Below are 56,330 nucleotides of genomic sequence, written 5' to 3' on the forward strand. Positions count from 1 at the left end.
CTTCTCAATTAATCGTAGCTATCGTCTGTGCCACTCTGCGCGATCGCTGCCGTAAATGCCAGTTGAGCAAATTCTTACATTGCCAGCTTTCTGCGCTTTCCTATCCGTCGAACTCACGTTAAATTAAAAATTTAGTGCTTGCTCTGTACCCTCTTAAATTACGAATTACGTTAGCGACGCGCAAAGTGATAGCGCAGCGTTAGCGATAGCGCAGCGTTAGCGATAGCGCAGCGTTAGCGATAGCGCAGCGTTAGCGATAGCGCAGCGTTAGCGATAGCGCAGCGTTAGCGAGGAACGAGCGTCGGAACGAGCGTCGGAACGAGCGTCGGAACGAGCGTCGGAACGAGCGTCGGAACGAGCGTCATTACGAATTAGTAATTATTTGGTCAACAACATAGAGTAAAGGCGACAGCGTAACCCCTTCTCTCAATGAATATTTTAGTTTGATATATGGAAAGTTTCCGCATAATAAATAGTTAATGACGAGCTTCGGCGATCGCATTAAACATCTGCGGGATAAAATGCTAGGACGTTAACGTGAATCTAAGGTTATTAAGTCAACATTTGGGTGACAAAGCGCTCAACTTACCACCAAGAAGCGATAATGGATAAGATGCCATTTACGTTTTAAGAGTGTGGTAGCCATGACTGAGTTACTTGAGCATGCGATCGCCCAACTAAAAACTCTACCTGTTGCCGAGCAGGATGCGATCGCTGCTCGTCTCCTTGCCGAGATAGAGGATGAGCGGACATGGAAAGCTCAGTTTGAATCTACAACAGATGCTCAGTGGGATCGTCTAGCTGATATGGTACGGCAGGAAATTGCTGCTGGCGACATCACTCCTTTAGCTGACGTTTTTCCCTCTGAGCAATGAAGTCAAGTGTTACGAAGGTATTTCGCAAGAAACTTGATGAACTTCCTGCATCAGTTCAAGAGCAAGCTGCCAAAGCCTATGCTCTTTGGCGTTCAGATCCTTACCACAATAGTCTTCAGTTCAAACGAGTTAGCCAGCGCCAACCAATCTATTCGGCTCGTGTTAGTTTAGACTACCGCGTTCTTGGCTTGTTGCAGGATGATCACATTTACTGGTTCTGGATTGGCGCACATGCAGAGTATGACCAAATAATTACTAATTCGTAATTCGTAATTCGTAATTCGTAATTTATGGTTTCAAGCCCCTTAATTTATTAATGGAGAAACGAAAATGCGTAGCACCATATTTCAAGCCCACGATTAAAATCGGGGGCTTGAATTACGAATTACGAATTATCAATTACGAATTGCAGCTACGCTGCTTGACGAGTTGCTTCAGAGGTTGTAGCGCCAGCAGCCTAACTATTAGCTTCTCCAGGCGCGACGCCGAATAGCCCGTCGTAGACATCGCCAGAAAGCATCTGCGGGATAAAATGTTAGGACGTTAACGTGAATCTTATGCTCACCAATATTCGCCTAATTAGTGTTCGAGAATATCACAAAATGGCGGAAACGGGGATTTTTCATCCTGAAGAACGCTTAGAATTAATCGCGGGACAAATCATCAGAATGTCAGCAAAAGGAACTGCTCACGAATCAGCAATTACCCGCACAGAAAGGTTATTACGTCAACGTTTGGGGGACAAAGTTTTATTAAGAATCCAGTCACCAGTGCAACTTGACGATTACTCGGAACCAGAACCAGATATTTCAGTAGTAAAGCTGAATCCATTAGATTATGACGATCACCATCCCGATGCTTCCGAAGTGTTTTTACTGATTGAAATAGCTGATTCCAGTCTCAAATATGATCGAGAATTGACCGAATAATTCGTAATTCGTAATTCGTAATTCGTAATTAAAAACTTAGAAATTAGGAATTAATTATTAATTAATTCATTAAGGGTGCAAGCCCCTAATTTTAATTATGAAAAAGAAAAAAAGGGCAAAGCCAACTTTATTCAAGCCCCCGGATTTATCCGTGGGGTAATAATTACGAATTACGAATTACGAATTACGAATTGGAGCGAAGCGACTTGACACTCCCCGGCGTGAACGCACTCGGGGATTCTTCTATCTACGAAACGGCTTGCTCTGACAGGATTGCTCCAATTAGAGTAGAGGTCGATTCTCCAGAAGCGTTGCTTGCATCTAGTGCAAAGGTTCCAGTATGCCCTACCGTACCCAATCCACAATTTAGGATGTTAATACTGGCGTTGTGATCTCTATCTAGTTTGCATCCACACTGACAAACGTGTGTGCAAGTAGACAGGGATTTTTTCACAATTGCGCCGCAGTTAGAACACTCCTGCGAGGTATAACGCGGATTTACAGTAATTCCCAAGCCCACGGTTTGCAAGTAAAGGCGTTCATAGCGCGTACTTTTGCGAACTCCTGCAAGCCAGCCCCAAAGCAAAGGCGCAAGACCTGATTTACCCCGCCGGGACTTTACAAGTGCAACTTCTGGGAACTGCCACGCCAAATCCTGCCGCGCACGATTCATGATCGGGGACTGCACGCGGTTTAGATGAGCAAGTCTCAAAACCAGTTCCCGAATTCTGACAATGACGCGATCGCGAATTTGGACAAATCGACGCGGGTCTTGGTGGTAATCAAAGTAGTAACAGGCGAGTGCTAAGGCATCGGCATCATCATCTTTATCAGGCAGTGCCAAGTGATTGGCTCGATAATTCCTCAGTTCTTTGTGACCAAATATCCAACTAATGAGTATGTGTTTTCTGGGTCAACAATGTTAAGAGCATCAACCATCGCATGTCCCATCAACACATCAAAAACTGAGTAGCCACCATTAGCTATTGCACGCTCAATTTTCACCATCTTGAAAGTTTGCTCCAGTTCCGGTGTTCTCAACCGTGGATCAATATCCTCAATGGAGTTGATCGGTGGTGGTTCTTGGTTGCCGTCGATCCAGCGCTCATACTGACTATTGCAAAATTCAGCAAAAGCAATCGCCCCGTCGCACAATTGCGCCGAAATGTCAGAAATTAAAAACAGCTAAGGAGTGCTGGGTCATCAATTCAAATGTACTACCGTACTCCTCTTGGAGGGATTCCACTAAGGAACCGTCGTTTATGGTGTAGCTGGTAAAAAACCCTATTGGCTTTGACATTGGTACAATTTCCTTATTAAATACGACGCATTTGGCGATCGCTCACGCATGACGGTAGGCGATCGCATGAATCAATTCGCATGAATCAATACGCACGCTTTCAGGTAATGCTCAAATTCCATTTGTGTTTGTTCTTCGCTCTTAAGCAAGCAAAATAATTCTTGTAAGTCGCTAGTCTGTGCCCAGAGATACTTATCCCTATTGGGTTCGTCATGAAAGTGTCTAATAATTTCATACTTCCAATCACTTTCGACCAACGTTACAGAATTAAGCTTTTGCGATAGGTCTTTGATTTGCTCAATAGTTATGTTTTCCATATCGAAGATCAGGTTACTTGTTGTTTTCAGCTTTCAAGTCAGCGATCGCCTACCGAGAATAGGGGGCGATCGCCTTTTTAATTATTTAGATTTCCTCCTCCTCATCTGGGTCATCGTATTCCTTCTCACGAATGACGATGGTCACGCCGTCGTCAAGAGACTTGAAATCAACGATGGCTTCGCCAACGCTAAAAGCGAACGCAAATTCCTCATCGTCAATGTCTTTGATAGTTACCTCTGTTGTACCGGGGTAGTGTTTCAGGTTTGCAATCAGTTCTAGAACTGTGGAAGTCATGTTGTTTCCGTAGGTTTGTGTGCAGACATCAAAATATCACCGCGCAGTAAACTCGTTACCGCGATCGCTTCACAGGTGATGGAGAGGGTGTTTCCGCGCTCTTGTGGCGCGGGTGCTTGCTCCGGTGATGCCACGCAAAGGGTTAGGCGTGGGGGAGCGATGTTGTGTTGCAAAATAAGTTATATGCGCGTATAACCAAATATAAGCTAATACAACGCGCGTTAAAAGTCAACATTCTATGCGTATACAATAAGAGGTAGTGCATGGGTATAACTAATGCGGAAGCCGATCCACGGACAAAGGAAGAAAAGCTTGAATTTGACAATATCTCCAGAAGCTCATCAGCTACTAGAGGAGAAATCACTTTTACTGGGACTGAGCAAAAGCGAGTTCATAGAGAGGGTAGCTCGCGATCAAGCATCTTCAATCCAGGACAAAGAGTTACTGGGAAAATGCTCGATCATCTGATCAGCGAATATGAAGATCAGGCGACTGCTAAAAAAAATGAGATAGCTGCAATTGAAGTCAAGATCAAAGACCTCCAGTTGCTCAAAGAGGAACTGAAAGAACAGTCGGAAGAAGAACCTGAATAAAACCGTCCTGCCTGCTGTGGTAAGGGCGGTTTTGTTTTAGCGATCGCGCAGCGCTGGAGAATTGCGATCGCAGTTGTCTTTGTTAATCACATACTGGCTCCACCTTATCCCCCGCGAGTATTGTTCGTCACAGATTTGGGTAAACCCGGTCTACTTCATCCCACGCTTGAGAAGCGAGATTCTCCAATGCCATAGCCAAATACACTCTCCTGGTCATACTCCCCATGCTGCAAGCGGTCGAAGAAAATTTCGATTTGGAGTTGGAGCAGGTTGGGGTTCATAGAGTTGCGATCGCCTGTTTAACGTCGTCGTCCGTTACCTCGATGTAACGCGAAAGCACCTTCAAATCGGTGTGACCAGTGGCTTTTTTGATTGTTGCAAGGCTTACCCCGCGCTTTGCCAACTTTGTGATAAAGCTCCTCCGGGTGGAATGAGTCGATATGCCTTTACCAGAAAGTCCTGCTCTCTCTACAGCTGTGCGTAGAATTTGGTCAGCCCCCCTTAACCCCATAGGCTCATCTCCATCTCTGGACGGAAATAACCAATCGCAAAATTGATGAACAAAATAGACGCTTGCGCGAGTTAGAGCAGAAACAGAATAAGTGTTGTCATGACAATAATAACAACAAGCCAACAGATTTATCTGCAATTATAAAGAGGTTAGATAAAGCCGAGAAAGACATACTTGAACTGGGCGGAATTGTTAAAACCGTTATTGATGATCTAAAAGATTTGTTAGACGCCGCTACTGAACATAACGAAACTGCTAACGGCGCACAAGGGATATTTTCAGCAATTATTGACTATTTTGTAAACGAGTAGTTATGACAGTTTCTCAACAGATATCACCTAGTGCTTTAAGGGCATACAAATTATCTAAATATGCCAATGGGCAACCTGGGAAGATGCTCTTAGAAGCAAAGAGAGCCAAGCGCATAACATCTCAGTTCATGACTAAAAGCGGAGCTAAAGAAGCTGCCAAGCGGATGAAGTCCCTCAAAAAAACCGCCGCCAATGCAAAGAAGGTTGCTGATGCTACTAAGAAAATCGTAGACACCGGGAAAAAAGTACAAGATGCAATTCTCAAAAACATTCCTGGTGCAAATGACGTTGCTAAAAGCGGTAAAGCTGGTAGCTTGTTAGGCGGATTACTTGTGATTGGTGGTATCGCTGCATTAATCGCTATCAAAGCAAAATTTGATGAATTTTTACAAGATAGATCCAACGATTATCTTGATGGATTAAATAACGATATTACAAAAACCAATCAGTTGACAACTCAAGTAGGGCTGAAGGTAAAAGAGCTTGAAAAAAAGATTAACAATTTCAATAAAGAACTTGATACAAATGCTAAAGACTATGCGCGTTTAAATAAGCAACAAGAAACTTTTGGCAAGGACGTAGTAGAAGCCAAAAAGAAAAGCAATGATGCACTCTACGAAACGCGGGAAGGCAGAAAGATTATTGAGGGGAAGGTGGCAGATGCCAAGAAACAAGCAAATGATGCACTGTACGAAGCGCGGGCTAACAAGCAAAATTTAGAAGGTCAAATCACCGGGATAAGAACTTCATTTGAAACAAAAATCCAACAGATAAATGCACAGGTAGCAAAGTTTAATAACAGTATTTCAGACAGTTTTCAAAAGTCTGTAAACGCTGCAATTTCCAGTGCTAACACTACCATCTCAAAGCTACAAGCTGACCTTGCTGCAACAAAAGCGCAAGTCAACGCTATACGACCTCCTCAGCCTGTTGATACGAGTAGTGTTACCGCCAATGCTGTAGCGGCTGCTAGGGCAATTTTCACGCCTCTACAATCCCAAGTGGTTCAGTTGGCTGGCACAATTAATCCCAGCGCGTGCAGCTAATTACGAATTACGAATTACGAATTACGAATTATTTAATTGGGTAAACATAGGCGTTTTTATACCATGAAAAAACGCCCCAGGTTTGCTCTGGAGCGGCTTTGCAGGATTTGTTGTGACTCAGCAGTATATTAAAAAGTGATGCAGAGCTTTATCTATAGGAAGTTCAGTACGCCTTTTTGTTGAATCGCGGTTCTGCCCTATCCGCTTAATTTGCATTTTGGTCATTTTTTCCTGAATGAATGTCCTGTTTTACCTTTCTACTCGCTGTAGATGTGATTAGAAACGCAAGGATTATTGGGGAGAATTCTTTGAGCATGGAAAACGACGGTCGCGGCAGTGGCAGGTAGTATTATGGCTTTTGTATTAGTTATAGACAGCTTAGGCGCAGCCCACCGTAGGCATCGCTATCGCCTGGTGAAAGCCCCATATTAAGCTGGTATTATGTTGAATGGGGCAAGAGTGATTAAAAAGGGTTAATGTCTTTTACCTGCTCCCAGATATAGCTCACCCACTTTCGGATCATTCAACAATTCTTCACCAGGGCCTGAGATAGCATCGCGTCCTGACTCGAGTACATAGCCGCGATTAGCCATCTCTAAAGCCTTACGGGCATTTTGTTCCACTAATACGATCGCAGTACCCGCCTGATTAATTTGTTTAATCTGCTCAAACACTTGTGTCACCAAAATTGGGGACAAAGCAGCAGATGGTTCATCCAAAATCAGCAAACTAGGTTCCAACATCAAAGCTTTCCCCATCGCTAGCATCTGGCGTTCTCCTCCAGAGAGAGTACCAGCGCGTTGACGACGGCGATCGCTTAGTCTAGGGAACATAGTAAATATTTTATCTTTAATTGGTTTTAGGGGAACGTTAAGCACAAAAGCACCCATCTCCAAGTTCTCTTCAACACTCAGGGAGGGGAAAACATTGGCGATTTGCGGTACGTAGCACATTCCTCGTTGGACTATTTCATTGGACTTTAGCCCCACTATATTTTCACCTTTGAAAGTAATTGCGCCTGTGTGGGGAATCAAAAGCCCAAAAATTGCTTTTGCTAAAGTAGATTTACCCGCACCATTGGGGCCAATCACAGTTACCAATTCCCCTGGTGCAACCCGGAAATTCACACCTTGCAGGATATCTACATCTTTGATGTATCCAGCGTGGACATTTTGGACATTTAGTAAATAGTCATTTGTCATTTGTCATTTGTCATTTGTCATTGGTCATTTGTCATTTGTCATTGGTCATTGGTCATTTGTCATTTGTCATTGGTCAACAGTCAAGTCAAACATAACTATTGACTATTGACTGTTGACTATGGACTATTACGGAGTTTTTTGCAACTCCGGTCGTTCTTCTGGAAGAATCGCCCCTTCTACTGGGCAAACTTGGAGACATATGCCACAGTCTATGCAAGTGGCAAAGTCAATCCAGTACCAATCGGTGCCCTTGGCATTTTTGCCTGGGCCCTCATGAATACAAGCTACTGGACAAGCACCTACGCAGTCAGCAACGCCTTCACAGACTTCTGTAACAATCGTATGCGGCATGTTCTCGATTCCCTCTTTTCTGTATCGGCTATTTCTAGCCTAGCAGGGGAGTGGGGACTGGGGACTGGGGATTGGGGACTGGGGATTAGGAATTAGGGCGTGTTTTCAAAGTCTTAGATCCCCCCAACCCACGCCACTTGCTCCACTTGGGGAGACCCCAGACGCTCGATGACTCGCTACCGCTTCTCTACGAGACGCTGCGCGAACGCTATCGCTTTTAGCGTCTCCCCTTGGGAGAAGACCGCAGTGGCTCCCCTTAAAAAGCCTTGCTCAAAGTCTCTTAAGTCCCAATACGCTTGGGTTAACGATGATTGTAGGTTGGGTTGAACATTCGTGTTACCCAACAAATCCCAGAAAATGTTGGGTTTCGTTCCTCAACCCAACCTACACAATTTATTTTTTGGGCTTAACCCAAGCGTATTGTCTTAAGTCCCCCTTTTTAACGAACTTTGGGGGTTTAAGTTGCATAGCCTCTACAGGCAGCGCGTTTTGTGTCGGGGTCTAAATAAGAGTCACAAAACGTAATTGCGAATTAAGAAAAAGCGAATTGCGAATTGGTTTAAGGCAGGGCTGTTTCATTTCCTAAAAGACCCTAATTTACAAGCGTATCTACCAAAAAAATCAGGTAGTTCAAAAATTTTATTTGCTCATGAGCCTGGCGATCGCAGTTAAATTTATCCGTTGAAGTGGTAATTTTTCTTTTTCCCACTCCCCACTCCCCATCATTGAGGACATTGCAACAGTTGTGCTTGAGGATAGTCTTTTCGTAGTTGCAACTGCCGTCGCTGCGGGCGTCCGTAAGTCGATAACTGTTGTAATACTTTAGGCTCAGGTGGAGTTGACAACTGCTCCTCTCCTAGACTGCTGAACAAGACGACAGATTGTAATTGCAAACGACGTTGCTGGTGTTGCTGATAAAGTTGAGTGTAAGTCTGAACAACCTGCTGCCACTCTGTCGCTGGACAATAGCTGCGATCAATCAGTACTGTAATTGCCGGAATCGCAAAGAACCAACTGATCAGCACTCCGGTGATTAAAAACACTAACCAACTGAGTCCTAAAGTTTTGAGGAGTTGCGTGTTGAGGTTCATTGTTGTAATTCGTAATTCGTAATTCGTAATTCGTAATTAAGAAAGCCATTCAATTTGGGATTTTAGATTGGAATATTTCATCTAAAATCTCAAATTTGGTGTTGCCAAATCAGAGATTAGTCTGGAACAAGTCTTTGAGCAGAACTTGTACTTTTTCGGGTGTGCCTTGGTAAACACTGCCTTCTCGAATCGCAGCGATCGCTTCTAATTCCTGCTGATTCACTTTACCGTAGGCAATGGGATATACTCTCACACGGCTGTGCTTAATCACATCCTTAATTTGTCCAAAATCAAGTCCGTTGGTTCGTTCTCCATCGGTGAGCAGTAGTAGATAAAATCGACCCTTGGGATCAGTTTTTTGTTTTTCCATCAGGTCTGCCAAACCAACGGCGAGTCCATCATAGAGAGCAGTTTCACCATCAGGTCGAAGTTGGTCAATGGCTGCAAATAATCGCTTTTGTTCTAATTCGTTGAAGGGAGCGAGGGTAATCCGGCGACTGGGGCGATCGCTAAATGTTACTAACCCAATCTGATTACCCCGGTTAATTTGTTGGCTGGCAAATCGTAACGCTTTCTGAACCGCTTGCAGACGATTGTTTTGCTCCATTGAACCGCTAGTATCCACAATCAGTTCCATGTAAACGGTATGTCCACCATCTTTACGCTGTTTCCAAAATGACTGAGCAGCTTTGAGTACTTCACCAGATGGTAGGGGTGGAAATTGACTTCGCTGGAGATATTCTGTTTTTTCATAGCCCTGTTGTTGAGCCAATTGTTGCATCGGTGTAGAGGTAGCAAAGGCAGCAAATTTTTCCAGGGCTTCTCGCTCAGATGCCGTATTCCAATCAAATCCAACTAATGGCGAATTTTCAGGAACACCGAAGGGAATGTAAGCAAGCTGTGCAAATTCTGGCTGTTTCTTCAGATTGACATAGCTTTGGTAGGCCATGACAATTGCCTGAAACTTTTGGGGATCGCGAATCCAAATTTGCTTTAAGTCCAGGTATGTGGGCGTCGTCAGGGCGATTTGTTTCTGGAAGGTGCTAAAAACTGAATTGACTTCAGAAGACTCTAGTTCAGCAATAGTTAATGGTTTGCCATCTTGAGCATGACCTGCTGAACGCCAAAACAGTGTATGCAGAAAATTCAACGCCGATGAGGCGATATAAGGATTGGAATAACCAACTTCGATTTTGTCAGCGAGAATGGCATCCATCAAGCGATCAAACGTCACTCCTCCACCTTTAGTCAGTTCTTGATACACCTGGGGTTGGATTGCAAAGATGGCTTGGTTCGAGACTAATGCAGGTGCGATCGCTTGCAGTGGCAATCCTTCAGCTTTCAGTAACTCTAACCACAAAGCCGTTGCTGGTGTGTAGCCTGCCGGTTTTCCTTTCCTGGCAGCTAAAATCTGTGTGCCCAATCCAGAAGGAATATTCCGAATCCCCACTTGAATGACTTCTCCAGATTTGAGCCTTTGTCGTTGCTGATTAAATTTTTCAACGACATCAATTAACCAACGTTCATCCTGTCGTTCTCCATTTGCTTTTTCAGCCGAGCTGTAGATTTCGACATACACGATATTCGGATCGTTGCTTGGCTTTGCACCGTACAGAGGAAAGGAGTTTGGATCGGGGACAGAATCAGCTAGTGGAGGAATCACCACATTATAGGCGGCGGTGTCAGATACAAGCTGTGAATCCAATTGAATACTGGGTAAAAGATGTTGGCTTAGATAGCGATCGGCACTTTCAAATGAATTGATTGATGATGGTGTTGTACAAGTCGACAAAAATGTCAGGCATAGTCCGATCACTAGGCAAAATTTGAAAGGCAAATTTTTCATAGTTTTTAATCTCCTAAAATTCCTCTTTCGTTTTCCGCAATCAGTGTTTGCAGCCGGCTCGATATGACAGCAGGAGCGCTAAGTGAACGCCGTTCCAGGTTTTCCAATACAATTTGGTCGTGCAATTCCTGAAGCTGGTCATGGGTTTGCTGAAGCCGAGATAAACTGCTTTGCAATTGTTGTTGCGCCAACTCTCGATAACGTGGTGTTTGCACTTGTTGAGTAACCTGCAATGCCTGCACCAGTCGGTCAATCAAATCCAGAACAGTGTGCAATGTTTCGAGCAAGTCTGGAGTGAAAGTTGATTCCTGTTGGGCAATTTGTGTCGCAATCTGCCCAATGGCTTGAGCCTGTTGCTGAACCGATCGCCACAGAGTTTGAGCAGCATCAGGAATTCGGTTATTAAAGTAGCTGATATGACTTAAAAAAACATCTTTTTCCAGTAAATTCGCTGAAGTTGCTGAAGAGCTTATTTTTTGGCCTTCGAGTTGCACGTACCAAGAAGCGATCGCCAATACAACAATCACTGCGCCGCTAAATAGAACAATTAAACGTATTCCTAGCCACAAAACAAAGCTAATATAACCAATTAATAGACCAGCCACTAAGAATTGAGTGTGAGACAGTTGAAAAGGATTGCCCCTGGGTTGAGTCATCATTCTAGAAATTAATTTTGTTAGCGGATTGCCGATGTGCGATCGCACTTCTTTAGCTGTGATAAGTTTGGCATAGGCTGCGAAAGTAATAAATTCGTTGACAGCAAAGCTTTTGCAAACGATGAAATCATTTGCAGAGTATGCAATTAACGTTTGAGAATACCGAACCGTATTGAGATATCCCGGCTGATTACTTACTAAACCCCAAGAACCCCACCCCGCCAAAGCTATGCTTTGTCTCCCCTCCCCGCAAGCGGGGAGGGGATTAAGGGGTGGGGTGCAATGACTGTGGGAATCATAACTAATTATGCGGACATGATATAAGAGAAAATCAAGGGTTTCAAATGGTGAAAAAGAGACGTAGCAGTGCTACATCTCTACAAAGGTTCTGGATAACGCATATTTTTTGCTCATGCCCGGAAATGCGATCGCATTGACTGCGGGCGCTGTGCGTCATTGCAGAGTTTTAAGCAAAAATGCATTTCCCGGCGAACAAAGTGCTGACTAGGCAAAGATGAAGTCTCTAGAGAGACTGACATTGGTAGTGTCTTGAACGTTAGCAATCAAGTCAATGCCATAGAAAATTTGTGTGTCTAGAGCAAAACCGCCACTCAAGTCTGCATTCCCAAAAGAGTATAGACTAGAGAAACCCCCGGCTAGAATTAAATCAGAAGAGGGGTTCCAGTCAGTAATGGTAGCGAAACCAAGACCTTGGTATTCAACACCGAGGGAACCGCCAAGAACGAAAGTATCAAAACCAGCACCACCAACCAGGATGTCGTTTTCTACTGTGTTAGTGTTTATAGAGCCGGACAATATATCGTTACCATCTCCGCCATAAAGGATGTCATCCTGATTGCCGCCGAACAATATATCGTTGCCAGCAAAGCCAAACAATATATCGTAGCCGTCGTAATCAAACAAACCAGAGCCAACGGGGTAGCCAGCGATGAGGTCGTCACCGTCGGTGCCAAAGAGTGTATCACTGAACGAACTGCCATTAATAATAGCCATTTGAGTTTCTCCTTGATTTAAATCGAGTTAAGGCAAAGGTATTTGGATAAATCTTCCATCACCTCATTGGTACGCAATCCAATACTTTTCGGTTAAGGGAGAAAGGGGTCTTGGGATTGGGTTTGAATTCACCTTTACCCTTTGCCCTTTAACCAATTAAGAGACTAAAAGGGAGTAGTTTACGCTTATCCGAAAAGTATTGAATACACTTGAGTTACAGCAATTTTCAGGTAAATAGACCACGCGGTAGGGGTACAGCAAAGCTCATTGGTGTCAACTTAAGCTAAAAATCGCTTATCTGTTGGCTTCCACGCCCGCCTCGAACTAAAGTTCAAGGCTAAAAGCTAAAGTCTACTGAAGTAGACTAAAGATTTTTTGCTATATTTAGTCATCAAAAGATGACTTTCGCTATTAGCAAGGAACTTCAGTTCCTTGCGGGACATGGCTTTTACGTTAAGTTGACACGTATGAGCAAAGTTTAGCCCCTACGACAGATGTGATTCAAATAAATGAAAACTGCTGTAAGCCCAAAAAATTAAATTATGTAGGTTGGGTTGAGGAACGAAACCCAACGTTTTCAAGCCTTTGTTGGGTTTCACTGCGTTCAACCCAAGCGTAGTGCTTTTTACCCTACAAAGGACTATCGGAGGCTAGAGTAAAAATCGCCCGAATTTTTACGTAACTTTACAAAAAAATCGGCATTGCACATTTGCGGGATGATTTTAATGGTTTTATGGGATAGGCGTCTCGCCTCTCCCTTGTATTTACGTGAGTTCGACAAACTTCTCCCTCTTTGATCTGGAGAGGGACAGGTGAAAGCTTGCTTGTTTGTAAACCAACAAGAGGTCTTTGTCTTAAGTTGTTTTAGGATGAACGTAATCAGCAATTGCGATCGCCGATATAACAAATGCAGTCGCCGATATAACAAATGCAGTCGCCGATATAACAAATGCGTACGCCGATATAACAAATGCGGTCGCCGATATAACAAATGCGGTCGCCGATATAACAAATGCGGTCGCCGATATAACAAATGCGTACGCCGATATAACAAATGCAGTCGCCGATATAACAAATGCGTACGCCGATATAACAAATGCGTACGCCGATATAACAAATGCAGGCGTAGGTTGGGTTGAGGAACGAAACCCAACATCCTCAAGACTTTCTTGGGTAACGCTTACGCTCTACCCAACCTACTTTTCTACTTTTCTTCTTAACCCAAGCGTATCAATACTGCTCGGGTTTTGGTGCATAGTCATTGAAGATCCCCCTTAGTCCCCCGATAAATGGGGGGAAAATAAGCCCCCCAATTTATCGGGGGGTTAGGGGGATCGACTCAAAACCTACGCAGTATTGCCCCATGCCCAACTTTCAAGACAAATCTATTGTTGATTAGGACAAGGAACGTCTTTCACCAGATCAAACTTCAATTTATCATTTACAGTAACGATCGCACGAGTGGTAAGTTCTCTGCGATCGCCTGTTGCATCAAAACTAATCGGTAAGCCTTTGATAATCGTACTAGATGCTGCTACCCCAGGTATAATTCCTGTCTGAGACAATTTCTGCTGAATATCCTGTCGAGTCACGGGTGAATTTGATAATTTAATAGCTTGCAACACCGCTTGAACAGCCTCATATGCTAAGGCTGTCCGTCGATTCAAATCACCGCCCCAGTATTCATTGATCTGTTTTGCAAACGCTGCTGCACCACATTGCTTTACATGCCAATCAACTGCAAGGACTAACTGATTTGCTGTGGTATCTTTAGCCTGATTAAGAACTTCTTGGAGATATAGGGTATTTGCCCCTAAAACTGGTTTTTCTCTATTATTCAATTTGATGATATCGATTGCTTTTTGAAAAGCTATAGTATCGTTAGTCTGCCCATCGGGCAATACTGCCAGAGCATCTGCATTTTTCACCTCCGGCGGAAGTTGACTAGTATCGAAGTTTGGATCAGATAAATCAAACGTAGCAATTACACCTCCCTTAAATGCTTTGAGAACCTGAACAAACTGATCAAACAAATCTTTGCTAAACGACTCTCTACTGTTGTAAAAAACAACCACTTTTGGCTGAGGCTTTTTGAGATCATCGACTAAATACTGTACCAGACTATGGGCTTCTACTCGACTTGATGAAACAGTTCTAAAGAATACTTTATTGGGATCGCCACCGCAGTTTGGATTCGATTGGAGGTTAACAACGGTGCTGGTGGGAGAAATAAGCACAAGCTCTTTCGATGAATAAACCTTCAAAGCTGCACAGGTATTGGGAGAAGTGTAGTGCCCCACCACAGCGAGAATTTTGGCATCGTTGGAGAGGATTTCTGCAACCTGCTGGGCTTGATTCGGGCTATTGCCATCGTTAGCAATCACGACTTGTAAGTTGATCTCCTGCTTGACGGCTATATCTTGCGCTTGAGCGACTCCAAATAGGATACCTAATCCGGCATCAAGATTCAATGGCGCGGCAACAGCAATGGTGTAAATTGGCAAATTCCGGTTTTGGGTATGCCGAATATTCACAAAAGCATTGTTACGATAAATCAGGATTTCCGGATCTTGTAGTGCTGCTAAAGCTGCTTGAGAGCCACCCGGAGCAGATTTCTTGTGTTGTGCCTGACTACGGAGGTGATCAAAAATGGTCACCGCATCTCCATATTTACCTTGAGAAAATGCTTTAATGCCTTGCTGTTTTAACGAGAGATACGGTTCACTCAGTTGTACTTTGCTATTAGCAATTGGCTTTTTACCATAGCTAATGAAATCCTCTGGCTGGTTGATGCAGACTCCGGCGAAAATCTGACAGCGGTTGATCGTAATTAGGGTAGCTACACCGATGATTCCAGCCAAAGCAGCAAATTCAATCACTAGATGAGGACGAAGGAGGCGAGATCGCAAGCGGGACACTAGTGATGGGGGTGGCGGGGGAGTTGGGGCAGGCCAAACTAACTCTGGTTGATTAGGATTCACGCAAACGACGGGTAGCCAGGAAGCGGCTGGAAAAGTGCTTTGTATAGATTCAAGGCGATCGCGAGCTTCACGCACTGCCAGACAAAGAGGTGTACCCTGAGAAAATTCCCTCAAAAAGTAGAGCAAGAATTGACAGGCAATCCGATCCGGCACAGGTTCCCGCATCACGATCACAGCTGGCACATTCAACCCTACCAAAAAATCTGCAATCCCTAACCCATCACAGGAATTGAAGATTGCCAACTTTAAACCTCTCGTTACCGCTTTCCTTAAGCTTTGACGTAACGCATGTAACGGTAAAAAATTGCCCTGACTAATTTGAATATGTCCACTTGTTCCCTGACTGGAACTATGTCCGGCAAAAAACAAGATATCCCAATCTTCATCAAATAACAGGCGAGATAGAGTTTCTTCACTCGGCTCTGATTGCGTAATAATTTCTGCTCCACGCTGTTCGAGGATCTTTAATGCTGCTTGATCTTGTTCTAGTTGTAAACCACCCTGAGAACTACCGAAAATGGCTAAAACTCTGACCGGTGCCTCTAAAGTGGCTACTTGAGGACGAAAGTTCGTGAACAAAGCAAACTCGCCATTGGGTAGGTTGGTAAATAAATCCCAGACATGCCAGGGTAGCCTACGCAGAAGTTCATTTTGGTTTTGATCTTGAGTCGGACATCTAATGATAATTGGCACAGATTGATCGGTTCTGACTCTGGTATTTGCCCGAATGCGATCGCGCAAACTGCTAAACGCTCTATCCTGAAACCATTCTCTACAATAGTCCTCTAGCCTTTGAGTTCTTTGTCTCCAATTTTCCAGATTGGCTACGTTCGTTACTTGTCCTGGAACCGCTTGCAGTTGACGACTGCCCTCTAGTGATATATTTTGCCACTCTTGATATAACTGCGGTATTTCAGGTGCAGCAGGAATAGCAGGTAAATCATCATGTTCTTGAATAATTTGACCATCTTCTAAAATCTGAAGCGACACAGAGAAACCGTCAACGAAGCTACCAGCACTAATTCGGAGAACGACAGCGACGTTTTCAGGAGGTTGAGGGCTAGAGGACGACTGCACCATAAACAACAGGGGGAGAGCGCCTGGAGGTAAAGAATTTATTCATTAGATAAGCACGATTAAGCTTGGCTATGCAAGAGAAAGTTAAACAACAAAACTTTCGGTAAAGCTAGCATCATTGAGAACAACACGGGCACTGAAGCGATCGCCTCCGTCCGCCGTAAATTTGAACTGCATATAATGATCTTGCTGTCGCGATTTCACTTCTTCAAAAAACGGATTTCCGGTTTCATCCAGCACGATCAGCTTTAATCCCAACGGCAGATGAGACAGTTGCCCCTGAGGATACACCCGCAGGAGAATTAACATCTTACCATCTGATTTAGGCAAAATACCGACCATTAGTACTATAGGATGCCCGATCAGATAAATTCCTAAATCTTTGGCACTGATCACCGGACAGTCCGGATGTTGAGGATCTAGTTCCCATAAAAACTCAGCCGACTGCCAGCGAATTTCATCATTTTGAGTAGTTTGGAGCAGATTTACCAAAGCTTCCTGGGGATTTAGATGAACCGGAATGGATTGCACCAAATTAGAAGACTGTCCGCGATAGAGTTGTTCAACCCGTTGGCGAATGGGGTCGTCACCTCGTTGCAACTGTGGCTGATAAAGTTGTAAAATCTCTCCTTTGATAGTATTAAGTAACTCTTGGGGGGGTTGCCAATCAGGTTCAAATCTTCTTTTAAGCCATTGTCTGAGTTGAACCATTGGTTGTGGCGATCGCTCTAACGTCAAACGATCAAGCAATACATCGAGGGGTTGGAAATAGCTGCGTGGTACTTCCGGCACTGATACGGATTCCACAAATCCTAAAATTTGCCCTTCTTGGTAAGGTTCATCGAGTTGAATCATCACGTAGCCAAGGCGTTCTGACCATACTTCTTTAGGAACTTTGCATTTGCGATCGCTCCTTTGAAGCGAACGACACTCTAAAAAGCCTTGCAAACTGGGAATATACAAGTCTGCAATGTTTTCTAACAGGCGATCCAGGGGATTCCAACTATGACTGGCTTCTAAATCGGTATCGATGCCTAACAGTTGCAAATAACGCCCAGTCACTAACACAGCCAGCGTATTCCGATAAACTTGTTGCGATCGCTCTTGGGTTGGCTGTTGTTGGGCAAACTGGTAAGCCTGCTTGCGATCGGTCCCCGTAATCGGAATTGCGATCGGAATGAATTTTACTGGGGTATCAATCATGATTAGTGTCAAAGAAAACGTCTAGAAACTTTTCGCAATCTTATTCAGGCAATAACTGTCTGAAAATACGGAAACATCGTGTCCGACAAAATCTCCTCAGCGCCGACGGTTCGACTCCATACTCTTGGGCGATGGCATTCCAAGAAAACTCCCCTGAATCGCGCAACATTTTCAAGATATGAATCAACAAGACCTGACAGTTAACATTCGGATGACTCTGCATTCGACAATTGATCAACAGATGCGGATTATTTCGCACTAACTCTAGCCATTCTTGGATTGTTTCATGCCAACGATCAGGCTCTGGCGCAGGAGGATAAATCCACTCATTATCTTCTTCATCTGCTGGAGAATTTAACCGTCTTCTCTCTTCCTTAGCTCTTTCTCGAATGATATCCTGAATCATCCCTTTCAGCCTTTGGTTAAACCAGGTGACAAAGCTTGCCTGTGCTGGTCTATACCTGTAACAAAGATGTTCCGTAAACCATACCCAGGTTCGTGATAGAGCTTCACTATAGACATCCGGTGATATCCCTCCACCATGCCAAATTAACTTGGAAGACCACATCATATGAATAATCAGCTTCTTTGCCTGACTGGGGTCATCAGTTTGACATGTTTGCTCAAATAGCCATTCACGAGCAGGAATATCGTTCATGATTTCCCGGATCTGTTCTTGTTGCTGTAATAGCTTGCTCCTTTCAATTGGATTATTTAAAGCAGCCTGAAGCAAGCAAATTAGAGGGGGAGCAATAATCTTATTACACATAGAGGTCATCCAGACCCCATCAGTTTAGGTTTAAATATCATGACAGTACCTAACCTCCCCTTACTTGCCTGATGGGTTATCGGAGTTAGAGACAGGGGTAATTCAAATTATTTACAAAACTTTATTAGGAGGTGCCCAAACAAGCAGAGGATTTTTAGCTAACATTCGGCACTAGCGCTGTCAAGGTGAGTTTTGTATTCATTACTAGTTCTAAACTCGGCAGTTGAGCCTTAGAGAGTACATCTTGGCTCATAGAGACGATGAGGATGCTATTCATGCAATGGCGATACGTCTTCGTAATCAGGGGAAAACAGTTACAGTTGAAGAGTTTCTAGAACACATCAAACAGCAAACTCAGGAAAGGTAAAAGGGAGTGGGGAGTGGGGAGTGGGGATGAGGGAGATGAGGGAGCAGGGGGCAGGGAGCAGGGAGCAGGGGAGGCAGGGGAAGAAAACGAATGACTAATGACTAATGACTAATGACCAATGACCAATGACCAATGACTAATGACAAATGACAAATGACAAATGACAAATGCCCAATACCCATTAACGCAATGGTTCAATTTTTGGTGAGCCATCAGCTTTGATCCAAGCAATTTGGGCAATGCTGCGATCGCTTGCATATTGGCGAATAGCGTCTGCATCCCTTCCCCCCAAATCAATTTCTACGCGCACCAAATCAGTAGAATCTCTGAGTTTTTGCGCGTAGGTAAAGGCGGCAGCGTTAGCACTGGCCGTCTCTGCTACTACCAACCAGTCACTCGCTGGAGTCACTTGTGGTAATTGCTGAGTATATAACAACTCTTGGTATAAATCTTCGATATTTAGTCCAAAACCAATTCCGGGGATGTTTTCTCCTTGGGGATGATATAGCCCCAAAAGCTGGTCGTAGCGACCACCACGCCCTAAAACTCTGGCTTGGGATTCGGTATCATTGACAACTTCAAATACGATACCCGTGTAGTAGTCTATGGTCTGGATGAGGCTGAGGTCGAGGATTAAGGGAAATTTTTTCTCTGATTCCAGTAATTCTACTAGGGATTTGAGGTTATTCACTGCCTCTCGCTGTTCTTCATCTAGATCCAAACTACTAACTTTTTGCAACACGTCTGCACTAAGGCCGCGCAAATCCAGCATGGTTCGGGCGCGATCGCGTAGTTTGTCACTTAGGGGTAAAGTATCTATAGTAATGCGATCAAGATGAGCGATCGCACTGCGAACTTTATTTTGTAAATTAGCAGGAAAGGCACTCAGGAGCGATCGGGTAATTCCCGCTTCACCTAAAATTAAATGCCATTCCCGCAACCCCAGTGCTGCTAAACAATCTGCTACTAACAGCAGTACTTCCGCATTTGCCAGCAATCCGCCAGCACCTAATAATTCCACCCCAGCTTGATAAAACTCTTGCTGGCGATTGTGTCTACTTTCCCAAGTGCGGCGAAACACATTAGCGTTGTAGTACAACCGTTGCGGATAAGTTGCATTTGCCATGCGAGTGACAACTGTGCGAGCAATGGATGCTGTTAATTCTGGACGTAGCCCTAATTCATCATCTTCGCCATTTTGTAGTAGTTGAATCACCATCTGACGCTGAATTGCTTCCCCCGCCATCAGAGTATCCATACGCTCTAAAGTCGAGGTGATAATCCTGTGATATCCCCAACGGTGAAACACCTGCTGTAATCTATCTTCAATCCAGCGTTTTTTCTCCACATCCAAGGGCAATAAATCCCTGGCTCCTGCTGCTGGTTGATACACCATTATTTTTTCTTCCCACCAAACAAACCACCGAACAAACCACCACTACCAGATTTATCTGGTTGCTTATCTCCATTATTGGCGGATGAAGTCACCTTATGATCACTAGGTTGTTGTCCTATAGCTTTATCTATTTTAGGTTTCCATTGCAGAGCCGCTTCGTCATTGGGGTCTAATTTGAGAGCATTGTCGAAGTGGATTTTTGCCATTTTTAGCTGATTTTGCTTCAAATACACCATTGCAATTAAGCTATGGCAGTGACTATTTTTAGGTTCTAGCTTCAGGGCATCTTGCAACTCTACTTTGGCTTGGGCAAATTGGTTTTTGTCAATCAAAGATTGAGCGCGACGAACATACTGTTCTACAATCGAGTCTTCTTTTGGTGGCGCTGGTGGTGGTGGTGGATTTTTTGGTGTATTTGACTGAGGTGTACCTGACTGGACTTTGGGTTGAGCAGGTGGCGGCGGCGCTGCGGATGATTTGCTTGCACTCCGCATTAAATACACTAAATTTAACTCACTAACTTGGGCAATAACTTGCAGCACTTGCTCTAAAGAATCATATTGAGTTTCGCCGATTTTAGCGATCGCACTTTTATAGAAATGATCCATATTAGGCGTCTGGGCTAACTGTCTAGCCAAGTCGGTGTTGAGAGTCACCGAAGTAGATTCTTGTAACAGGCGCTTGCCAATTTGCGACAAAATTAAAATATATTCGGTGCGAGTGCGATCGCCACACAGTTTTTCGTAAGCTGGGTTAACCAGCTTTGATAACAATTCGTTCCCTAGCTCTTTTTGACTAGCACTTTCAGTAAAACTACTGTCCGGGTGCAAACGGCGGGCGATTTTGAGATAACGTTTCCGAATTTCTTTGACATCCGCATCCACTGGAACGCACAATACTGCGTGATAATCTATGAAATCATATTTAAATAGTCCACGATCTATTTTGAAAGACATATAGAGGTTTTGCACCAAAGCAGCAGTTAGATTCCTTTTAGTTTACCCAAAGTCAGAGGGAAAGCTCCCATCGGCTAAACCCATGCTGACAGTGGTGGAACTTGTAAAAGTTCACTACAGAGGGAGTCGTGAATATAACCATTTGTTGCGAGAATTCTACCTGACTCAATTTTTACGGGAGTACCATCGTAGGCGGTGACTTTGCCCCCAGCTTCTTGTAACAAAATTATCCCGGCGGCAATATCCCAAGGAGAAAGCCCTCTTTCCCAGTAACCATCGACACGTCCACAGGCAACATACGCCAAATCTAGCGATGCGGAACCGCTACGTCTGACTCCTTGAGTAAGATGAGTCAGGTGACTAAATTCTGCGTAGTTGTTATCAGAGGTTTCGCGGCGATCGTAAGCAAATCCTGTCACTAGTAGGCTTTTATTCAGTTCAGATGTTACCGAAACCTTAATGGGGCGACGGTTACGCGTTGCTCCCAAGCCAGCAGCAGCACGGAATAGCTCATTGTGAAATGGGTCATAAATTACACCAAGTTGCGGAACGCCATTAATTAACAGTCCAATGGAAACGGCGAAAAATGGGTATTGATGAGCGTAGTTGGTTGTGCCATCTAGGGGATCTATTGCCCAAAGGTATTCATTCTCTTGATTACCTAATTTCCCTGATTCTTCAGCAAGGATAGAGTGATCGGGAAAATGGCGGCGCAAAATTTCTAAAATCACCTCTTCTGAGGCTTTATCAGCAGCAGTGACTAAATCACCAGGGCGACCTTTTTCAATAATTGCGTCTTCTAATTTACCTAAGTAACCTTGCAAAATGACACCAGCAGCTAAGGCCGCTTCAGTAGCAATATCTAGAAAAATTTGTAGATTAGTCATTAGTTATTAGTCATTGGTCATTTGTCATTTGTCATTCGTTTTCTTCCCCTGCCTCCCCTTGCTTCCTCTGCTCCCTCATCCCCCATTCCCCACTCCCACTCTTCAAAGATTTTGGCGGCGAAACTCGGCGGGAGTGAGGCGCATGGATTTTTCTGGGTTCCAGATTCCTTGGCCCATGAGCCTAGCCCATTGTTGGGCACGTTCTAAACGCTGGTTGTATTTGTGGTTAGGCGATCGCTCAACAAACATTGCATTCCCTTGTTTCACTAATTCTTCATTCAACAACACCTTATTTTTCCACACATAAGCTAGAGTTCGCCCGATTTTGTCTTTTGTTTCTAAATCAAACTCCAGCGTTACCGATTGTTCTGCACCACCAATTAGATTCTCTAACTGTTCTTTTGCTGCTTCCCCCCAAGGCCGCTGTCGCAAATCTGGTGCATCAATACCAACTAACCGCACTTGGGAAATTAAATTTGGTTGTTCAGCCATGCCTACCACTTCCAAACTTTGCCCACTAACTACCCGCGCTACTTTCACTTGAGCCTCATTGTTTGGTAGCTGGTTTTTACCTTGGCAACTCACCAAAAGCAATAAGCAAGCCAAAATCGCTATTTTTTGCACCCAATCACCAAGACGCATAGGCATTAGAACTTTTCCTATGGCCGCTGCTGCGCGTAGGTGAGTTCCCGGTAGGGGTACGATGATTTTGATTTGTTTATTCCTCATCTAAGGGCAAACCCGCTTTAACTTTCCCCCTAGCAAAATAGCGGCCAAACTGGAGTTCATAGACTTCATCTTCGTCTTGTGTCTCCACCTCCAAGTCAGAACGGGGGTAACTCACACACAACAAGGCATAACCTTGCCGACGTAAATCTGGCGACAATCCGATCGCCTCCGGTTGGTAAATTTCTCCCGATAAAACTCTCACCGCACAAGTGGTGCAAGCCCCGTTACGGCAAGAAAATGGCAGTTCTACCCCTTGTTTTTCGCCAGAGTGCAGAATGTAGCGGTCTTCTGGGACTTGTAGGGTGTGTGTTTTGCCAGTGGCGCGATCGCGAACTCTAATTGTGTATGTACGGGACATCTGGATTTGCGTTTTGGAATTGGGACTTTCAGATTCAATCAAAAATATCTTTCTTTATCTTTGCATTTTCTGGGATTCTATAGTATGATCGTAACTTGTGGCACCTGGAGAGGTGGCCGAGTGGTTTAAGGCGCAGACCTGGAAAGTCTGTTTAGGGAAACTTAACGGGGGTTCGAATCCCCCCCTCTCCGTTATCAAACCTAGTCTAAATATATAGTTTGAACCAGACTTATACAAATAGTTAGGTTAAATAAACAGCAGGATATTGCCAAATATATCCTTAAAACTCCTTTGAAAGTGCGTTAGCGTCCCGCAGGAAAGATATCGTATAAACCAATATGGTTTAGTTAAGGTTAAAAACTAAAACTGGCGTAGGTTGGGGAGCCACTGCGCCCTTGCGGTTTCCCGACTTGTTCGCGCAGCGTCTCCCCTTGGGAGAAGCAAGTGGCGTTTGAGGAACGAAACCCAACATTCATATCGTGTACCAGCATTAACGAAACCTATTAGCACCCACACGATTAAGCGGGAAGTAACATTTATTTATTTTTCACTCATAATTGAGCCATTTTGTAAAGTCGCCAAACTTCTACTTCACTATGGCGACAGCCTGATGAACGGATCGGGTAAATTAAGATAAGTAAAGAAAACGCTTTGAATTAAATGGCAACTCTAAGCTTACAAGAAATTTCTACTCAGTTAGAAAGTCCGAATTTACGCGATCGCATGGTAGCCCTAGCCAATCTGCGTCATGTGTCCCCTGATGATGCAGTTCCTTTGATTAAAAAGGTACTAGATGACGAATCTTTGCAACTGCGATCAATGGCAATTTTTGCTCTGGGAATCAAGCCGACACCAGAATGTTATTCAATTTTGGTCAAAATTCTCGAAAATGACCCCGATTATGGGATACGCGCTGATGCTGCTGGTGCTTTAGGATATTTAGGCGATGCCAGAGCCTTCGAGGTGCTTTCACGGGCATTTTATGAAGATACTGATTGGCTAGTACGCTTTAGTGCAGCCGTTTCTCTTGGTAACATTAAAGATCCTCGTGCCCATCAAATACTTATTCAGGCATTGGATAGCAAAGAAGTAGTATTGCAACAAGCTGCAATCTCTGCACTGGGAGAAATTCAAGACATTGAGTCAGTGGATCAGATCCTGCGCTTCGCGCAATCAGATGATTGGTTAGTAAGGCAGCGTTTGGCAGAAGCCTTGGGTAATCTTCCTACTCCCAAGAGTATCTCAGCTTTAAAATACCTGGAAAAAGACAATCATTTCAACGTTGCTGAGGCAGCCAGGATTGGCCTCAAGAAGCTTGAGGAAATAGGCAATCAAGCTTAATATTAAAGTTTCCTGCTACCTTTTAATAATAATAAAGTGGGAATTTTAGCATTTTGATGCAGGGTAATTTTATTCATGAATATTGAAGAGTTTTTTCAGTTAAGTACTGGTAAATGGTTTTCTCATCGTACTAGTCAACATTTGGCTTTTAACCAATCTGAAGATAGCAAGTCAGACATCATCATTGAGGCGTTGGCACTAGATGATCCAAAAGTGATAAAACTGTGTCAACAGTACGAAATTAATTCTAGTTCCGCCTCTTGTGCTGCCAAAATTACCTGGAACGGCACAATAGAGAAAGATCAAGCAAAACACAGTGGTTCAACTGTGTTGGTTTCTGTAACTGATGCAGATAATCCAGCTGAAGGTAAGTTACTGCGGGAAGTGGTTGATGCCGATAAAATTCCAGTTGCCGGACATTATAAATTTGACAGCGATGGTGCTTTAATCCTAACTATAGAGGATGAAACCATGTCGTTAGAGGAGCGCCTGTGGTTTGCTAGCCCCAATTTACGAATGCGGGTAAATATCCTCAAGAGTTTTGGTGGATTTAGTATCACTTCCTTTACTTCTGAGATTCGTATGGGTGGCTTTCCACCAGCTGCGAAGGCTTCCGAGGCGGCTAATTCAGTATCAAGTTAGTTGGATAACAAAATATTCCCCCCGGAAGTAAGGCTGATTTTTCACGGTATCTGGAAAACCTCACTTCTATTTCTCTCTTCCTTTAAGGAGAGAGACTTTGAATTTTCCCCCTTCCCGTGTCGGGAAGGGGGTTAGGGGGTTAGGTCTTCGCTAGCTTTTCCACATGACCTGAATTGTCAGGGAACTTGGGGACAATATTAGTTGCTGGCAACTGAGTTGTGGACGAAAAGACATTTTTAAAGAGAACTATTGTTGAATATTGTTAATAATCTCAATCAAAAAATACCAAGCTGTAGTTGATTCCATAGTTGGGAAAAAGTTTAGATATATTTCTTTTGGCGTTGAAACTTTTTAAATTTGCAAAAAGTTAGCGATCGCCTGCGGTAGTGGCAAAATAATTACAATCAACAACGCCATTGCCAGTAATCCCCAAACGTCACGTTGGTTATCCAATTCAGTGACATCATTCAGTGCAGGTTCATCAATCAATGGCATAAATAATAAGATAATCGCCCACACCAAAAATTCTTCTCTTATTAAAGCCAGTAATAGCAACAACACGCGAGCAATTTGACCAATAATCATCGCAGTTCGTTGTCCAAACATCGCATGAACAATGTGACCTCCATCTAGCTGTCCCACAGGCATTAAATTTAAGGCTGTAACAATTAGTCCCAAAAAACCAGCTACTGCAACTGGATGCAAATCAAGGGCTGATTTTGCTGTTAACTGACTACCCAAGGCTAACTTCGAGAGTACCGCTAGTAAAATGGAATACTTAGGATTAAGGGCATCAGGATTTAAAAGTCGGGTTTTTTCAGTGATCGAAACCACGTCAGAATGAGCCAAGCCCCATATTAGTAATGGCACAGTCACCACAAAGCCTGCAATTGGCCCAGCAATACTAATGTCAAATAAAGCTTTGCGGTTGGGAATGGGACTACGCATCTGAATAAATGCACCAAAAGTTCCCAAGAAGAAAGGTATGGGAATAAAGTAAGGCAACGTCGAGCGAATCTTGTAGAATTTAGCTGTCAAATAATGCCCAAGTTCGTGAATGCCCAAAATAGTCATTAACCCTAAAGCATAGGGCAATCCTTTGAATAGAACATCTGGGTTAGATAGAACTTTGAACAAAGAGCCAATTTGCCATAGAGGCGGTAGAGAAACACCAGCAATTTCCACTCCCACCAAGGTAGTAGTTACCAAAGTAGCTGCTAGTAGTAGAAGTGCTAATCCTGGACGAGTTAAGCGTTCCTGTTCGCGTCGTGGTGTATTTCTCTCTTTAGCAGCTTGAGTGTTGGGAACCAGCACAAAGAAAGGTTTGCTATCCATACCTTCTCGAAAGATCAGCAGGAAGCGATCGCCAAATTGTGCTTCAATATTAGTTTTAATCTGCTGGTAGGCGTTGCTAGCTTTAGTTCGCAACTGACCACGGCAAATCACGGCTTGTGGTCGATACTCAATATTTTGAACGTAGTATACAGACCAAGGAAAACAATTTCGTAGTTGAGTTTCTTCCGTTGGCTCAATGGGACGCACTATTGGTTCTGCAATAGGCTGGATAGTCGGCTGTGATTCTGAGGCTTGGGGTTGGGTTTGGGCCTGTGTATCTCTTGGCGATCGACGCCCCCATTGAAACAACGTCCAGTACAACACTGTGGAGACAAATATCGACCAAAGAATCAGCGCTGGCGGCGGAGGTTGTTTCGGCCCATACATCAGCGTCCATCCACTCAACAGTAATGCTGGTGCCATTAAAACCAGCCACAACAACCATACTGGCGTCCGCGTGATCTGAGCGACGCTGTGCTGCACCATTAGATAAGTAGCTAGCCCCAGTAGGAGGATAAACAGAAACCAAAATGCCATGTTATCTTCAGTAATTTTGATAAAACGCGCCGCCAGTAGCTTCAGCACCATAGCATTAACTATAAGGCAGACCTCAAATCCCAATTTTTTTCACAATGGTTAACAGGGGACTGGGTATTGGGTACTGGGGATTAGGTACTGGGTATTGGGGAAGAAATTCTTTTAAGATTTGGTTGGCGTACCAATCTCCATTCAAATCTTCCCCAGTCCTAGTCCCCAATCCCCAATCCCCAGTTCAATCTTTAGAATTTCCACACTGTAACCAGATTGTCCACAACTCCTCAGTTTGGGTTCTTTGATTATGTACCCTTTACCTCAAGTGCCAAGTCATACAACTAAGCCACCACGGGCTGTTTTTCCTGACGAAGTTCCTAGCGGAGGTTCTCTGCAATCGGATTTCGCACAAGAGAGCATTTTTGCTTTTTCACCCAATCGGGACACATTAGGGGGAACCTCTTATCTTATTGTAAGAAATGAAGGCAATATCCTCATAGACTGCCCTGCCCTAGACCAAACAAATCAAGATTTTTTGCGATCGCATGGAGGCGTGCGTTGGTTATTTCTCACCCATCGAGGCGCGATTGGCAAGACTGCTGAATTTCAGCAAATCTTTAGCTGCGAGGTGCTGATTCAAGAGCAAGAAGCTTATTTGTTACCAGGCTTAACCTTAACTACCTTTAGGCAGGAATTTACACTTGATGGTGTAGCCCAAGTGATTTGGACACCAGGTCATTCTCCCGGCTCATCTTGCTTATACTACAGTGAACTTGGAGGTATATTGTTTTCTGGTCGTCATTTACTCCCTAACCAGCACGGTGAAGCAGTACCATTACGGACAGCTAAAACCTTTCACTGGCCCAGGCAAATTCAGAGCCTTCGATTCTTGTTAGAAAATTTTACACCAGAAACTCTCCACTACATTTGTCCCGGTGCTAATACAGGCTTTCTCAGAGGCAAGCGATTTATGGATCAGGCTTATCAACACCTCGCCTCTCTGGATTTATCAGCTTTGCTGCGGATACAGCCTTTTTAGAGGCAGTTCTTGCTGGGGGCAGGGGGAGCAGGGGAAGCAGAGGGAGTAGAGGGAGCAGGGGAGAATAATAACTCCTAACTTCTAACTTCTAACTAATGACTAGTCCCCAATCTCCAATGCAAGTTTTGTAACGTTTGTCAAGCAAGATATTGTCCTGGGAATTCTAACTTAAGAGTCGCGATCGCCCGTCAAATTATTGTAGGAAAACATGGCGGAGCAATCGCGGTAAATTCCCAATTTGGCAAAGGAACTAAATTTGTCATTCAGCTACCGTTGTAGTCCCTTGTTAAAAAAAACGGGCGATCTGACAGCAGAAACCAGGTAGTAGAGGGGATGTAAGTTCATCCTCCGATCGCAACGTTCCTACCAACCTGAGTTGTCCCGCATCCCGCCGATAGACCTCTATCTGCTGGAGTCGCCAGTTGACAATCCAATATTCCAGGACACCCTTGAGAGAATATAACCGCAGTTTCACTTCGCGTAGGCGTAGCCCGCCTTCGGCATCGCGGCGCTCATTTTGGCTACCCAAAGAAAGGACTTCTACAACTAAATCCGGTGCAGCAGTAAGATGTCCAGATTCATCAACAATTCCAGCTAGGCGTTCTTGCTTGACCCATACCACATCAGGAATCACGTCATCTACATCAGAGAACACCACACCCGGTGCAAAAAAAGGCTTACCCAGGTTGGTTTCTTCCGACCAAAAGAATAATCGTGCATAAATACGACCCCCAGAGTCTTGATGACCTAGATGTGGAGCGCGAGTCACAAACAATTCTCCATCAACGATTTCGTAATGCTTCCATTCGCTGTCAGGAAATAGTTCTAAATCAGCACTAGTCCAACGAATCTGATTTGAGGTGGTCTGAGTCATGTTGCTTTGCTCCGAATTCAAAATTTAAAATTAACAATCCCCACACTTCAACAAGACTTCGACGTGAGCACTCAGTGAAACGCTCAGTAACCATAAATAAATGGTCTTGTTAGTCAATTGATACAAGATATTGCACCTTAATGTCATTCTTTAATTATTAATTATGAATTGGTAATTATTCGGTCATTCCCAGTCTATGACTGGGAACAAGGCGAACTCCTAACTCCTGTACAGACGCGATTAATCGCGTCTCTACTCAATACTCCTGTACAGACGCGATTAATCGCGTCTCTACTCAATACTCCTGTACAGACGCGATTAATCGCGTCTCTACACCTTCCCCGCCACAACCGAGTTTTTCTTCAAAAGTTCCACTGCTGCTTGATATTGCAAATCCGCTTCCGTGCCAATCTGGTCACGGTTAATTGGATCTTGGGAAATCACTTTATCTGGCTTAATACCTAGTTTATTGATATCCCGGTGTTGAGGAGTTTCATACTTAGCAATTGTAACTGCCAAGCCCGAACCATCTGATAATTCAAATAAAGATTGAATTAGTCCCTTACCAAAGGTGGTTTCGCCTACCAACTGGGCACGACCATTATCTTGGAGTGCGCCAGCGAGGATTTCACTAGCACTGGCAGTTCCTTGATTCACCAAAATCACCAGAGGATCGGTCGTCAGGGGTGGCCCAAAGGCTTCAAAACTACCTTGAATACCTTGTCGGTTCACAGTGTAGACGATAGTACCAGAGTCTAACCACAGACGGGCGATTTCAATTCCTGATTGTAATAACCCCCCAGGATTATTTCGTAAATCTAGAATGTAGGCAGCAGCGCCTTTTTTTTCTAGACTAGAAATAGCGTGTGCCAATTCCGTTGAGGCGTTGGCATTGAATTGAGTAAGACGAAGGTAGCCAATGGGCGTACCCTCAGCAGAAACACGCAAATCTGAAACCACAGGGTTAAGAGCAATGCGATCGCGTGTCAGTCTAATTTCCGTTTCTGCCTCTCCGTCCCGTTCGATCAGGAGAGTAACAAGGCTGCCACTGGGGCCCCGCATTTTAGTTGCAGCTTCATCTAGGGTAAGATTTTTTGTGGAAACGCCTTCAATTTTGAGAATGCGATCGCGTGGTCTAATTCCCGCTTTATCTGCTGGTGAACCTGCTATGGGAGCAACTACTTCCAAGTTCCCAGTCTCAGGATTTAGGGCAATTTGCAATCCTACCCCAGTAAGTTCGCCAGAAGTATTGACCTGTAAGCTGCGGTACTGTTCTGGATCTAAAAAGCGGGTAAAAGGATCGTCGAGGCTCTTGAGCATCTTCCCAATTGCCGCATAACTGGCATTTGAGTCTGTCAGTGGCTTCTCCAGAACCTTTTGCCGGACTGCTGCCCAGTTTTGATGATTAAACGTCTCATCTAGATAAGTGCGATTAACAATTCGCCAAACTTCCGAAACCAGCTTTTGTTCCGTCGTCAAAGCCATCGCCGGCTGCGTGAGCGTACCCAACGCCAACCAAAACGCCATTAACAATGAAAATCCAACCCGAAAGACTTGTTTGTTCATGAACCCCATTATCAATTTCACCTCAACCCAAATTGCCTAGAAATGCCCACTTGCCCTGTTGTTGATGAAATCTATCTCTCGATTATGTTACTTTTTTTATAGAAGTGGTGTATTCCTCTCATCAAGTTGTTCAGTCAACTGATGCGTTGTATCCACTCATCAAAGGATAAAATCTACTTTATGTCCACCATTTTCTGTGCAGGGGCGTAAAGAGATCGCAATATATTCCTTCTTTACAGAGTGTAAAGTTTCTGAAGACTCTTAGCACGCCAAAAGCTGACAAGCAAACAAAACTCGCCTTTACTAAAATCCCAAAATTGCTAATTGGGAGAGAAGTCACGAGCGGCGGCTTATGAGAAGTCCATAGACAATTCTGCTGCTACCCTAGCCTGTGGCACAACACCTTTGTCGAACGGGAAAACCTAAAGGCAAACTCACAGGATGCCGAGGCTTGAGATCATCAGAATTTTGGTCGCCGATTCAGAACTTCGGGATTTATCAACCGCAACCGACTTTTAGGAACTTGAGATTGTATGGCCAACGTTTCCGACTGGTTTGAGGAACGCCTAGAGATTCAGGCACTCGCCGAAGACGTTACTAGTAAGTACGTCCCTCCCCACGTCAACATCTTCTACTGTTTGGGTGGAATTACCCTGGTTTGCTTTCTCATCCAGTTTGCCACTGGATTTGCGATGACGTTCTACTACAGACCAACAGTCACTGAAGCTTTCTCCTCTGTGGAATACATCATGAATGAGGTAAGCTTCGGTTGGCTAATTCGCTCCATCCATCGCTGGTCTGCCAGCATGATGGTATTGATGATGATTTTGCACACCTTCCGGGTTTATCTGACTGGTGGTTTCAAAAAGCCCCGCGAACTGACCTGGATAAGTGGTGTCATCCTAGCTGTGATTACAGTCTCCTTTGGAGTCACAGGCTATTCCTTACCTTGGGATCAAATTGGCTACTGGGCTGTGAAAATCGTTAGCGGCGTACCAGAAGCAATTCCCGTGGTTGGCGTTCTAATCTCCGACTTGCTACGCGGCGGTTCGAGTGTTGGTCAAGCAACACTAACTCGTTACTATAGCGCACACACCTTTGTATTGCCTTGGTTGATTGCAGTTTTCATGCTGTTTCACTTCTTGATGATCCGCAAACAAGGCATTTCTGGGCCTTTGTAATCTCAGTTATTCGCGAAAGGCAACATTTGTCAGTTTTCAGATGAAGTTGTTTGTTCTAAACTTATGAAACACAAGAAATTAATTGTACATAAGTTCCAAAAAACAAACACTTGTATCTGAAGGCTAAAGCTGTAGAGACTCTCCAGGCGGCTAAGTGTAAATAGACAAACGCTGTTTGCCGCCTGCTAGGGTTGCCTAGTACCGCAAGGCGGAAGTCAAAAGTTAACACTGAGCGACTTGCCTTGAGCCTTGGGAGAGCGTAGCCGACTTGTACTGAGCTTGTCCTGAGCGTAGCCGACTTGTACTGAGCGGCGTCGAAGTAAGGGCGGCGTCGAAGTAAGGGCGCAGTCGAAAGGAGTCGAAGTGTTACGCATTCAAAAGTCACACATGCTTAAATTTTGGGCTTTCTGACTGTAATGAAATGTAGGTTTATTTCCGCCGACCTGTACTAGTAGCTGATAGTTTTCACAAATGCTTTAATTTAACTTAAGCAGGAGAGCATATTTCAAAATGTCAACACAAAAAAAACCTGACCTGAGCGATCCTCAGTTAAGAGCCAAACTAGCCAAAGGCATGGGTCACAACTACTATGGTGAACCCGCTTGGCCTAATGACCTACTTTACGTCTTTCCAATCGTGATCATGGGTTCCTTCGCTGCGATTGTGGCTCTAGCTGTGCTAGATCCCGCTATGACCGGTGAACCAGCAAATCCTTTCGCCACACCATTGGAAATTTTGCCAGAATGGTACTTGTATCCAGTCTTCCAAATTTTGCGATCGCTTCCTAACAAACTTTTAGGAGTGTTAGCAATGGGTTCAGTACCAGTGGGGCTAATCCTCGTTCCCTTTATTGAGAACGTTAATAAGTTCCAAAACCCCTTCCGTCGTCCAGTTGCAACCACAGTGTTCCTCTTTGGTACCCTTGTCACTTTGTGGCTGGGTATTGGTGCTGCCTTGCCATTGGATAAATCTTTGACCTTGGGACTATTCTAAATTAGTCACCACAAAGTGCTTTGACGCCTGTGAGTTTTAAAAGCAGATGCAGATGTGCTTTTGAAAAAAATTTACAGGCGTCAATTTTAATAATTCAGATTGCATCTGGGATCTGAAGTTTTAGATGGAAAAGCTATTCCAAAATCTAAAATCACCAAAAAGTCATCAACTACAAACATTTTTCACTTACTTAACGTAAGTTGCTAGTTACAATTCTCGAAATGCCAAAATCGTTCATGTTTTGTCTTTTGGGACATAGAATATCTCAATTTAGATTTTTCTATATCAGAGAAATTCTGCGAATAGTGCAAAATTTAATAACTAGCAACTTGGGTTTACTTATATTTAAGTCACAGTTAATGTTTAGCATAGTGCAGCAAGACCATCTGACGGTTAAGAGCGAACTCAGTCTCCTAAACCAGGTGCAAGAATGGTTCGAGCAATTTTGTCTGCAACATTTGTCTCAACTTGGCTGGTCAAAAACCCAACTTGATCGCCTAAATTTAGCATTAGCAGAAGGCTTTACCAACGCTGTTCGTCACGCTCATCATGCTTTACCCCCAGAAACAACCATTGAAATTAACATTTATCTGTGGATTGACCGACTAGAGATTAGAATTTGGGATTATGGAAAACCTTTCAATCCTGATGCGATCGCAGAGCCAGAGCCAGGTACGCTGCAAGTAGGTGGGTATGGATGGTTTCTCCTGAGGCGGTTGGCTGATCGTGTTGTATACGAGCGTGGTGCAGATGGTAGAAATTGCCTCCTCATCGTTAAATACTCTGTAGAAGCACAAAAGTAAAAGTAAAGCAGTCAGCCCCTTCAGCAAAGTCAAAAGTCAAAAGTCAAAAATAAAGGAAGGTAAGAATACTTCTGATACCAATTTTGGGTTTTGAGCAAAGGCGTAGCGTAGGGAAGGAGTACCAGGGTACGAAGGCTTGTCTTGTCTAGCAGATGTTGCACGTAGCTTGATTATAATTACGAGTAGGACAAACAAAACTTCTCCTTCTCCTATAGTCGCCGCGCAAGGGGTGGAACTTTTTCCCAAAGTTGAGCCATTCACTTAAAAACAGAAGCACAAGGGAACTGTTTGCTCAAATATGTAGTTATTTGATTGATAAAAGTATACTCCTTTTTCAATATTATCTGGATTGGAGTAATATGTTTTTTACGTAAAATTGCTTGTTTATTATGAGCATTTTGTAAAATAAAGAATATTGTTGTATAAAAAGAATTAATGAATCCAGTAAAGATAACATTCGAGCTAGACTAGCTCTTTTGTTAAGATTTGTCAGCAGTGTTGAGAGTCTTAATTTATGTTCTCCAACAAGTGCCATTTTGTGCTTAAAGAGATAGAGGAAATAGAGGACAAAATATGATTAAGACAGCCCTAATTACAGGAATTACTGGTCAAGATGGCTACTATCTCAGCCATTTGCTCCTCAACCGTGGTTATCGAGTTGTAGGATTAGTACCCCCACATCGACAACCTAATTTGACAAAACTAGGAACACTGGCAAATCAAGTAGAAATTTATACGGTTGACTTGAGGGATAATGCGGCGCTGTTGACCGCAGTTGAACAGCTGCGTCCCCAAGAAATTTACAATTTGGCGGCTCCGAGTTTTGTACCGGATTCTTGGAACGATCCATTAGGAACCCTGGATCTGATAACTGGTACGGCTACAAGGCTTTTGGAAGCAGTACGACAGGTTGGTTTGTCTACCAGGTTTTATCAAGCCAGCAGCTCAGAAATGTTTGGCGATGTATTTATTTCGCCTCAAGATGAAGAAACGCCTTTTCGCCCCAAAAATCCCTATGCTGCGGCCAAGATGCACGCCCACTGGACAATGGTGCATCACAGACAGCGCTATGGGCTATTTGCCTGTAGTGGAATTTTATATAACCATGAGTCTCCTCTACGACCACCTCAGTTTGTTACACGCAAAGTTTCTTTGGCGGCTGCATCGATTAAATTGGGTTTAACTGACACCTTGGAAATGGGTAACCTAGATGCCAAACGCGATTGGGGCTTTGCTGGAGATTACGTAGAAGCAATGTGGTTAATGTTGCAAGTCGATGAACCAGAAGAATATGTGATTGGCACTGGTAAACTGCACAGTGTTAGAGATTTAGTTGCCGCAGCCTTTGAGTCTGTCGGATTAGATTGGACACAGCATATAGTTTTAAATACGAGCTTATTGCGACAAGATGAGCATTTTCAACTAGTAGCTAACCCCAGTAAAGCTAAAATAAACCTTGGTTGGGAACCCCAAGTGAGCTTTGAGGAACTTTTAGAAAAAATGGTAAAAACAGATTTAGAGCGGTTACAAAGCGGTGCGATCGCGCCCTTACCGCGAGTGTAAATAACCTAACATGCATATCACTACAGTGACAGAAAACCTCAAGTTAGGTGATAAAATTAACAAAAAAACTAATCATGTCTTCGTGTTTTTAGAAATTTTTGCCCACGAAGGCGGTATCCAATCATATATAAAAGATATTTTTCGCGCCTATCTGGGATTGAGCCAAGCCTACAAAGCGGAAGTCTTTTTGCTGCGAGATAGTCCTGATAGCTTAAATCCGTTTGAAGACAAGAACTTAAAATTTCATTACTTTAAAAATCAGTCTCCCCAAATAGGAAGACTGCAAATGGCAGCAGCTTTACTCAAGTGTCTGTTGCAAAGCCGTCCGCAACAAGTTTTCTGCGGTCATATTAACTTAGCACTATTAGTACAAACTCTTTGCCAGCCCTTGGGGATTCCTTACACCGTGCTAACTTACGGCAAAGAAGTCTGGGAACCGCTCAAAAATCAAGAACGTCGTGCCCTGACATCAGCAGCTGGAATTTGGACAATTAGTCGTTACAGCCGCGATCGCGCTTGTGCTGCTAATAGTCTAAACCCGAAAATGGTACAGATGATGCCTTGTGCAATTGATGGGGATAAATTTACTCCTGGTTCCAAGCAGCCAGAATTAGGAAAGAAGTATGGCTTAACTGGTGCTAAGGTGTTAATGACAGTAGCGCGGTTATGGTCAGGGGATATTTACAAAGGTGTAGATGTAACAATTCGGGCATTACCACAAATCGCTCAGGTTTTCCCAGAAGTGAAATATTTGGTAATTGGTCGCGGCGATGACCAACCGCGATTAGCTAAACTAGCTGCATATTTAGGTGTGAGCGATCGCGTCGTATTTGCTGGTTTCGTTGCCACAGAAGAATTAATGGAACATTACCGCCTTGCTGATGCCTATATTATGCCTTCGCAAGAAGGCTTTGGCATTGTTTATCTGGAAGCAATGGCTTGTGGAGTGCCTGTATTATCCGGTAACGACGATGGTTCAGCTGATCCTTTGCAAGATGGTAAACTGGGATGGCGAGTCCCACACCGCAGTCCTGATGCGGTAGCAACGGCTTGTATAGAAATGCTTCAAGGGAATGACCAGCGATGTAATGGAAAGTGGCTACGAGAACAAGCGATCGCTCTGTTTGGCATAGATGCCTTTCAACAGCACTTGCAAAAAATTCTTCTATCCTCAGTAATAAAGTCCATTTGAGTCCAAATGACAAATGACCAATAACTAAAATCGCTATCCTAGAAGGAGAGCAGGACGACATTTAAAAAATGAGCTTTAAGTCATTTCAATTGAATCTTTTAAATCTCCGCCCTTGGCTTACCCTGCTGGCAGTTATTTGGTTGCTGGCATCACTGGGCTTGGGTTGGTTGGTTAATTCGTTGCTAATTATTGTCGGGTTGCTGTTTTTAGCACCCATTGTGGCTTTTTTTGGCTTTCGTTGGTGGCTGCAACGTAACTTGGTTGCAGACCAGTGTCCCGTCTGTAGATATGAATTTACAGGTTTAAATAACAGTCAGTTGCAGTGTCCTAACTGTGGGGAGTCACTATTAGTACAAAATAGTCATTTTCAGCGCTTCACACCAGAAGGCACAATTGATGTCAAAGCTGTGGAAGTCCCAGCCAAATCACTGGAAGATTAGTCATTAGTCATTAGTCATTGGTCATTGGTCATTAGCAAAGGACAAATGACTAGTGACAAAGGACAAATGACTATTTATTTGTTTGTTGCGAGATTGAGAGGGTGTAGTTAAAGCTTGGCTTTTCTTGGGATAGTTCGCCCACAAACAGCGAGTATGTTCCTGCCTGCCAGAAACCAGAAAGTTCTGGCTTGCCTCCAGAATATTTATCTGCCATTACACAAAAGCGTCCCCCAGGCCCATCGATCAACAGCGTTGGCTTCCCTTCACTCTCTACTGTTAATCGCAAATAAGGTAGTGATTCTGTAACCTGGATAACTTGATTAGGCTCAGTGGTAATATTGCCACAATTACTTTTGACAGTTCCCCCAGACTTTCCCTTCAAAACCAGTGGATCTGCTTGGAGATTCCGATTAATTTGGATTGTTGGTTTCTGTGCCAAATTAGTCTGGGCGAAAACCAAACTCATCGCCAAAGCTGTGGGAACAATTGTAAGTAGCCTAAGCGTTTTCATTTTAATTAATGCTCCAGATTTTTTCTAGAGCAATATTGTTATATGGTGATGATTTATATAGACGGCAGCAATCCGTCTTAGTTCCAAAAGGTGTCGTATAAAGCAATACTATTCATCTCAGGATTTCTTGTGAATATTTCATGGGTGTAAAGACCATTAATCGTGCAAATTATCTATGTGTGGTGGCGCTTTTGCACCAAAATATTCTACCCTATATTCTGCCCTTCAATCCGTAACACGCAAAAATTCCAAAAATCATCATAATTTTTACTGCCCAGAAAGGTATTGCACACACAGACATTAGCTAAAATCACTAAGACAACCACCAAAAATAGAATTTGTTGGTCTGTTGTGGAATAAGTGACATAGCTGAGGTAGAAAAGATTGATGAATCCTCAAAGAGAAGAAGACTTGCAGCGTCGCCTCAATAAGCTAGAGGCAGAGATTAATTGTTCGCCTGAAGTGGTTCCCCAACCACAAGAGCAAAAACAGACTGAGGCATCTGTTTTTGCCAAGTTTAACTTGCAACTGGAGCGATTTCAGATTTGGTTCAACAGCTTATCTGGGACAAAAAAGCTGGTAGTTTCGGGTGTGACCGTGGTAGTAGGCTTGGCGATGCTGCAAGCAGTGTTTAAACTGGTTGCATCTGTAATTAGTCTGGCACTTTTGGCAGTGTTAGTGTATGTTGGATACAAAATTTTTGTGTCTAGTAGCTTTCAACGTAAGTAATAAGCTGATATGCATTTACTTTGCATACCTGTAGTTATGAAAGTCAGGAGCCATGATACAAAAGGCTCCTGACTTATAGCTGCAAAATTCTATTTCACTTTTTGCCGGTTAGCTTAGTCTATTTTAACTGTGCCGATCGCGGCGTATAAATAATGTCAAAGGAAATTATGCGATGACGACACCAATTATCAAAAGAAGTAATCAATCTGATCAGTCAAAACAACCAGAAAGAGCCAATTCGCTGCTGCTAGCAAGCAGGCGGTTTGCTGCTTGGGCGGCTGAAATCACACTAGTGGTTAGCAGTGGGTTGATTCCCTTCGGCATTGGTGTCTATGCCAATTCTAGAAGCGATTTTAACCGAGTGCCCCTTAACCCCGTATTGGTAGTTACAGAAAGAACGATCGCTAGACCCCTGGCTCTACCTGTTAGCTATGGCATCCGTAACGTGGCATGGCCGACTAATATTTTGTGGACAATTGCCCTGTTAGCACCTGTAACTCTCTCATGGTGGCAATTGTATTTACTGGCTAAGAGTGGTAGCACAATTCCTAAACGTTGGTTAAAAGTGCGGGTTGTCAACGAGCAAGGAAGGCCACCTGGTTTGGGGGCAGTGGTGATTAGAGAAGGAGTTGGGCGTTGGACTGTACCCATTTCCATCGCCTATCTGCTGTGGCGCTACAGCTTTGCTTTTCCTAATTTAGGATTATTCACATTTTTGTCTTTGTTAATGATTGTAGGTGAAGGGATAGGCTTACCGTCGCGCCGGGGGCGTCGCGCATTGCACGATCAACTTGCAGGCACTTATACAATAGATGCGACTCGCCCCTTGCCATCCTCACTTTTAGCTAACAACAAACAAGCTGAGTCTACTGGCGGTAATGATGAAGCCGAAGAATGGCAGGAGGGAGAAGAATTAGCGGCAGCCGAAACCAACCAGTCGCCTAATCTGTGGCGGCGGATACAGCAAAATCCTAATCTGACTTTGTTTGGGATAGGGCTTACGAGTATGACTGCTGTGTTGGCAACTTTAATAGGCACTCAAGTTTATATCCAAATTCAACAATCCCAGCGATCAACCGAGAAAATCAACAGGGAACAGTTCCTCGAACTTCGCAACCAATTGAATTCCAACTCTGGGGCGACTAATGAGCAACGCCAAAGTGCAATTCTGGCTATGGGTGGCATTAATGACCCACAGTCCATTAAATTTCTGGCGGATGTCTTGGTTAGCGAAACCAACCCCAGCCTCCTGGATACGATTCAACAAGCTTTGACAACTGTTGGCCCCCAAGCCATCCCGGAACTAAAAAATAAAAATCAGTTTTTGGTTAGCGAACTAGAGTCTGTGGGTAGCACTGCAACCCAAGAACAGGAATTACGGCAAGGGCGGCTACAAAGAAACCAGCGGACGATCAACAAGATTCTCTCTGTTTACAGTGGTAAAATCGAGGGCGTTGACCTTAGTAGCACCCAATTAGGTCAAAGTGGGACTCCAGGAAGTTCCTTCTTCAACTTGGTACTAGACAACCTTGATTTATCAGGAGTTAAGTTTAGATCTGCAAATCTTAACCAAGCCAGCTTTAAGGGTAGCCGCTTTCGAGGCGTAGGTGAAGATGGACGCTGGGATACCTATGATGATGTAATGGCTGATTTAAGCCAAGCTCAGTTGCAGCAAGCTAATCTTACTGATGCTAATCTCAGTCGCGTTTTGATGAACCGGATCGATTTGAGCCGCGCCACTCTCAACAGAGCCAACTTATCCAACGCCCGTCTATATGAAGCTAAACTCAACAGCGCCCAACTAGTAGGAGCCGATCTGCGAAACGCTGTTTTGGAAAAAGCCAGCTTGACTGGAGCAGATTTAGGCGATGCTAAATTGAACGAAGCCAATCTGTACGGTGCGCGTTTAGGTCGCGCCACTGCCATAGGAACGCAATTATCGTTTGCCAATTTAACTAATACTGATTGGCAAGGGGCAGATTTATCAGGAGCCTATTTGGATCGTGCTAATCTCAGCAATGCTAACTTGAGTGCCACTCGTCTAGCTGGTGCTGTTTTGCGTTTTGCCCAGATGGAAAACGCTAACTTGCAAAATGCCGACCTGAGTCTTGCAGATTTACGGGGGGCAAATGTCGCCGGAGCAGATTTTAAGGGGGCAATTCTCGCTCCTAATAAACAAGATCCAGCAGATCAATTTGTAGAAACCCCAGATTTAGGCTCAGTATCTGCCGTAGTCCAAGGGGTTGATTTTTCTAAAGCCAAAAATTTAGATCCCAAGCAAGTAGCATACATTTGTACTCAAGGAGGCATTCATTCTAGTTGCCCGTAGAATGGAGGGGCAGGGAGCAGGGGAGGCAGGGGAGGATGAGGGAGACAAGGCGAATAATCAATGCCCAATGCCCAATGCCCAATGCCCAATGCCTAATGCCAAATGACTAATGACTAATGACTAATGACTAATTGGTGTGAGGAGTTCGGTTATGAAATTTATTCCATATTTGGTTTCAGTTTTGGGGGCTGGCTTGGTCTTGAGTCTGGCAAGTAGTAAACCAGCACAAGCTCAAGTAGCCTATGGCAGTTATATCGGTATAGGCCCCGCTATTGGTTTTACTGACGGTATCCAATTGGGGGGGGTTATAGCCGGTCGCTACAAGCTTTTGGAAGCACCGATTTCACTGCGTGCCCAAGTGTTAGTTGGTAATAATACGGCAGTTGTGCCAACGGTTTCTTACGATTTTCCCCTCAACTGGCAAGCTGATGCTTACCTGGGTGCTGGGTTAGTGTTGGCTGGTGGTGGTGGATCTTCTCCTGTGGGCGACAAAATTAGTTTTGCTTTACAACCGGGCATTGATTATATGATCCCAAATAGCAATACTGTGCTTTTTGGCAACGCCATTATCGCTTTTGATGCCTACCGTGATAGCGGTGGTACAGCTATCTCTGTACAAGGTGGTGTTGGTTTGAGATTTTAAGGGGCAAAGAAAAATACTGCGATCGCTATCCCTATCCCGCTATAAGCGTTAAACTTCATTGCAAATTAAGAAGTTAGTCCAAACAACGTGATACTTTTTGGTCATGAAGAGAGACAGCATAGGATTAACACAGGAGAACACAGTGGCAATGGAATCAAATTTATTAACGAATGCAAGCGCAGATGAAATGAATCAAGATTTCAGTGAATATGTCGCCAACCTGCAACTTCACATGACTCTGCAAGCTCGCAATCTTGTTCCAACCCTGAAGCAAACATTGGTAGATAGTCGCCAGCAATTACTCCATCAAACCCAAGCCCACTTTGAAAAGCTAGTTTCTCGACAAGGGCTATAAAATATATACAAATTTTAATCAAAATTCCAATAAAATATAAGGCAGATGTTGTTGGGTTAATGCCAATGGTGTTCTCACAAGGTCTGCTTTTTCTGCTTTTTTAAGTATTGAGTTACTAAAATCACCCTTTTGGCGCTATAGTAAGGGGCAAAAAGCAGTTAATATTATTGCAGCAGTTCCTTTGAAGAGCAGTTAGTTAAGGCTAAATAGCGGCTCGAATAAAAATGACTTCATTACTTCCCAGAAACCTCAGCGTTGTTATCCGACCAGTCCAATACCGGGATCTGGACGGGATTGAGCGCATAACTCAAGAGTCATTCGCAGCCCTCACTCCCAAGGGAGCAGGTTTTGCCATCAGCCAGATGCTCATGCTGCGTCGCTGGTATGGATTACTCAAATTTTTGAGTTGGTTTCCTAACCCGCTACAGTATCGCCTCTGTGCCTACATAGCAGAGCAAGGGCGGATGCTTCTAGGGATGATTCAAGTGTCACCCTTTAACCGGACACGCAGCACTTGGCGCATTGATCAAGTGCTGTTAGAGCGTGGTGTCGATAAACAAGGAATTGGCTCCCAACTTTTGCGTCATTGCTTTGAATCGATTCTGGAAGCTCGCACTTGGTTACTGGAAGTTAACATCAATGACATAGAGGCACTGGCACTATATCGACAAAATGGATTCCAGCGTCTGGCAGAAATGACGTACTGGGAAATTGGGCCAGAATTACTGGCTGAATTAGCACAAGCAGAGCCAGACTTACCCAACCTTTTGCCAGTAAGTAATGCTGATGCCCAGTTGCTATATCAACTAGATACGGCTTCTATGCCACCTTTGGTACGTCAGGTTTTTGACCGTAACACCCGCGACTTTAAAACCAGTTTGTTCGGTGCTTTAACTGATGCGGTAATGCAATGGGTGAACAAAACAGAAGTAGTGAGTGGTTACGTATTTGAACCGCAACGCAAAGCTGCGATCGGCTATTTTCAGGTGCAACTTGACCGTAAGGGTGAAGTCCCCCACGTTGCAACGCTGACGGTTCATCCTGCTTATACCTGGCTGTATCCAGAATTATTATCTCAGCTGGCTCGTATTGCCCAAGATTTTCCCCAGCAAGGGTTACAACTCGCTTCCTCAGACTATCAGGCAGAGCGAGAAGAGTATTTGGAGCGAATTGGAGCAAAACGTATAGAACATACATTAGTGATGTCTCGCTCCGTGTGGCACAAGCTACGGGAGTCTAAATTCGTCTCCTTAGAAGGAATTCAGTGGACTGATATGCTGCAAGGTTTACAACCGGCACGTAAACCTATACCAGGTGGAATGTCATGGATACAACCAGGAAAGCTGCCATCTTCAGATAAACCACTGCAAAGCTTGTCAGAACCGATTAACTTTTCGGTAAAAAATCCTAGCATGGAAGCATCGCCGATTTCTGAATCAGCAGATGCACAGCAGGAGAATTAGCGTGATATCCCAGGAGCAACCAAAACCGTTTATTTCAGCGTTGGGGCTAGATTTTGGTCGCAAGCGCATTGGTGTGGCCGGGTGCGATCGCACGGGTTTAATTGCCACGGGGATTACCACAATTGAACGCACATCTTTTGAGCAGGATGTCGAGCAAATCCGGCAAATAGTTAATGAACGCGAGGTGCAAATCCTGGTAATGGGCTTACCTTATTCAATGGATGGCTCACTAGGATTTCAGGCGCGTCAAGTTCAAAAATTTACTATAAGACTTGCTAAAGCACTGAAACTGCCTGTGGAATATATGGATGAGCGATTAACTTCATATCAAGCAGAACAACTGCTGATAGCTGAGAACCGCTCCCCGTCACGCCATAAAGGTTTGATTGACCGCAAGGCAGCCGCTTTGATTTTACAACAATGGTTGGATGTTAAGCGTGCTAGTTCCCGCAGTTCAGTTGCGGCTATTGAATATTGATACCTTTTAACATGATATTCTGAAAACGATTAGCCAGCAGTTGTATCTACGTATAAAGCTATTTGGTTGACATAATATGTCATCAAATAGTTAAGCGATTTTCAAAGTTGCTGGTATTTATTAAATTTCTTTCTACATTTCGGCTATGTTTTCCTCTCCATTTCCTGAAGAAAATGATAACGCTCATGCGGGTTCCATCACTTTAACCGATGACAAAGGGCGATCGCTCGAATGTTACATTGAGCATTCCCTCGAAGTCGATGGACAAGAATACGTTTTACTTCTTCCTGTAGACTCACCTGTAGAAATTTTTTCTTGGGAAGGTGACGGTGAGGAAGAAGAAGCGGTTCTGGTAGAAGATGACTCCATTATTGAGCAAATTTTTGCCACTGCCCAAGCTGTACTATCTGAGCAGAACCTGATATTGAAGAATACAGCTTATGCTCTGACTGTTGCAGGTGATTTACCGCCCGTTGAAGAATCAGAACTCTTCACTTTAGAAATCGAAGATGAAGAAGCGGATTTAGATCCGGAGCAATTACAGCTACTCGCTAGCTTCTATGATGAAGATCAAGAGTATGCAATTTATACACCCCTCGATCCCCTGTTGTTTTTTGCACGGATAGCAAAAACAGGTGAACCTGAATTACTTTCTCCAGAGGAGTTTCGCAAAGTGCAACCTCTGTTAGAAGAACATCTTTTTAATGAAGTGGAATAAGATTAAAAATTCAAAATGTAACATTTTCATTTTGAATTTTTTAATTAAAAATTTTCATTGTAATTAAAATCTAGCTAAACCTTTTACCATGTCCCATTCAATGTGGAAGCAATGAATCATTGACAGTAAATTGGGACAATTAGTATTGTTTAAGATTCTGGAAAAAGCAGTTTGGCAGGGATTGATTTTTAATTCCATTATCTAAAATCAAAAATTGGGATGAGGTGCTGAAAATGGCTTATAGCGATTTTACATTAAGTAAATTTAAAAAGTCATTCAGCATCCACATTGATGAAGAAACTGATTTATATGCCGACATAGAACCTTTACAGCCAAGCGATAAACTCATAAATTCTTTAGAAGAAACTACAGAACTGGCTTTAGCAATTAATACTGAAAAAGCTCGTTCAGAAATGATTATTACTCCGATATTGTTGGAGGTAAGACGCAGGGCTAATTATCCAATTAGTTTATTTTCGGGAACAGATTTTAATGTAGATGCCGAAAAAGGTCTAATATTATGTCCGCATAATTAGTTATGATTCCCACAGTCATTGCACCCCACCCCGCCAAAGCTACGCTTTGTCTCCCCTCCCGAAGAGCGGGGAGGGGATTAAGGGGTGGGGTTCTTCGGGTTTAATAAGTAATCAAGCGGACATGATATAAATAGCTATTGTGATTTTATCATCAGTCGTGCTAAAGAGCAATTAACAATTAATGTGCCTGTGGTGGTTATTATTGAAGCCAAAAATGAAAATATTAAAGGTGGATTAGGTCAATGTGCGGCGGCAATGTTGGCAGCACAATTGTTTAATCAACAAGAAGGAAATGAAATTAGAAAAATTTATGGCGCGGTAACAACCGGGGATATCTGGAAGTTTTTGAGGTTAGAAGAAAACGATATATTTATTGATTTGAATAATTATTACATAAAAGAGATAAATAAAATTTTAGGGATTTTATCTCAAAATGTTCAGGGAGATATTCCAGGATCGAGTTCGACTAACTAAACTATATTGAGTTATGCTCATTTGTCTAGAGCTATTTAAATTTGACTGTTGACTATGGCTTGGAACAATCTTTTACAGCCTGATTTGATTTTAGAAGGTTCAGTGTTGAATCTAACACCAGATATTATCCAAAAATACGGGCTTAAAGGGCTGGTATTGGATGTAGATGAAACTTTGGTACCCTTTACAGTAGGAATAGCTTCCCCAGAACTACGGCAGTGGGTGGAGCAAATTCGTACCTGTACTGCATTGTGCTTGGTGAGTAACAACCTGAGTGAAGCACGAATTGGGGGAATTGCGCGATCGCTCAATCTACCTTACTATTTGGGTGCAGCCAAGCCTTCCCGACGCAAAATTAGGGCAGCCCTTAGGGGAATGAATCTACCAGTGCATCAAGTGGGGATGGTAGGCGATCGCTTATTTACGGATGTCATCGCAGGTAATCGCCTGGGGATGTTTACCATTCTAGTTGAACCGATTGTCCATGCAGACGCAGCCCTGCGTTCTCATCCTGTCCGCAACTTTGAAGTTTGGATATCTGAAATTCTAGGAGCCTCTATTACCCCCAAGAAAAGCAAGATTCACAAAAGTTGATAAATCGTCAGGAAAGTAAATCTAAAGAAATGATTAAAGAATCTTACTGGAATCCAAAAATCGGGGATCATAAGTATTAATAACATGGGGTCAGCCAAAAAAGACCCTACAGCATACAAAATAAATATAAACCCGTAAAGCGTCAGCCTTCACTATAGAGGGATTGGCGCTTTACAATTTCTTTAGTCATTAGTCCTTTGTCATTTGTCCTTTGTCATTCGTCAGTTACTAATGACCAATGACTAATGACCAATAACTAATGACCAATAACTAATGACTAATGACCAATGACTAATGACTAAAACAATTGTTGTCAAAATCGGCACTTCTAGCCTAACCCAACCAGAAACGGGACAATTAGCACTTTCTACCATCGCTACCTTGGCGGAAACACTCTGTTATTTAAGACGCCAGGGACACCGGGTGATTTTGGTTTCTTCTGGGGCTGTGGGAGTGGGTTGTGCGCGGTTGGGCTTAACAGAAAGGCCCAAGGCGATCGCACTAAAACAGGCTGTAGCAGCAGTTGGACAAGGTAGGTTAATTCGGATATACGATGATTTATTTACTACTCTGCAACAGGCGATCGCTCAAGTATTACTGACTCGCAGCGACTTGGTACAGCGCAGCCGCTATCTCAACGCCTACAACACTTTTCAGGAACTATTAGGACTGGGAGTGATCCCTATAGTCAATGAAAATGATACCGTAGCAATAGACGAACTAAAATTTGGTGATAATGACACCCTTTCGGCATTAGTTGCCAGCCTAGTAGAAGCAGATTGGCTATTTTTGCTTACCGATGTCGATAGGCTATACTCAGCCGATCCGCGTTCCGTACCAGATGCGCGGCCGATCGCTTTAGTTAGTAGCATAAAGGAATTAGCTCAATTACAAATACAAACAGGTTCCCAAGGTTCTCAATGGGGTACTGGGGGTATGGTGACAAAAATTTCGGCTGCGAGAATTGCGATCGCGGCGGGAGTTCGTACCGTAATTACCCAAGGGCGATTTCCCCAGAATATAGAAAAAATTATCCAGGGTGAACTTATTGGGACGCATTTTGAACCGCAACCTGAACCAACTTCGGCGCGTAAACGTTGGATAGCTTACGGACTTCTACCTGCGGGTAAATTGTATTTAGATGAAGGTGCGATCGCGGCAATTTCTCTAGCCGGAAAATCGTTATTAGCAGCTGGAATTAAGCTAGTAGAAGGAGAGTTTCGCACACAGGACGCAGTGCAATTGTGTGACAGCAACGGCAACGAAATTGCTAGAGGACTTGTAAATTACAACAGCGATGAATTGCAAAAGATTCGCGGCTGTCATTCACGGGAAATTTCCGCAATTTTAGGCTATGCGGGCGTGGAGACCGTGATTCATCGGGATAATTTGGTTTTGATTTAGGATAAAAATAAGATAAATTTCGTGACTACTAACCGGGAGAGTAAAAAATATTATGACTCAAACGTTAGAAAATGCTGTTAACTTCCCAGAAGAACAACACTTCTTCAAACGTGGATTAAGTTGGGAACAGTTTAAAGCGATTCAAGCTAGCTTTGAAAATGTGCCAGGGGTGCGTCTGTTTTATTGTGAGGGAATCTTAGAAATAGTGACTATTGGTAAGCCTCATGAGGCAATTAAGTGTTTAACTGGTTTGCTCTTGGGGCAGTATTTTTTGGAACAGGGCATTGAATTTTTCCCCAGTGGGAGTTTTAGCCAGGTTATTCCTGAGATAGTAGAGTATCAAGCAGATTTATCTTATTGCTTTGGAACGGACAAACCTGTACCAGACTTGTGCATTGAAGTAGTTATTACTAGCGGTAGTCCCATAAAGTTACAGAAGTACAAATTAATGGGAGTCCCGGAAGTTTGGTTTTGGGAAGATGGCACAATTGAAGTTTACTGCTTACGAGAACAAGAATATGAGAAAGTTGTTACAAGTGAGCTATTACCAGAATTAGATTTATCCCTGCTCAATCGTTGTATTTTGTTGTCGTCTCCCTTGGAAGCGGTAAGAGAGTTTCGTAAGGGTATTCAGTAGTAATAGTAGCGCTATTTCATTCTCATCTATCCCGCCTCAGAATAAATTCTGAGTCTAATAGCGAAAGTCGTCTAAAGACGACTAGAGAAAAGGTTATAGTCCGTTAAAATGCAATACAGTTCAGTTAACATTTTTGAAGGGTCTAAGTCCCTCGCTTCTAAATCGCGACAAGTTTTGCGGTGGGGTTAAAATCCCCAGACGCTCTCGAAGAGACGCTAAAAGCGAACGCGGACTCGAAGAGAGCAACTCTTGGAGACGCACTCGCGTTCGCTAATGCAAAACAAAATTTACGAATTACGAATTACGAATTACGAATTATTTTAATGTTTTAATTATCCATTTCTGCTAAAGCCACCGCCCCCCACAACGGCGCATCATCACCCAACGTTGCCGGGATAATTTCAAAATCAACTTCTGGTAAAGCCGTCTCCCGCGCCACTTGACGCACCACTTGCCAAAAATCCTCCCCCGCCTTCGTCACACCGCCCCCCAACACAAAGCGCTGCGGATTCATCAAATTCGCCACATTGCCAATACCCACACCCAGCGCCCAAGCAGCCTTATGCAATACTTCCTTCGCCAAATCATCCCCAGCCGCCGCCGCTTCACTTACCACCTGTCCCGTCAGCAACATTAAATTATCCCCCACCAAACCCCTCAACACCTCTCCATTTCTGAGTCCTCTGCGCCTCTGCGGTTCCTTCTCCAAAATTTCCCTAACATTCTCCGCCATATAAGGCCCCGAAGCCAAACGTTCCACACATCCCCGCTTCCCACACAAACAAACTGGCCCAGCAGGATCTACAACGATATGGCCAATTTCCCCAGCCATCCCACCAGCACCCCGCCAAGGCTGGCCGTTGAGTATCCAACCACCACCCACGCCAGTGCTGACAGTAATATAAAACAGGCTATCGTATCCCTGTCCCGCACCAAAGCGATGTTCACCCAAAGCAGCAACATTAGCATCATTATCTACACCAACAAGAACACCAAACTCCTCTTCCAACAGCCCTTTGAGAGGAATATTCTCCCATCCAGCCACATGATGAGATAGTCGCACCGTCCCCGTAGAAACATCTACTGGGCCGCCAAAGCTGACACCGATCGCAGCAGGTTTTGTGTCTTCCAGCAGCGAGTAAATGAGCGATCGCATAATTTCCAAGTCAGTACTAGCATTTGCACCTACTGGTGAGAGACGACGTTCATAACGCAACCACTTTCTAGAACCGACATTTACCAATCCTGCCGCCAATTTAGTTCCGCCAAAATCGAGAGCTAAAATTAATGTCATAGTTTTTTATTTTTTATAATAGGTAGTTTATTTCTCAAGAAAGATGTTGACAAGCAAAATAAATTCAACACTAAAGAATACTGTATAATTTAGCAACTCATGACTTCCGATCAACCCAATCCACTTATCGATTTCTCTCACGCCAAAGAACCTCCTCTCTCTCTTGATATTGATAAAGCTCAAGAGGCAGACCCCATAGAACCTGAAGAAGTAACTGGAGAGAGTAAGCAAAACCCCACTCCTGATGATTTAAATAACGAAGATGAAGATCCTAGAATCGGGGGTAGTCAAATAATTAGCGCCAATATTTCAGGTAGCTAAATATTGCCATTACTAAGTTACTCACCTCTTTGTGAGTTGAGTACTCCATCAATAAACTGTTGCAATCGTTCATAATGTGAACCTTTCCAATAAATGCGATCGCAGTCCTGGCAACGCTGGAATACATCAACCTGCGATCGCACTGTTTCTGGTAACTTGTCAACGATGGATTGCTTATCTACAGGTTCTAATAATCCATTGCAGCGCAAACACCGTTTAAATGGTGAGATTAATTTAAACAAGTCGTAGCGTTGTAGTACTTCCAAGATTTGTTGTTGAGGGTTAGTATTTCTAACGTAATACCCATGTGTTACCAAACTACGCATTAATAAACCCTTATCACGAGTCAAGAGAATCCTCCCTTGGCTGTAGGATATCTGGGCTAATTTCTCATCCTCGTAGTCATTGCGGTATAAAGTATCAAAACCTAAAAGTCGTAGAGATGTCGCAAGCTTCCCCAAATGGATATCTAAAACAAAGCGGATAATACTAAGCGGTTCTGGCATAACAGAAATGCTTGGTATAATAGTAGACCTAGCAGAAATTGGATAAACATTAATAGTATTTCCATCCGAAACTATGTAAGAAAAATTTACATATTCACCATTAACATTTATAAAATCAACTTCTGGATGAGGGACACCCAAGGACTCAATCATGTCCTTAATTGAGGCTCTCTCTTCAAAAAAATGGGAGATTTTCACCTGCTTATGATGCCGTGGTAAAAAATGATTCAATTCTCCATGAAAATAGAAATGTGCGATCGCCATACTTAAAAATCTTTGGATTACTAGGAGCGCACTGCTGTGTCCCCTTACTGGCAACAATTTTTCACAATTGCCAAACTTTATCTATTGTATTGAAAGAATCAATACTTGCTCAAGTGAGCTATCTCCACTATAAAAGGTCAGTTAACCTTGATTTAACCAACCTTCTAGAGGCGACAAACGGTAAAGGAATTAGAAAGATTCTCAAAAACTTGCATTTATTATTGAGTTCAGTTACAGTCAAGGCAGAGGCATATAATCAAACCCTGACATGAGCTTCAGGAAGTTAGATTAGGTAAAGGGGTAAATATCAGGTTTGTTAATGTTGATGTTAGTGACGTTGCTAATAATTAGTCACTAGTTTTGCTCATTAACTTATCGCCCATGAAGTACGGGGCACAAAGCATTTACCCCTAATTTGATTGTTTTTATTTTTTCTAACCTAATTGACAATTATTATCAATATGTCTACATGGATAAATACATTAAAAGCAGATAAAAAAGTTTTAAAACAGTATTGGCTTACCAAAGTATTATCTGTTTATCAGGTGTTATCGCATCTACTTTTAGGAATATGTTTCTCGCAAAAGCAACATAAAATTATATATTTATATGTAAAAACAACAACTGTAACTAACTATGTAAAAAATTTCAGCAAAACTTTAAATAATTATGTTGCTGCTAGCAATATTTTTGATTGTAATCTCAGTTACATCCATATTGTAAGCAAGTTAATTGCCTGTTACTCTCTAAGCGATCGCCCAAGATTGAACATATTTGATTTTGCGAAAAAAACCAAGTTCAGAAAAGCCGAGTTTCAGCAAGTGAAAATTTACAAGATACCAAATAACAATAAAACTAGATACAAAATTAACGCCGCGCATACGGAAAAATCTATTTTAATGCTGTTTATCTCGATTGTGGAGAGTTTATTAACCGGAAAGACCTCGATCAATAATGATGTTATAAAGTGGCTACCTAGTTTTAACTGGGAAATGAATATTGTTCTTTTTTATCTCCTTTAGCCAAGGATATTGTAGCTAAGAACACAATTGTATTTTGTTATACTTTTTGTCCATAGAATACGCTAATGAGTACAGCGAGATGAATACTTTTTTTTGTTCTGATAATTCACGGCAAGTAGGAGAAGATGTTATTGGTAGCGCCACCAATTATCAAACTTATATTTTAGTTGAGTGTCCTTTACCTTGGACATCAGAAGCCTTTAATTCCAAATGGGTACCCCAGAATTTGAGGATTTTGGTAGAGGAAGTGAAGCGTGCTAAACTACCGATTAGATTTCTTTTAATTGCTAATGATGTATCACACAAGGTAAATCACACTACACTTCTGATTTATCAAAAAGAAGAGGAGCTAAGTAATGGATACCATAAAAAAGAGTTTAAGCTAGCAAATATTGAGCAAGTAGCAGCACTTGTCCAAAAATGGTTATGGGGTATCAGTTCTAATTCTGAGATAGAAACTAGTACAACTAGAGATATTTTAGTTTGTACCCACGGTAGCCATGATAAATGTTGTGCCAGATATGGCGCTCCCTTTTACTTCAATGTTACAGCAAAGAATGCTGATTTGTGCTTGGATAATGTGCGAATTTGGAAATCATCACACTTTGGCGGACATCGTTTTGCACCAACAATTATAGACTTGCCAGAAGGAAGATATTACGGCCGTATAGATATAGATTCATTTAGATCGATTTTGACTCGTACTGGCGATATTCAATGCTTAAATAAAGTCTATAGAGGCTGGGGAATTCTACCTGCTGCACTTCAGGTTTTGGAAAGAGAACTAATGCTTTGCAATGGATGGGATTGGTTTAATTACAAAGTTGCAGGCAAAATTTTGGAGCAAAGTTTAGACAATAATACTATTCTGGGTGAGCTAAGTTTTGAACAACCTTGTGGTTCTCTTTACACTTACCAAGCTAAACTTGTGAAAGATGAAACTAAGACTCAACAACTGAAAAGTTCATGCAATGCTACACGAGAGTTGGTAGTTACTAAATATGCTGTCGGTAGTCTTTGGGTTACTTCTAGTAAGGTGATGAGTTATAGTACTTAAAAGAGAAGAGTTTTTAAACGCAGAGGGGAGGCAGCGCGTTGCGGTGAGTCCAGCGCTGTAGGCGGGTTTCCCGCCGTAGGCGACTGGCGAACCCGGAGGGGGGTTCCCACGCTACTTGCTTCAAGCCGGGGAACCCGTCCAACGCAGTGGCTCCCCGTTGTAGCGACTGCCATCACGCAAAGGGAAGCGCAGAGGTACGCAAAGTCTTGCTGTATGTAGTATAACGCTGCACAAATTAGTCACAAAATCTCTGCGTCCCTTTGCGCTTTCCTCTGCGCCCCTCTGCGTTTAAATTCCAAAATCAAGATTGACCCATATTTAGCACTTTTCGTAAAAGTATTTGGTCTTCTAATTTGGCTTTTAAACGGCCATTTTCGATATCTCGAATCCAGCTTTGGCTTTTACCTGTAAGCTTTGCTAATTCTCTTTGGGAGAGATTCAAATTTTTTCGCGCCTGCAAAATCTGTTTACCTAGTAAATCGTTTGTAGCTTTAGGCTTCCTTTTGGCTTTAGCAGTTCTTGTTTTCTTTTTTTCCGATTCTGAGATTTGCTGTTCCCATTCTGGTGGGAGTTCAAAAGCCAAAATCCGCGCATTCATGAGCAGATTCCACTTCCCACGGGGACCTGTGTCTGTGAGGCGGGTTTCAGCACCACCGTCATTAGTCCAAAATTCTAATGCTTCATCTGGATCTTCAGGAAGATCAACTAACTTTGCCCATAAAGGTTGAATTTCTGGTGGGTAGGTAACTGGATCGAAAAGTGGTTTCATTCCATAGTGATTAAGAATTTCCAAATCGCTTTCAAAAGTTCGCAGCAGACGTTTGCGTTCTTCCCGTTGTCTGGATGCAAGGGCGACTTTTTCTTCACCGTAAGCAATACGCAGCAAGGTAGGAATAGTAATGCGTTGTTCTTTGCCCATTTTGGTTTTAAACAGCAACCACAGCATTAATCGGACTGCGCCTTCATGTTGCTGCCAAATACTCATGACTGTGGTTAGCAATGTTTTGGGGAGACTGCCGTATTGATAGAATGCGGTTCGCTCTTTACATGCTTGTTTGTTTAAGAAATATTGTGCCCATAAGCCTGCTTTTACTTTAAAAGTTAGCCCAATAAGATATTTGCATCCGAGATTGTCTTCTTGAAAGTGGTGCTGAATATCTACTAAGTGCCATAAGCGGCTGTTTGTAACAGAGAATCCGTTAATTCGACCTTGTTGAGGCCAGTCAATGGAGATAACCAGGGAGCAAGCTTGCTGGACAAGATTTTTCATTAAAGCTAGTTTGGCAGCTTTGCTTAAATCTTTGCGTTTCTCCATCCCCAAATATTTCTCAATTTGTCGCTCATCGATCGCAAATTCTTGCTCCCAAGGTTGATCTAAGGCTGTAGCATAAGCTGCAAAAATTAGATGTATGCAAGCGGCTCTGATGTCAAGCCCCTCAATTGCTGCTAAATCTGTGGCTTTGTCGTTAACTTTGAATGGATCTTGGATGTGAAAAGCGATCGCACCTCGGCCTTGATTGATTTGTCGGCTATAACTTATGTAGCCTTCTTCATCGGTTTCCCAATGTAGCGATGTGCGTTGTGCTAGTACATTACAAGCTTCCCAAATAGCGATCGCTGAAGCAAATGGGTTATTCTTGCCGTTAGAAAACAAGTCTAAACTGCTAGCATCTCTCGGTTCAACTTTGCATCTCCCCTTTTTCGATTGCCAAGGAATTGGAGAATTTGTTGGACAAGCTATTACACATTGCGGTTCTGAATAATAGCCTTCACAATTATTACAAAGACCAGGATCAATCCAGTATTCATTGTCCTCTATTCTGATTGCACCCGTAGGACATTGGGGGCGGCAGTTGTCACATCCAACGCAACTGTTGTTAGGAATTGTATAAGGCATTTGGCTCTTTTCCCACTCTAATCGTTGAGATGTCTGGCTCAGGTCTCCCCTGGATGAGTCCTGTTTATTCATGACTCGCTACCACATTATCTTTATGGCGAGAATAATCTTTTCTCACCACACTCACTCCCCACATCCATATTTTTAGTTCGCATCCAATTGGAAGCTCTTTAAGGCTTTCAAACCGAGCCGAATAAAACTTATTTATTAACTATACATTTCATAAAAATAATGATTAATTTGTTCGTGTCGAGCTTAAAAAAAATCTTAATATTTATTTAAAATCTAACTTGATGAACATTTGCACTTTGACCATAAAGTGTTTTTAGAAAATATTAAAGCCTCTTCTAATTGGATTTGATCTGATTTATTAATGATTTTAATATTTAATGCAGGATAATATTCTGCTACTAAGTTTACAGTTCCTTCATAATTAGCTTTACTTTGTTGAGATAAAAGAATAATCTCTTTTGTAATCATTTATCTAAATAGAATAATTAAATAAAAATCAGAAATTGTTGGTTTTGAAAATACATATTGCATATATAAAAATGTAACTCATGAACATTTATTTTTGTATCAAAAAATACGATTTACATACATTTATCCGCCTAATAAAAAAAATATTTGAAAAATAATATCATCACTCTTATAGAGATAGTTGTATCTGCTGGAAATAATAATTATCCTTTTTTCACCAACACATAGTAGGAACAGGCTACTTTACCCTTCTACGACTAGACAATTATTCTCAATAAGTTTTATCTATAATTTGAAATTAAAAACAATGTAATTTTGTGTTCAAAGTCATCGAAATTTGATGGTTAAAAAGTAATTTTTGAATACAAAATAATAAAAGATTAGGATAATATGATGATTAATGCACAAACAGATTGACAGGCAAAATTGCCGAAGGATTATTCATGGCACAACTAACAGGTTTGACATTTGGCGGGAAGGCTTGGACACCAAAATTTGCTCAAGAAATTGACAAAGATAAATGTATCGGTTGTGGCAGATGCGTTAAAGTATGCGGTTACAATGTGCTAGGTTTGAAGGCGCTCAATGAAGAAGGCGAATTTGTAGAAGATGAAGATGATGATGAAATTGAACGGAAAGTAATGGCAGTTACTTCTCCAGAGAACTGTATTGGTTGTGAAGCTTGTTCACGGATTTGTCCCAAGAATTGCTACACGCATGTTGCATTAAACAACTAAGTTTTTTGAAGTTAGTCAAAATTGTTGTTAATTCAAGGAGGCACTGTTTGTATAAAGCGCAAATACGCTAGGCAAGGTAACTTGAGGGGAATACTAAATATTTACTGTAACTAATAAAAAGTTCACAGTAAACAAATCCGTAAATCGCAAAATGTTAGTTATTAACAAATTTAAACTTGCTGCTAATATAGCCTAATCAATATTAGGTCTAACAGTGCCCTCTTGGAACAACTAGCTTTTCTGGGAGCAGGGGGCTACCTTTTTCATAGGAGTTGAAATATAATTTGTAAGTTTTTGGGGGAAAGATATGGAAAAAATCTGGAAGTTTCTCCCATTTTTTATGGCTGCACGTTAGAAAGTTAATAAGTGAAAAGGGAATGGGGAATAGGGAATAGGGAATGGGGAAAGAACAAGGGAATAGGGTACAGGTTACAGGGAATAGATGAATTCCTATTACCTGTAACCTGTAACCTCTCCTCTGATACCTAATACCAGAAAATCACACCTTTAAAGACTGTTTACACAGGTAGCATGTATGCAACAAGTTCCTGTTTCACTATGGACTCTGGTTGCTGGGATAGTAGTTACAGCAATCAGTATTTGGATCGGTCAAAACCACACTCTCATGCCGGTGCAGGCATCGTTACAAGCGCCTTTGGTAGACGGTTTTTTCAGCATCATGTTTACCATTGCGATCGCACTCTTCTTAGTGGTAGAAGGAACAATTGTAGTTTTTTTGATTCAGTTTCGTCGCCGTCGGGGTGACGATACCGATGGCGTGCCAATAGAAGGTAACTTGCCCTTAGAAGTCTTTTGGACAGCAATTCCAACAGTGATTGTCCTCCTCTTGGGCATCTACAGTGTAGATGTTTTTAACCGAATGGGCGGCTTTGATCCTGCGGGTCATCCTCATTCAGCAGCTCATGTTGCTCATCTGCCGGGGAGTGCTATTGCTGCTACATTAAGCGATACTGAAGCAACAACTGCCCCAACAATTGCTCCGACAATTGGTATTGGCGCGTCTCCTCAAACTTTAAACAAACCAGCCGACTTAGTTGTTGATGTCAAAGGCATACAGTATGCCTGGTTATTTAACTACCCTGATAGTGGCATTACCTCTGGGGAATTGCACATACCCGTCGGTGCTGATGTGCAACTCAACCTTTCAGCACAAGATGTAATTCACTCATTCTGGGTGCCAAACTTCCGCTTGAAGCAAGATGCACTTCCTGGTATCCCTACCGAACTACGATTTGTCGCCACCAAACCAGGTACATATCCCGTAGTTTGTGCTGAATTGTGCGGCGGTTATCACGGTTCA

General features: G+C 43.0%; 60 protein-coding genes, 1 tRNA gene and 4 pseudogenes (1 of these 65 running past the window's edge). 35 read left to right on the plus strand and 30 right to left on the minus strand.

Annotated elements, in window-relative coordinates; all coding sequences use genetic code 11:
- Positions 1-644: 644 nt before the first annotated feature.
- From LC653_RS16985 to LC653_RS16995, 3 genes and pseudogenes are all read left to right on the plus strand, one after another.
- Positions 645-875 carry a hypothetical protein gene (locus LC653_RS16985; RefSeq protein ID WP_229495582.1) on the plus strand — a complete coding sequence of 77 codons (231 nt, stop codon included), beginning with the start codon at positions 645-647 and terminating at the stop codon, positions 873-875.
- Complete coding sequence (locus tag LC653_RS16990; protein ID WP_229495583.1) at positions 872-1,141, plus strand: type II toxin-antitoxin system RelE family toxin; 270 nt, start codon at positions 872-874, stop codon at positions 1,139-1,141. Before LC653_RS16985 ends, LC653_RS16990 begins: the two co-directional genes overlap by 4 nt.
- A 291-nt stretch (positions 1,142-1,432) precedes the next feature.
- Positions 1,433-1,795, plus strand: a pseudogene (locus LC653_RS16995) (Uma2 family endonuclease); the annotation flags it as partial.
- Between the two features lie 256 nt (positions 1,796-2,051).
- On the opposite strand, the pseudogene LC653_RS47910 reads toward LC653_RS16995, so the two are convergent.
- The 6 genes and pseudogenes from LC653_RS47910 to LC653_RS17020 form a co-directional block, all read right to left on the minus strand.
- Positions 2,052-2,690 (minus strand): annotated as a pseudogene (locus tag LC653_RS47910) (IS110 family transposase); the annotation flags it as partial.
- On the minus strand, positions 2,669-2,959 hold the full coding sequence (locus LC653_RS17005; RefSeq protein ID WP_229495584.1) for a hypothetical protein: 291 nt from the start codon (positions 2,957-2,959) through the stop codon (positions 2,669-2,671). The pseudogene LC653_RS47910 and the gene LC653_RS17005, both read right to left, overlap by 22 nt.
- A gap of 13 nt (positions 2,960-2,972) precedes the next feature.
- On the minus strand, positions 2,973-3,104 hold the full coding sequence (locus tag LC653_RS46250; protein WP_267923092.1) for a hypothetical protein: 132 nt from the start codon (positions 3,102-3,104) through the stop codon (positions 2,973-2,975).
- Positions 3,105-3,175: 71 nt separating this feature from the next.
- Positions 3,176-3,421, minus strand: a complete 246-nt coding sequence (locus LC653_RS17010) for a hypothetical protein (RefSeq protein ID WP_229495585.1) — start codon at positions 3,419-3,421, stop codon at positions 3,176-3,178.
- An 85-nt stretch (positions 3,422-3,506) separates the two neighbouring features.
- The gene (locus LC653_RS17015) at positions 3,507-3,716 is read right to left on the minus strand and encodes a hypothetical protein (RefSeq protein ID WP_229495586.1); all 210 of its coding nucleotides are present in this window, start codon (positions 3,714-3,716) and stop codon (positions 3,507-3,509) included.
- Positions 3,713-3,889: a hypothetical protein gene (locus tag LC653_RS17020; protein WP_229495587.1), complete on the minus strand. Its 177-nt coding sequence runs from the start codon at positions 3,887-3,889 to the stop codon at positions 3,713-3,715. Before LC653_RS17020 ends, LC653_RS17015 begins: the two co-directional genes overlap by 4 nt.
- A gap of 90 nt (positions 3,890-3,979) precedes the next feature.
- Between LC653_RS17020 and LC653_RS17025 the strand changes: the two genes are divergently transcribed.
- A complete protein-coding gene (locus LC653_RS17025) occupies positions 3,980-4,309 on the plus strand; it encodes a hypothetical protein (protein ID WP_229495588.1) in 330 nt (109 codons plus the stop codon).
- 155 nt (positions 4,310-4,464) lie between these two features.
- Here the strand turns inward: LC653_RS17025 and LC653_RS46255 are convergent, their stop codons facing one another.
- Complete coding sequence (locus tag LC653_RS46255; protein WP_267923094.1) at positions 4,465-4,590, minus strand: hypothetical protein; 126 nt, start codon at positions 4,588-4,590, stop codon at positions 4,465-4,467.
- Entirely contained in the window at positions 4,587-4,958 is a 372-nt protein-coding gene (locus LC653_RS17030) for a tyrosine-type recombinase/integrase (protein ID WP_308189095.1), read from the minus strand. The genes LC653_RS46255 and LC653_RS17030 overlap by 4 nt, the downstream gene beginning before the upstream one ends.
- Between LC653_RS17030 and LC653_RS17035 the strand changes: the two genes are divergently transcribed.
- Complete coding sequence (locus LC653_RS17035) at positions 4,883-5,131, plus strand: hypothetical protein (RefSeq protein ID WP_229495590.1); 249 nt, start codon at positions 4,883-4,885, stop codon at positions 5,129-5,131. The genes LC653_RS17030 and LC653_RS17035 overlap by 76 nt on opposite strands.
- Positions 5,132-5,133: 2 nt before the next feature.
- The gene (locus LC653_RS17040; protein ID WP_229495591.1) at positions 5,134-6,177 is read left to right on the plus strand and encodes a hypothetical protein; all 1,044 of its coding nucleotides are present in this window, start codon (positions 5,134-5,136) and stop codon (positions 6,175-6,177) included.
- 473 nt (positions 6,178-6,650) lie between these two features.
- On the opposite strand, the gene LC653_RS17045 is transcribed toward LC653_RS17040, so the two are convergent.
- From LC653_RS17045 to LC653_RS17085, 9 genes are all read right to left on the minus strand, one after another.
- Positions 6,651-7,379: an ABC transporter ATP-binding protein gene (locus LC653_RS17045; protein ID WP_229495592.1), complete on the minus strand. Its 729-nt coding sequence runs from the start codon at positions 7,377-7,379 to the stop codon at positions 6,651-6,653.
- Between the two features lie 126 nt (positions 7,380-7,505).
- Positions 7,506-7,730, minus strand: coding sequence for a ferredoxin family protein (locus LC653_RS17050; protein ID WP_229495593.1), 225 nt, complete (start codon positions 7,728-7,730; stop codon positions 7,506-7,508).
- Positions 7,731-8,452: 722 nt separating this feature from the next.
- A complete protein-coding gene (locus LC653_RS17055) occupies positions 8,453-8,821 on the minus strand; it encodes a hypothetical protein (RefSeq protein WP_229495594.1) in 369 nt (122 codons plus the stop codon).
- 109 nt (positions 8,822-8,930) lie between these two features.
- On the minus strand, positions 8,931-10,613 hold the full coding sequence (locus tag LC653_RS17060; protein ID WP_229495595.1) for a vWA domain-containing protein: 1,683 nt from the start codon (positions 10,611-10,613) through the stop codon (positions 8,931-8,933).
- A 59-nt stretch (positions 10,614-10,672) separates the two neighbouring features.
- Entirely contained in the window at positions 10,673-11,548 is an 876-nt protein-coding gene (locus tag LC653_RS17065; protein ID WP_229495596.1) for a hypothetical protein, read from the minus strand.
- A gap of 279 nt (positions 11,549-11,827) precedes the next feature.
- Positions 11,828-12,337: a calcium-binding protein gene (locus tag LC653_RS46260; protein WP_308189096.1), complete on the minus strand. Its 510-nt coding sequence runs from the start codon at positions 12,335-12,337 to the stop codon at positions 11,828-11,830.
- 1,385 nt (positions 12,338-13,722) lie between these two features.
- Complete coding sequence (locus LC653_RS17075; RefSeq protein ID WP_229495597.1) at positions 13,723-16,398, minus strand: ABC transporter substrate-binding protein; 2,676 nt, start codon at positions 16,396-16,398, stop codon at positions 13,723-13,725.
- Between the two features lie 81 nt (positions 16,399-16,479).
- Positions 16,480-17,598 carry a DUF1822 family protein gene (locus LC653_RS17080; protein ID WP_229495598.1) on the minus strand — a complete coding sequence of 373 codons (1,119 nt, stop codon included), beginning with the start codon at positions 17,596-17,598 and terminating at the stop codon, positions 16,480-16,482.
- A 40-nt stretch (positions 17,599-17,638) separates the two neighbouring features.
- Complete coding sequence (locus LC653_RS17085) at positions 17,639-18,367, minus strand: hypothetical protein (RefSeq protein ID WP_229495599.1); 729 nt, start codon at positions 18,365-18,367, stop codon at positions 17,639-17,641.
- Positions 18,368-18,590: 223 nt separating this feature from the next.
- Between LC653_RS17085 and LC653_RS46265 the strand changes: the two genes are divergently transcribed.
- A complete protein-coding gene (locus LC653_RS46265; RefSeq protein WP_372478184.1) occupies positions 18,591-18,734 on the plus strand; it encodes a DUF6887 family protein in 144 nt (47 codons plus the stop codon).
- Positions 18,735-18,915: 181 nt separating this feature from the next.
- On the opposite strand, the gene LC653_RS17090 is transcribed toward LC653_RS46265, so the two are convergent.
- The 5 genes from LC653_RS17090 to LC653_RS17110 form a co-directional block, all read right to left on the minus strand.
- Positions 18,916-20,130: an ATP phosphoribosyltransferase regulatory subunit gene (locus LC653_RS17090; RefSeq protein WP_229495600.1), complete on the minus strand. Its 1,215-nt coding sequence runs from the start codon at positions 20,128-20,130 to the stop codon at positions 18,916-18,918.
- On the minus strand, positions 20,130-21,086 hold the full coding sequence (locus LC653_RS17095; protein ID WP_229495601.1) for a J domain-containing protein: 957 nt from the start codon (positions 21,084-21,086) through the stop codon (positions 20,130-20,132). Before LC653_RS17095 ends, LC653_RS17090 begins: the two co-directional genes overlap by 1 nt.
- A gap of 74 nt (positions 21,087-21,160) precedes the next feature.
- A complete protein-coding gene (locus LC653_RS17100) occupies positions 21,161-21,973 on the minus strand; it encodes an inositol monophosphatase family protein (protein ID WP_229495602.1) in 813 nt (270 codons plus the stop codon).
- A 102-nt stretch (positions 21,974-22,075) separates the two neighbouring features.
- Positions 22,076-22,621, minus strand: a complete 546-nt coding sequence (locus LC653_RS17105) for a thermonuclease family protein (protein WP_229495693.1) — start codon at positions 22,619-22,621, stop codon at positions 22,076-22,078.
- A 70-nt stretch (positions 22,622-22,691) separates the two neighbouring features.
- The gene (locus LC653_RS17110; RefSeq protein WP_229495603.1) at positions 22,692-23,060 is read right to left on the minus strand and encodes a 2Fe-2S iron-sulfur cluster-binding protein; all 369 of its coding nucleotides are present in this window, start codon (positions 23,058-23,060) and stop codon (positions 22,692-22,694) included.
- A 106-nt stretch (positions 23,061-23,166) separates the two neighbouring features.
- Between LC653_RS17110 and LC653_RS17115 the strand changes: the two genes are divergently transcribed.
- From LC653_RS17115 to LC653_RS17125, 3 genes are all read left to right on the plus strand, one after another.
- Positions 23,167-23,251 (plus strand) — tRNA-Ser (locus LC653_RS17115).
- Between the two features lie 469 nt (positions 23,252-23,720).
- Positions 23,721-24,401 (plus strand): HEAT repeat domain-containing protein, encoded by a 681-nt coding sequence (locus tag LC653_RS17120; RefSeq protein ID WP_229495604.1) that lies wholly within the window; start codon positions 23,721-23,723, stop codon positions 24,399-24,401.
- A 75-nt stretch (positions 24,402-24,476) separates the two neighbouring features.
- Positions 24,477-25,043: a phycobiliprotein lyase gene (locus LC653_RS17125; RefSeq protein ID WP_229495605.1), complete on the plus strand. Its 567-nt coding sequence runs from the start codon at positions 24,477-24,479 to the stop codon at positions 25,041-25,043.
- 351 nt (positions 25,044-25,394) lie between these two features.
- On the opposite strand, the gene LC653_RS17130 is transcribed toward LC653_RS17125, so the two are convergent.
- Positions 25,395-26,915, minus strand: coding sequence for a site-2 protease family protein (locus LC653_RS17130; RefSeq protein WP_229495694.1), 1,521 nt, complete (start codon positions 26,913-26,915; stop codon positions 25,395-25,397).
- A 301-nt stretch (positions 26,916-27,216) separates the two neighbouring features.
- Between LC653_RS17130 and LC653_RS17135 the strand changes: the two genes are divergently transcribed.
- Entirely contained in the window at positions 27,217-27,948 is a 732-nt protein-coding gene (locus LC653_RS17135; protein WP_229495606.1) for an MBL fold metallo-hydrolase, read from the plus strand.
- 286 nt (positions 27,949-28,234) lie between these two features.
- On the opposite strand, the gene LC653_RS17140 is transcribed toward LC653_RS17135, so the two are convergent.
- Together LC653_RS17140 and ctpA are read right to left on the minus strand one after the other, a co-directional pair.
- Positions 28,235-28,822 (minus strand): Uma2 family endonuclease, encoded by a 588-nt coding sequence (locus tag LC653_RS17140; RefSeq protein ID WP_229495607.1) that lies wholly within the window; start codon positions 28,820-28,822, stop codon positions 28,235-28,237.
- A gap of 330 nt (positions 28,823-29,152) precedes the next feature.
- Entirely contained in the window at positions 29,153-30,397 is a 1,245-nt protein-coding gene (gene ctpA, locus LC653_RS17145) for a carboxyl-terminal processing protease CtpA (RefSeq protein WP_229495608.1), read from the minus strand.
- 524 nt (positions 30,398-30,921) lie between these two features.
- Here ctpA and petB point away from each other — a divergent pair.
- The 6 genes from petB (at position 30,922) to LC653_RS17175 (ending at position 36,560) form a co-directional block, all read left to right on the plus strand.
- A complete protein-coding gene (petB, locus tag LC653_RS17150; RefSeq protein ID WP_100900603.1) occupies positions 30,922-31,569 on the plus strand; it encodes a cytochrome b6 in 648 nt (215 codons plus the stop codon).
- A gap of 510 nt (positions 31,570-32,079) precedes the next feature.
- Positions 32,080-32,562 carry a cytochrome b6-f complex subunit IV gene (gene petD / locus LC653_RS17155; RefSeq protein ID WP_069068452.1) on the plus strand — a complete coding sequence of 161 codons (483 nt, stop codon included), beginning with the start codon at positions 32,080-32,082 and terminating at the stop codon, positions 32,560-32,562.
- A 359-nt stretch (positions 32,563-32,921) separates the two neighbouring features.
- Positions 32,922-33,365: an ATP-binding protein gene (locus LC653_RS17160; protein WP_100903086.1), complete on the plus strand. Its 444-nt coding sequence runs from the start codon at positions 32,922-32,924 to the stop codon at positions 33,363-33,365.
- 573 nt (positions 33,366-33,938) lie between these two features.
- On the plus strand, positions 33,939-34,928 hold the full coding sequence (locus LC653_RS17165; protein WP_229495609.1) for a GDP-mannose 4,6-dehydratase: 990 nt from the start codon (positions 33,939-33,941) through the stop codon (positions 34,926-34,928).
- A gap of 10 nt (positions 34,929-34,938) precedes the next feature.
- Complete coding sequence (locus LC653_RS17170) at positions 34,939-36,120, plus strand: glycosyltransferase (protein WP_229495610.1); 1,182 nt, start codon at positions 34,939-34,941, stop codon at positions 36,118-36,120.
- 68 nt (positions 36,121-36,188) lie between these two features.
- Positions 36,189-36,560, plus strand: a complete 372-nt coding sequence (locus tag LC653_RS17175; RefSeq protein WP_100900598.1) for a hypothetical protein — start codon at positions 36,189-36,191, stop codon at positions 36,558-36,560.
- Positions 36,561-36,630: 70 nt separating this feature from the next.
- On the opposite strand, the gene LC653_RS17180 is transcribed toward LC653_RS17175, so the two are convergent.
- A complete protein-coding gene (locus tag LC653_RS17180) occupies positions 36,631-37,071 on the minus strand; it encodes a hypothetical protein (RefSeq protein ID WP_229495611.1) in 441 nt (146 codons plus the stop codon).
- Positions 37,072-37,458: 387 nt separating this feature from the next.
- On the opposite strand from LC653_RS17180, the gene LC653_RS17185 reads away from it, so the two are divergent.
- The 12 genes and pseudogenes from LC653_RS17185 (at position 37,459) to LC653_RS17240 (ending at position 47,431) form a co-directional block, all read left to right on the plus strand.
- Positions 37,459-37,800, plus strand: coding sequence for a hypothetical protein (locus LC653_RS17185; protein ID WP_229495612.1), 342 nt, complete (start codon positions 37,459-37,461; stop codon positions 37,798-37,800).
- A gap of 172 nt (positions 37,801-37,972) precedes the next feature.
- The gene (locus tag LC653_RS17190) at positions 37,973-40,129 is read left to right on the plus strand and encodes a pentapeptide repeat-containing protein (RefSeq protein ID WP_229495613.1); all 2,157 of its coding nucleotides are present in this window, start codon (positions 37,973-37,975) and stop codon (positions 40,127-40,129) included.
- Between the two features lie 151 nt (positions 40,130-40,280).
- Positions 40,281-40,772 carry a hypothetical protein gene (locus tag LC653_RS17195; protein WP_229495614.1) on the plus strand — a complete coding sequence of 164 codons (492 nt, stop codon included), beginning with the start codon at positions 40,281-40,283 and terminating at the stop codon, positions 40,770-40,772.
- Positions 40,773-40,920: 148 nt separating this feature from the next.
- Complete coding sequence (locus tag LC653_RS17200; protein WP_229457894.1) at positions 40,921-41,127, plus strand: hypothetical protein; 207 nt, start codon at positions 40,921-40,923, stop codon at positions 41,125-41,127.
- A 224-nt stretch (positions 41,128-41,351) separates the two neighbouring features.
- Positions 41,352-42,590 (plus strand): GNAT family N-acetyltransferase, encoded by a 1,239-nt coding sequence (locus tag LC653_RS17205; protein ID WP_229495615.1) that lies wholly within the window; start codon positions 41,352-41,354, stop codon positions 42,588-42,590.
- Positions 42,571-43,068, plus strand: a complete 498-nt coding sequence (ruvX, locus tag LC653_RS17210) for a Holliday junction resolvase RuvX (protein WP_229495616.1) — start codon at positions 42,571-42,573, stop codon at positions 43,066-43,068. The genes LC653_RS17205 and ruvX overlap by 20 nt, the downstream gene beginning before the upstream one ends.
- Before the next feature lie 145 nt (positions 43,069-43,213).
- Positions 43,214-43,786, plus strand: coding sequence for a DUF3727 domain-containing protein (locus LC653_RS17215; protein WP_229495617.1), 573 nt, complete (start codon positions 43,214-43,216; stop codon positions 43,784-43,786).
- A gap of 233 nt (positions 43,787-44,019) precedes the next feature.
- Positions 44,020-44,301: pseudogene (locus LC653_RS17220) on the plus strand (hypothetical protein); the annotation flags it as partial.
- A gap of 150 nt (positions 44,302-44,451) precedes the next feature.
- A pseudogene (locus LC653_RS17225) lies at positions 44,452-44,796 on the plus strand (hypothetical protein); the annotation flags it as partial.
- A gap of 54 nt (positions 44,797-44,850) precedes the next feature.
- Positions 44,851-45,390 (plus strand): YqeG family HAD IIIA-type phosphatase, encoded by a 540-nt coding sequence (locus LC653_RS17230; protein WP_229495619.1) that lies wholly within the window; start codon positions 44,851-44,853, stop codon positions 45,388-45,390.
- Positions 45,391-45,684: 294 nt separating this feature from the next.
- On the plus strand, positions 45,685-46,794 hold the full coding sequence (proB, locus tag LC653_RS17235; RefSeq protein ID WP_229495620.1) for a glutamate 5-kinase: 1,110 nt from the start codon (positions 45,685-45,687) through the stop codon (positions 46,792-46,794).
- Positions 46,795-46,846: 52 nt separating this feature from the next.
- Positions 46,847-47,431: a Uma2 family endonuclease gene (locus LC653_RS17240; protein WP_229495621.1), complete on the plus strand. Its 585-nt coding sequence runs from the start codon at positions 46,847-46,849 to the stop codon at positions 47,429-47,431.
- A gap of 328 nt (positions 47,432-47,759) precedes the next feature.
- Here the strand turns inward: LC653_RS17240 and LC653_RS17245 are convergent, their stop codons facing one another.
- The gene (locus LC653_RS17245; protein WP_229495622.1) at positions 47,760-48,725 is read right to left on the minus strand and encodes an ROK family protein; all 966 of its coding nucleotides are present in this window, start codon (positions 48,723-48,725) and stop codon (positions 47,760-47,762) included.
- Positions 48,726-48,824: 99 nt separating this feature from the next.
- On the opposite strand from LC653_RS17245, the gene LC653_RS17250 reads away from it, so the two are divergent.
- Positions 48,825-49,046, plus strand: coding sequence for a hypothetical protein (locus tag LC653_RS17250; RefSeq protein ID WP_229495623.1), 222 nt, complete (start codon positions 48,825-48,827; stop codon positions 49,044-49,046).
- 17 nt (positions 49,047-49,063) lie between these two features.
- On the opposite strand, the gene LC653_RS17255 is transcribed toward LC653_RS17250, so the two are convergent.
- Positions 49,064-49,816, minus strand: a complete 753-nt coding sequence (locus LC653_RS17255; protein WP_229495624.1) for a Mut7-C RNAse domain-containing protein — start codon at positions 49,814-49,816, stop codon at positions 49,064-49,066.
- Between LC653_RS17255 and LC653_RS17260 the strand changes: the two genes are divergently transcribed.
- The 3 genes from LC653_RS17260 to LC653_RS17270 all read left to right on the plus strand — a co-directional run bounded on the left by LC653_RS17260 (position 49,765) and on the right by LC653_RS17270 (position 51,895).
- Entirely contained in the window at positions 49,765-50,088 is a 324-nt protein-coding gene (locus tag LC653_RS17260) for a hypothetical protein (protein WP_229495699.1), read from the plus strand. The two genes, LC653_RS17255 and LC653_RS17260, sit on opposite strands and share 52 nt — an antisense overlap.
- A 189-nt stretch (positions 50,089-50,277) precedes the next feature.
- Positions 50,278-50,838 carry a hypothetical protein gene (locus LC653_RS17265; protein ID WP_229495625.1) on the plus strand — a complete coding sequence of 187 codons (561 nt, stop codon included), beginning with the start codon at positions 50,278-50,280 and terminating at the stop codon, positions 50,836-50,838.
- Between the two features lie 79 nt (positions 50,839-50,917).
- Positions 50,918-51,895, plus strand: a complete 978-nt coding sequence (locus LC653_RS17270) for a ferredoxin family protein (RefSeq protein ID WP_229495626.1) — start codon at positions 50,918-50,920, stop codon at positions 51,893-51,895.
- A gap of 301 nt (positions 51,896-52,196) precedes the next feature.
- Here the strand turns inward: LC653_RS17270 and LC653_RS17275 are convergent, their stop codons facing one another.
- Both LC653_RS17275 and LC653_RS17280 read right to left on the minus strand, forming a co-directional pair.
- Positions 52,197-53,792: a helix-turn-helix domain-containing protein gene (locus LC653_RS17275; RefSeq protein ID WP_229495627.1), complete on the minus strand. Its 1,596-nt coding sequence runs from the start codon at positions 53,790-53,792 to the stop codon at positions 52,197-52,199.
- 285 nt (positions 53,793-54,077) lie between these two features.
- Positions 54,078-54,272 carry a hypothetical protein gene (locus tag LC653_RS17280; RefSeq protein ID WP_229495628.1) on the minus strand — a complete coding sequence of 65 codons (195 nt, stop codon included), beginning with the start codon at positions 54,270-54,272 and terminating at the stop codon, positions 54,078-54,080.
- Between the two features lie 443 nt (positions 54,273-54,715).
- On the opposite strand from LC653_RS17280, the gene fdxB reads away from it, so the two are divergent.
- Complete coding sequence (gene fdxB, locus LC653_RS17285) at positions 54,716-55,009, plus strand: ferredoxin III, nif-specific (protein ID WP_229463935.1); 294 nt, start codon at positions 54,716-54,718, stop codon at positions 55,007-55,009.
- A 535-nt stretch (positions 55,010-55,544) separates the two neighbouring features.
- On the plus strand, positions 55,545-56,330 hold the 5' portion of the coding sequence (locus LC653_RS17290; RefSeq protein WP_229495629.1) for a cytochrome c oxidase subunit II. The gene runs 201 nt beyond the window's last position; 786 of the gene's 987 nt are visible here — the first part of the coding sequence; it begins with the start codon at positions 55,545-55,547; the stop codon falls past the right edge of the window.

Origin of the sequence: Nostoc mirabile CHAB5784, assembly GCF_020829645.1 — a bacterium.
GTDB classification, from domain to species: Bacteria; Cyanobacteriota; Cyanobacteriia; order Cyanobacteriales; family Nostocaceae; genus Nostoc; species Nostoc mirabile.

What these genes read in the sequence shown, in the direction of transcription:
- LC653_RS16985 (WP_229495582.1), top strand. Translation starts at nt 645, where the DNA reads ATGACTGAGTTACTTGAGCATGCGATCGCCCAACTAAAAACTCTACCT.
- LC653_RS16990 (WP_229495583.1), top strand. Translation starts at nt 872, where the DNA reads ATGAAGTCAAGTGTTACGAAGGTATTTCGCAAGAAACTTGATGAACTT.
- LC653_RS46250 (WP_267923092.1), bottom strand. Translation starts at nt 3,104, where the DNA reads ATGTCAAAGCCAATAGGGTTTTTTACCAGCTACACCATAAACGACGGT.
- LC653_RS17010 (WP_229495585.1), bottom strand. Translation starts at nt 3,421, where the DNA reads ATGGAAAACATAACTATTGAGCAAATCAAAGACCTATCGCAAAAGCTT.
- LC653_RS17015 (WP_229495586.1), bottom strand. Translation starts at nt 3,716, where the DNA reads ATGACTTCCACAGTTCTAGAACTGATTGCAAACCTGAAACACTACCCC.
- LC653_RS17025 (WP_229495588.1), top strand. Translation starts at nt 3,980, where the DNA reads ATGGGTATAACTAATGCGGAAGCCGATCCACGGACAAAGGAAGAAAAG.
- LC653_RS46255 (WP_267923094.1), bottom strand. Translation starts at nt 4,590, where the DNA reads ATGAACCCCAACCTGCTCCAACTCCAAATCGAAATTTTCTTCGACCGC.
- LC653_RS17040 (WP_229495591.1), top strand. Translation starts at nt 5,134, where the DNA reads ATGACAGTTTCTCAACAGATATCACCTAGTGCTTTAAGGGCATACAAA.
- LC653_RS17045 (WP_229495592.1), bottom strand. Translation starts at nt 7,379, where the DNA reads ATGACAAATGACTATTTACTAAATGTCCAAAATGTCCACGCTGGATAC.
- LC653_RS17050 (WP_229495593.1), bottom strand. Translation starts at nt 7,730, where the DNA reads ATGCCGCATACGATTGTTACAGAAGTCTGTGAAGGCGTTGCTGACTGC.
- LC653_RS17055 (WP_229495594.1), bottom strand. Translation starts at nt 8,821, where the DNA reads ATGAACCTCAACACGCAACTCCTCAAAACTTTAGGACTCAGTTGGTTA.
- LC653_RS46260 (WP_308189096.1), bottom strand. Translation starts at nt 12,337, where the DNA reads ATGGCTATTATTAATGGCAGTTCGTTCAGTGATACACTCTTTGGCACC.
- LC653_RS17075 (WP_229495597.1), bottom strand. Translation starts at nt 16,398, where the DNA reads ATGGTGCAGTCGTCCTCTAGCCCTCAACCTCCTGAAAACGTCGCTGTC.
- LC653_RS17080 (WP_229495598.1), bottom strand. Translation starts at nt 17,598, where the DNA reads ATGATTGATACCCCAGTAAAATTCATTCCGATCGCAATTCCGATTACG.
- LC653_RS17085 (WP_229495599.1), bottom strand. Translation starts at nt 18,367, where the DNA reads ATGTGTAATAAGATTATTGCTCCCCCTCTAATTTGCTTGCTTCAGGCT.
- LC653_RS17090 (WP_229495600.1), bottom strand. Translation starts at nt 20,130, where the DNA reads ATGGTGTATCAACCAGCAGCAGGAGCCAGGGATTTATTGCCCTTGGAT.
- LC653_RS17095 (WP_229495601.1), bottom strand. Translation starts at nt 21,086, where the DNA reads ATGTCTTTCAAAATAGATCGTGGACTATTTAAATATGATTTCATAGAT.
- LC653_RS17100 (WP_229495602.1), bottom strand. Translation starts at nt 21,973, where the DNA reads ATGACTAATCTACAAATTTTTCTAGATATTGCTACTGAAGCGGCCTTA.
- LC653_RS17105 (WP_229495693.1), bottom strand. Translation starts at nt 22,621, where the DNA reads ATGCCTATGCGTCTTGGTGATTGGGTGCAAAAAATAGCGATTTTGGCT.
- LC653_RS17110 (WP_229495603.1), bottom strand. Translation starts at nt 23,060, where the DNA reads ATGTCCCGTACATACACAATTAGAGTTCGCGATCGCGCCACTGGCAAA.
- LC653_RS17120 (WP_229495604.1), top strand. Translation starts at nt 23,721, where the DNA reads ATGGCAACTCTAAGCTTACAAGAAATTTCTACTCAGTTAGAAAGTCCG.
- LC653_RS17125 (WP_229495605.1), top strand. Translation starts at nt 24,477, where the DNA reads ATGAATATTGAAGAGTTTTTTCAGTTAAGTACTGGTAAATGGTTTTCT.
- LC653_RS17130 (WP_229495694.1), bottom strand. Translation starts at nt 26,915, where the DNA reads ATGGCATTTTGGTTTCTGTTTATCCTCCTACTGGGGCTAGCTACTTAT.
- LC653_RS17135 (WP_229495606.1), top strand. Translation starts at nt 27,217, where the DNA reads ATGTACCCTTTACCTCAAGTGCCAAGTCATACAACTAAGCCACCACGG.
- LC653_RS17140 (WP_229495607.1), bottom strand. Translation starts at nt 28,822, where the DNA reads ATGACTCAGACCACCTCAAATCAGATTCGTTGGACTAGTGCTGATTTA.
- ctpA (WP_229495608.1), bottom strand. Translation starts at nt 30,397, where the DNA reads ATGGGGTTCATGAACAAACAAGTCTTTCGGGTTGGATTTTCATTGTTA.
- petB (WP_100900603.1), top strand. Translation starts at nt 30,922, where the DNA reads ATGGCCAACGTTTCCGACTGGTTTGAGGAACGCCTAGAGATTCAGGCA.
- petD (WP_069068452.1), top strand. Translation starts at nt 32,080, where the DNA reads ATGTCAACACAAAAAAAACCTGACCTGAGCGATCCTCAGTTAAGAGCC.
- LC653_RS17160 (WP_100903086.1), top strand. Translation starts at nt 32,922, where the DNA reads ATGTTTAGCATAGTGCAGCAAGACCATCTGACGGTTAAGAGCGAACTC.
- LC653_RS17165 (WP_229495609.1), top strand. Translation starts at nt 33,939, where the DNA reads ATGATTAAGACAGCCCTAATTACAGGAATTACTGGTCAAGATGGCTAC.
- LC653_RS17170 (WP_229495610.1), top strand. Translation starts at nt 34,939, where the DNA reads ATGCATATCACTACAGTGACAGAAAACCTCAAGTTAGGTGATAAAATT.
- LC653_RS17175 (WP_100900598.1), top strand. Translation starts at nt 36,189, where the DNA reads ATGAGCTTTAAGTCATTTCAATTGAATCTTTTAAATCTCCGCCCTTGG.
- LC653_RS17180 (WP_229495611.1), bottom strand. Translation starts at nt 37,071, where the DNA reads ATGAAAACGCTTAGGCTACTTACAATTGTTCCCACAGCTTTGGCGATG.
- LC653_RS17185 (WP_229495612.1), top strand. Translation starts at nt 37,459, where the DNA reads ATGAATCCTCAAAGAGAAGAAGACTTGCAGCGTCGCCTCAATAAGCTA.
- LC653_RS17190 (WP_229495613.1), top strand. Translation starts at nt 37,973, where the DNA reads ATGACGACACCAATTATCAAAAGAAGTAATCAATCTGATCAGTCAAAA.
- LC653_RS17195 (WP_229495614.1), top strand. Translation starts at nt 40,281, where the DNA reads ATGAAATTTATTCCATATTTGGTTTCAGTTTTGGGGGCTGGCTTGGTC.
- LC653_RS17200 (WP_229457894.1), top strand. Translation starts at nt 40,921, where the DNA reads ATGGAATCAAATTTATTAACGAATGCAAGCGCAGATGAAATGAATCAA.
- LC653_RS17205 (WP_229495615.1), top strand. Translation starts at nt 41,352, where the DNA reads ATGACTTCATTACTTCCCAGAAACCTCAGCGTTGTTATCCGACCAGTC.
- ruvX (WP_229495616.1), top strand. Translation starts at nt 42,571, where the DNA reads ATGCACAGCAGGAGAATTAGCGTGATATCCCAGGAGCAACCAAAACCG.
- LC653_RS17215 (WP_229495617.1), top strand. Translation starts at nt 43,214, where the DNA reads ATGTTTTCCTCTCCATTTCCTGAAGAAAATGATAACGCTCATGCGGGT.
- LC653_RS17230 (WP_229495619.1), top strand. Translation starts at nt 44,851, where the DNA reads ATGGCTTGGAACAATCTTTTACAGCCTGATTTGATTTTAGAAGGTTCA.
- proB (WP_229495620.1), top strand. Translation starts at nt 45,685, where the DNA reads ATGACTAAAACAATTGTTGTCAAAATCGGCACTTCTAGCCTAACCCAA.
- LC653_RS17240 (WP_229495621.1), top strand. Translation starts at nt 46,847, where the DNA reads ATGACTCAAACGTTAGAAAATGCTGTTAACTTCCCAGAAGAACAACAC.
- LC653_RS17245 (WP_229495622.1), bottom strand. Translation starts at nt 48,725, where the DNA reads ATGACATTAATTTTAGCTCTCGATTTTGGCGGAACTAAATTGGCGGCA.
- LC653_RS17250 (WP_229495623.1), top strand. Translation starts at nt 48,825, where the DNA reads ATGACTTCCGATCAACCCAATCCACTTATCGATTTCTCTCACGCCAAA.
- LC653_RS17255 (WP_229495624.1), bottom strand. Translation starts at nt 49,816, where the DNA reads ATGGCGATCGCACATTTCTATTTTCATGGAGAATTGAATCATTTTTTA.
- LC653_RS17265 (WP_229495625.1), top strand. Translation starts at nt 50,278, where the DNA reads ATGTCTACATGGATAAATACATTAAAAGCAGATAAAAAAGTTTTAAAA.
- LC653_RS17270 (WP_229495626.1), top strand. Translation starts at nt 50,918, where the DNA reads ATGAATACTTTTTTTTGTTCTGATAATTCACGGCAAGTAGGAGAAGAT.
- LC653_RS17275 (WP_229495627.1), bottom strand. Translation starts at nt 53,792, where the DNA reads ATGCCTTATACAATTCCTAACAACAGTTGCGTTGGATGTGACAACTGC.
- LC653_RS17280 (WP_229495628.1), bottom strand. Translation starts at nt 54,272, where the DNA reads ATGATTACAAAAGAGATTATTCTTTTATCTCAACAAAGTAAAGCTAAT.
- fdxB (WP_229463935.1), top strand. Translation starts at nt 54,716, where the DNA reads ATGGCACAACTAACAGGTTTGACATTTGGCGGGAAGGCTTGGACACCA.